The sequence below is a fragment of the Nocardioides ungokensis genome, assembly GCF_013466985.1.
Taxonomy (GTDB): Bacteria; Actinomycetota; Actinomycetes; order Propionibacteriales; family Nocardioidaceae; genus Nocardioides; species Nocardioides ungokensis.
This window is the reverse complement of record NZ_CP059164.1, coordinates 1,319,108-1,373,757: the sequence shown is the minus strand read 5'-3', so window position 1 is coordinate 1,373,757 and position 54,650 is coordinate 1,319,108. Positions and strand designations below refer to the sequence as shown.

Sequence of the window (54,650 nt, the reverse complement as noted above, 5' to 3'; positions counted from 1 at the left end):
TCCGCCCGCCCAACGTCACTCAACTGGAGCCTCACGGGTCGCGGGTCACAGGTTCTCGAGGCCGCGTCCGAGACGAGCGTCCTACCACCGGCCGTCCGCGTGGTCGACACGCACTCATCACGATGACACAACGTAAGCGCGATTCTCAGGACTTGGTGAACCCTGTTGCCCGCCCACCTCGCCCGTGCCCGGTGAACGAGAGCATGCCCGAACTCGAAGACATCGAGTCTGCGGCCCCAGGCCTGGAAAGCAACTTCTCGCGTTCGGCCGACAGACACATCAAACGCCCTTAACCTTCCCGGCATGAACCGCCTAGACACCCCGCCCAGCTGGATCGTCAACCTCTTCACGATCGGCATCGCCAGAGCGAAGTGGATCACTCAATCGAACGAGCGTCTCGCCCAGGGCGGCCGGCTTCCTGTTCGCTTGGTTCCTGCAGCCCTTTGCCAACTACGGCCTAGCCGACCGAATGAATAACGCGCTGCGTGCGGCCGGCTCGAGCCATCAGGTCTCCCCTGTGCTTTGCTTCTTCCTCACCGGCTGGCCATTCATCGGATCTAACAAGCGCTTTCGTCGTGGCACCCAGGCCTACAACGACGCTGTGAACGTCCGGACCCAGGCCCAGGCGCATGCCGCCGGCACCTTCCAAGCTCTCTGACCCTCGGCCTTTAGAGCAGCAAGCCCCTGTCGAATCACCGTGAGCTTCGTCGCCGTCGACGGCACGCCCGAGATGCGTCTATTCGCCGCGACGGGGCCACCGCGAGCCTTCCCCAGTCTAAAGGCCCGGCTCTCATCGATTCCGACTTGGCAGGACCATCCGCACGACACGCCACCCCGGGTCAAGGCAAGTCCGCGCTTCAATGAGTCGACGATCCGCTATGGGATTACTCGCCATGTGTAGGCGCCGTCTGCGCCGGCGGTGACCTTCAGGATCGATGTCCCGTAGCCGCGCACATGCACGGTGCAGTTCACTGTCTCGCCCTTGCTGAGCCAATCCGAGGGGCAGGACACGTTCGAGTTGATGCCACGCTGTTCAAGTTGGCTCTCGATGCGGAAACCCTCTGTTCCGCCATTGAACTCCCAGGTGTTGTTGAAGGTGTACGCAGCAAAGATGAATGCTCCGAACGTCACGAACCATACGATGGGTAGGAGCGGCGTCGATCTCGCGAGGGTCGACCGGCGGATCAGGTAGACGGGCTGAAGAAACGCTGCCCAGAACCAGCCCGGCGCTTCCACGCCACGGGCATCCAGGCGCTTCGCATCCGCGCTCGCGAGAGCACCGGCGACAATCCAGCCGACGACCCAGAACCACCGCTGGGCCGTGACCTGCGGAGCCGCGTAGTCGATGGCGATCCAGGCGAGCGGCAAGCATGCAAGCACCCAAGCGAAGGTGGCGTCATCGCGTCCTGCCGAGTCATTGACGCTCGAGTCCAGCCGGGGCCGTCCGACTCCCGCCGCTTCGGCTGGCGCAGGGTCGGGAACTGATTCAGCGATAGCACCGACCGTTTCTCGTGCGGCGGGGTCATCTGCGGGCACGATGTGCTCAGTCCAAGCGGCCCCGTCCCAATACCGTCGTGTCGAGGCCATGACCGGATCGGGGTACCAGCCAGCCGGCACGTGGCGCATCGTTGAGGACCCGGTTTGGGACGTCTGCTCAGCTGTTTGCTGGGCTGCTTCCTCAGCGTCCTGGTTCTTCAAGTACTGGTCCATCGCGACGCGCTGGCGTTCGCGGCGCGCGGCTTCCTCGGTGCTGCTCTACGTCCCTCTCCCCCTTGTGGCCGCGTCACGGTACCGACATGGAGACCAGGCCGTCAGGACTTTCGGCCGGCAGCTTCGGGAATCTCGCCCTGCTTGCTGCAGTTCGTGACACGGAGTACGCGGTGACACCGGCCTTCGCCCCGGTCTGTCCCAGTTCTCCAACGCGCCGCGGACATCCCGGGGGTGCGGGTTTCGTCAGTCTCTCAGTCAGGCAGTCGGTCGCCAGCGCTCGAAGCGCGAAGGGACGCCGGCGCCGCACGCGCGGGTCCGGAGCCGTTCTGTCCGATCGTGCAATCCGGGCGGCCGTCCGAGCCGGATTCACCGTTTCGCTGCGCGCCCACCCCCGCCGCACGTACGTTTCGGGGGCTTAACACACACCTACCGGGGGGTTCCCATGTTCCGTGCCGCAAAGACCGGCATGATCGCCGTTGCACTGACGGCCAGCGCGTTCACATACACCGCTGGCCCTGCCAACGCCGTCACCGACTACGCCAACTGCGACGGGATGCACCGGGACTTCAAGTACGGCGTAGCACGGTCAAAGGCCGCTGCTAACCACCAGGCGAACACCGGCCACTACCGGCCCGCCGTGCGGCCCGCGGTCTACCGAGCCAACAGCGAGAGCGACGCTGACCACGACGGCACCGCCTGCGAAGTCACCCGCTGATGCCACTCGTCTGGCGCAGGTCGCTCAGGGTGGGCAAGAGGTCCCGGCTCAACCTGAGCAAGTCAGGTGCTTCGCTGTCGCGCCGCCAAGGGCCGGTCACGATCAACTCCCGGCGTCGCGGATCGATCAGGCTGCCGTTCGGGTTCTCGTTCCGCTTCAAACTCTGAGCGAGCCGTCTTCCAGCCGGGAGACCCATTGCAAGGGATGACAGGCAGGTTGGTGCCCTGCGCCATCCGGCTACGCGCAACGTGAGTGCATGCTCGGGCACCACTCGACAACCAACGGGGATCAACATGTCCAGGACCCAACAGACCGGCGATCACGATATCCAGGCCGCGCTCCGCGTCGCCGGAATCATCGGCACCTTCAAGGAGGTCATCACCGCGCTAGCCCTCGTGGGCGGCGGCGTGACCGTCGTGGGCATGGTCGTGGCCGCCTTCAACTCGCACGAGGGTGGACTGCTTGTCACGGCGGCGCTCGTTGCCGGAGTCGTGGGCCTGGTTGTGACCACCTACTGGGCGATGTTCGGCTGGTTCGAGCACGTGCTGCGACTCCTGGCGCGCATCGCCGCTGACCGCCGCTGATCGGCTAGGCCGCCGAGGCGCAGGCTGCTCGGTCCAGAACGGGGACTCGTCCGGGGTCGCGATCAGAGTCCTGAGGTGGAGCTGACACCAGTGGGGACTTCTGTTGATCAACGTTGTGTGTGGGTCCCCGGCCGACCTCGTGTGTGGCATCCGTGAGACCGACGAACAAAGGGTGAGCGCTCCCCACCACGGAGGTGCAAGAGGTGTGTCCTCCTTCTCGGCAATGGACGAGGACCTGTGGGAGGAGCTGCATCGCGAACCCGCAGACTTCTCGCTCTGGTTGCGCGTCGGGTTGGTGAGTCTGGGACTGCAGATCCTCCGAGGCTGCGGATCACGGTGCTTGCGAGAGCTGGCCGGGATTGGCGGGGTAGCGAACGCCGGGGACCTCGATCGCGCATCGGCGCCTCGCGGGTCGGCCCAGCGCGGGTGTGCCGCCCCCGCGTTGGCGGTCTGCGCAGCAACTCAATGCCCACGTCACGTCGGGCGTAACAGCCATGGGCAGGCGATGGCAGGCCGCCTTCGCGCTGGTGCGGCGAGCAACCCACGACCCCAGAATGGTGGTCAGCCGCTACGCGGACTCGACCCACTCGTGGGCGACTGGCAGGAAACCAGTCACCTCAACGACCCGGTACGCGACCGGGCCTTCTGGGTCCCAACCGTCGGAGCGGGCCTCGCGCCGTGCCAGCACCACGGCGTGCGCTTCGTCGGTTGTCGCCCCTTCCCACCCGTAGCACTGATCCGCGGCCATCGGTGTGCCCGGCACGTGGTGGCGAAGGCGCACCGCGAACGGGCGCAGCGGTCCTAGTTCGCGACTCAACACGCCATCACGCTAGCCAGCCCCCTTCGCCGGCGACGCCTGGACACGCCAAACATGACGGCCTGGCTGCCGGCGTAGACGAGATCGATGCCGCATCGGTCGACACCTGCTGCTCGGCCTGCCGAGATCAAGGTGCGGCAGGAAGCTCGCCCCGTCGGGCGATGGTCGCCAGCCGTGCGGCCTTGGAGCCACCGCAGCCCAGTCGCTGCTGGATCTGCAGCCTCGATACTCGGCCGGCCGGCGCAGCGGCATCAAGCTGCCGGATCATCGCCACTGCTTCGGTGTCGGAAGGCGAAGGCTGCCGGTCGGCAGCCTTCGCCGCTCCGCCGGTGCCGGTGCCGGCGCGAATAGGCCGATGTGCACGCTCGGCTGTCGGGCGATCATCAGACTGGGAGGCGGCAGCATCGGTCGGTGCCGGCAGAGATTGGACGGCCGGTGAAGTGTCCTCGATCCGCCTCGCGAGACCGGCCAGCACCTCGATGCCGAGCGCGAGCGCGATGGGCGGCCAGGCGGCGACGGCACGGGCGGTCATCGTCGGCTCGGCCGAGGCGATGTTGCCGGCCAGCGAGCCGGCCAGACCGAGTACCAGCAGCAGCCAGGTCAGGCCGGCCGGCCGCCTGCCGGCACGGGAGTCGGCAAGGATCACGGCGACGGCGGCCGCGATGGCGCCATCGATCGACACGGGCAGCAGCCATGACGCCAGCTCGGACTCGCCAGCCCTGATGGCCAGGGCACGCACATGGGAGAAGCTGATGAGTGCGGCGGTCATCGCCACGACGGCGACACCTCCGGCTGCGGTCAGGGACGCGGTCCGGTCCTGGGTTCGCGGCATGGCAAGCGCACTCCTCGAGTCGAAGACTGGTTGTCCACTCGAGCAGGCATGACGCCATTCATCACCGGATCGACCCGGATCTGTGGATGAGAGCGACGAGCACCCGGATGACCACAGCTGACCATCAGCGCGCCTTGGCCAAGGCCACGACTACTCGCCGGCGTGCTCCTCCAGCGCCCGCAGCGTCTCGGCAAGGCCCGACAGCGTGGCCAGACGAAGGTCCGCCTGCTTCGCGTCAGGGTGCTCATCGTTGACGTAGCCCCACGGGCCCCGACGCAGCAAGGCGCCCCTCAGCCCGGCCTGCTGAGCCGGCAGGACGTCGTTCTCGAAGCGATCGCCGACATACAGCGTCCCCTCCGGAGCCAGCCCGGCGTGCTCGAGCAGCTTCTCGAAGAAGGCCAGATCCGGCTTCTCAGCCCCCAGATCATCGGAGGTCACGAGGAAGTCGGCCGGCAGGTTGAGCTCGCGGAGGAACCGGCCGGCCCTCGCGGTCTGGTTGCCGGCAATGCCGACGACGAACCCGGCGGCCCGGAGCTCGTCGAAGCACGGCCGCACGTCCGGGTAGAGATTCAGCGCGTTGACGAACTCCCCCAGGCCGGCGTCAAGACGCTTCTGGCGTTCCTCGGCGAGGTCGAACCCCGGCTTGAAGTGCTGGAAGACCTGTCGGTAGTCCTCGCCGCGCGCAATGACCGCACCGAACATCGCCGAAAACGTGTGCCGTGGGACGCCCAGCCAATCTGCCCAGGTGCCGTACTCGTTGGTCTCGTCGATCAACACCTCGCCGACATCGAAAACAACAGCACGAATGCCTCCCGAGGACGGACCGGCCACAGCGACTCCTAAGACAGTTCGGCGAGAGTTTCCGCCAGCAATCTAGCCTGCGGGCTCCGCGGGTCAGGGAGGGTGTCCTTGACCTCCACGAGGCGATCGACGGCTGTCGCATACCCGGCAGCTCTGAGGCCCGAGGCCGCTTCAACGGCCAGTCGACTGCCGTAGTCGACGTCCCCCTGCTCGATGCTCGTGGCGGCCAGGTCCAACATGGTCACCGCCCGCTGCTTCGGACCCACGTCGGGTCCAGGTTGCATCGCCGCGGTCAGGCAAGCGCGTGCGCCGTCGAGGTCGCCTGCCTTTCGCAGCGTGAATCCATCGAAGCCGTTGAGCCTGTTGGCGTCGTAGAAGTCGAACCACTTCGGCGCTGACGCCTGGCGTCGATCCTCGAGCGTTGCTCTGGCCCGGTCGATGCAGTGTCGGGCCGGGGTCAGGGAGCCGGCCTGGGTGTTCAGCTCGCCCTCGACGGCGCTGAGCCAAGACTCCACCAGCGCGATCGGCTGACGCGCCAGAGCGTCACGGGCACCGGCGACGTACGACGCGGAGGCCTCGAAGTTGTGCTTGGCGGCGGGGAGGAAGGCCATGTGTCCGTAAACGACGGACGTCATCACCGGGTCCCCTGCCTGCTGCGCAGCCTCACGCGCGAGGTCGAGGTGCCACCGAGCGTCACGCGGCCGGTGGACGTCGAAGAAGCTGAGCCGGCCGGCGAGCAGGTTGGAGCGGGCGAGCAGCGCCAGCATGGAGCTGCGCTGACTTCGTTCGCGAACCTCCGGCAACAGGTCCTCGATGGTCTCGACGAGCGCTGTCACGGGCAGCACCAGGCTCTTCGGGTCCCCGACGTGGTACGTCTGTTCCAGATGACCCACCAGGTCGGAGATCGCCCGCAGGGTGCGCGATCCCTGGAATGTCGGAGGCTTCCCTGATGGGAGTACGGATTCGAGACCGGCCGCTGCGGGCACAGCACCCATCGCCTTCAGCACTTCACGGCGGTTGAGCACGTCCCGTCTCCACAGCTCGGCGACCTTCGGCTGGATGAGCTCCAGCGATGCGGTATGCCGGTCCAACACGCGAGCAGGTCCAGGACATCCACGCTACCGGGGCCTTGTGGGGTCTCGGCAACGTCCTCGGGTCGCGCAGGCTCAGCGAGCTGCCCAGGGCTGACGTCGAACAGCAGGGCCAGCAGCCGCACGTAGAACACGCTCGGTTGCTTCTGGCCGCGCTCCCACTTGGACACCATGTCGGCGTTGACGCCTACGTGTCGTTGCTCGACCAGGACCGCGAGCCGTTCGAGGCGCGCCGCCACGTCTTGCTGCGTCATCGACCTGGACAGCCTGAGCTGACGAAGCCGCAACGTCCGGTGTGTTCCATGGTCGACCATGGCGTCCTCCCGAGTCCGAGACGTCCATGAGCGTAGCCATGCATTCCGACGATCGGTGAAGGCCCCAGAGGCATCTGTGGACTAGTGAGGGACTAGCCGATCCGCCTTCCGTGCCGCCGGATCCCGTGGCGTCATAGAGGTGCGCACGGTGAGCCCGCGACATCCCGCGAGTCTCCCCCGATCCCGAGCCGGAGGTACGAGATGGACGAGAGCGGAAAGCTGGGCGGCGCCTTGCAGACGCCGCAGGAAGAGCCTCGCGTCGGGCCTGCGGCTGCCTTGTCCCACCCGGACCTCGACGAGCTTCCCTTGCTCATCCCGGTGCCGCGAGTGGCCAAGCTCCTCGGCATCAGCCGTTCGGCGGCGTACCGCTGCGCGGCGTCCGGCGACCTGCCGACCACCCACCTGGGCGGCCGGGTGTACGTCGTGACGCGACGCTTGCAGGCCCTGCTGGAGTCAGCATGAGCGGCAACGTCTCGAGGCGCGCGAACGGTGACTGGGAGTACCGGTTCGACATCGATCCGGATCCTCTGACCGGCAAGCGTCGTCGGGCAACGAAGTCGGGCTTCAGCACCAAGCGCGAGGCAAGCCGTGCCATGAACAGCGCGATCGTGGCTTACCAGCAGGGTCGCCACGTCAAGACGAACCGACAGTCCGTCGAGGACTTCGTGAACCAGTGGCATGCAGCGGTGAAGAGTGCCCTACGACCCTCGACCTGGGTCAACTACCGCAACTACCTGGATGCCTACGTCATCCCGGTCATCGGGCAGACCGCTCTCCAGGACCTGACGGCACTCCGGCTCAACCTGCTCTACGCCCACCTCTTGGAGAAGGGGCGGGTCAAGACGGGTGGTGGCCTCGCACCGAAGACAGTCCAGAACGTGCATCGGATGCTGCACCGAGCGCTCCGCGATGCCGTCAAGTGGGATCTCCTCCCCCGCAACTACGCAGAGGACGCCGAGCCGCCCCGTGCGCCTCGGCCGCGGCCTCAGGTGTGGACACCGGAGCAGCTCGGCATCTTCGTCCACCAGGTGCGCGACGATCGCTTCCATGCGCTCTGGTTGCTCGTGGTCACAACCGGGCTGCGGCGTGGCGAGCTTGCCGGACTGACCCGGAACGACATCGACCTGAGGACGCGGCGCGTCCATCCGTCCGTGCCTCGCGTTGTCGTCGCCGGCCACGCGGTGGAGTCGGAGGCCAAGACCCGCAGTGGGATCCGGAGCCTTGCCCTAGACCCTGACACGTGCGCTGCGCTTGACGACTACCTGGTGGTCTGGGAGGAGGAGGGCATCCTCCTCGGCCAGCACCGACGGTTGCTCTTCGTCTGGCCGAACGGCAACCCCCTCCACCCGGACACGATCACCGCGCTCTTCCACAAGCACTGCGAGGCGGCGGGGCTACCGAGGATCCGGCTTCACGACGTACGTCACTCCTACGCGACCGCGGCTCTCAAGGCCGGGATCTCACCGAAGGTGATCAGTGAACGGCTCGGGCACGCGACGGCGGCCTTCACACTGCAGACCTACACCCACGTGATCCCCGGGATGGATGAACTGGCCGCTGACACCGTCGCCAAGCTCATCCTGGGCGGATCGGTTCGCAAAACCGACCCCGATGGCAGCATTCTCGGCAGCATCGAGCCCGACGAGCCGGCCCAGAAAAACGAAGAACCCGCTGACCCTGAGCGTTTCCGCAGGTCAGCGGGTTCTTCTACTTGTAGCGGGGGCAGGATTTGAACCTGCGACCTCTGGGTTATGAGCCCAGCGAGCTACCGAGCTGCTCCACCCCGCGTCGGTGAACACAACCTTACGGGACGCGTTGGTGACCGCCAAATCGGGCCCCTCCCCCGCCTCTGGCGAGCCCCGAGGAGCGGGTCAGCCGGCGTTCGCCTTCTGCTGGTCGGACAGCGCGACCGCGCGCGCGATGTAGCGGCGGGCCTGCTCGATCCGCTTGGCGTAGGTGACGGTGTCCTTCCTCTGCAGCGCGGCGTCGGCACTGATGAAGGCCTGGTCGGCGCGATCCAGCAGCGACCGGATCTGCTGGCTGACCGTCCCGGTCTGCTGGTTGCCGCCCTGGTTGCCGCTCTTGCCTCCGCTGTTGCCCGAGGGCGACGACGAGCCGCCGCTGGGCGCCACGTTCAGGGCGTCGGCCAGCGCCTCCCCGAGGGTCCGGCCGATGCCGGTCTCCCCGCCGTACGACACCAGGACGTAGGTCAGGATCGGGTAGCTCGACGTCGACTGGGCGCGCACTGCGTAGACCGGCTCGACGTAGATCAGGCCGTCCGCGATCGGCAGCGTGAGCAGGTTCCCCGGGATCGTCTTGCCACCACTGCGGTTGAACTTCGCGAGCTGGTTGGCGACCTGGCTGTTCGAGGTGAACTGGTTGGCGATCTGGCTGGGTCCGGACGTCTGCTGGGTGGGCTGCAGCACGAGCATCTTGCCGTAGTTCGTGCGGTCCGAGGCGTCGGAGTCGACCGAGACGAAGGCCGCCAGGTTGTTCGGGTTGCTCTTGCTGTACGGCGTGAACACCGACGTCAGCGAGAACGAGGTCCTGGTGCCGCCGGAGGCGGTCGGCTGGGTGACGAACAGGCGGTACGGCGGCTGCAGGTGCCCGGCGACGTTCGGGTCCTCGGGCACCGCCCAGCGGTTGTTGCCCGTGTAGAAGTCCTTCGCGTCGGTGACGTGGTAGCGGGCGAACTGGTAGCGCTGCACCTTGAACAGGTCCTCGGGGTAGCGCAGGTGCTGCATCAGGTCGTCGGGGATCGCGGCCCGCGGCTGCACCGTGCCCGGGAAGGCGCTCTCCCACGCCCGCAGCATCGGGTCGGTCTCGTCCCACGCGTAGAGCCGCACGGTGCCGTCGTACGCGTCGACGGTCGCCTTGACCGCGTTGCGCATGTAGTTGATGTTGTCGGTCGGCAGGGTCCGCAGCCCGGAGGTGTCCTGGAGCGAGTCGTCGGTCATCGTGCTGAACGACTCCTGCTCCGACGACGGGTACCGGTCGGTGGTGGTGTAGCCGTCGAGGACCCACTGGATCCGGCCGTCCACGACCACCGGGTAGGGGTCGCCGTCGATGGTCAGCCAGGGCGCGACCTTCTCGACCCGCTCGCGCGGCGTGCGGTTGTAGAGCACCTGGCTGTCGGAGTTGACCCGCTCGGAGAGCAGGAAATTCGGCTCGCCGAACTTCACGGCGTACATCAGCTGGTTGAAGAAGCTGCCGATCGGGACGCCACCCTTGCCGGTGTACGTCGTGGTGTCGTCGGTGACGTTGCCCGAGGAGTCGGTGTTGCCCAGGTCCAGCTCGACGGCGGGCGAGCCCGCCGGATGGCCGACCACGGAGTAGTCGGGGCTCTGCTCGCCGAAGTAGATCCGACTCTCGTACTTGCCCAGGTCGTTCTGCTGCTGGCCCTCGGCCCACTGGATGTCGGTGGACTCGCTGGAGTTGTCGGCGGGACGCTGGTTGGCGAAGGCCGCGATCACGCCGTTGCCGTGCGTGTAGACGGTGTGCAGGTTCGACCAGTTCTTGTCACCGGAGTTGATGCCGTTCTGGTCCAGCTCCCGGACGCCGAGAACGAGCGCCCGGTCGTTGCCGTCGATGTTGTAGTGGTCGACGTCGAGCACGTCGGCCACCGAGTAGTAGGCCCGGATCTGCTGGTTCTGCTCGAAGGTGTCGTGCACGAGGTGCGGGTCGACCAGGGGCATCGACGAGGTCTGCGCCTCGAGGTTCGCGAGCTTGGCGGTGCTGGCGTCGGCCTTGCTGGTGTAGGGCTGCGGCTTGACCTGGTCGATGTCGTAGGCGAGCCGGGTCGCCTCGATGTTCTTCTCGATGTACGGCGCCTCCTTGTCCGCCTCGGAGGGCTTGACCTGGAACTGCTGCACGATCCCGGGCCAGATCAGCCCGAGCAGGATCGCGGAGAGGGCGAGCAGGGCCAGCCCGACCGAGGGCAGCAGCCAGGTGCGCCGCCAGACGTTGAGGAAGAACAGCACCGCGCAGATGATCGCGATGCCCATCAGGATGTTCTTGGCCGGCAGCACGGCGTGCTGGTCGGTGTAGGTCATGCCGGTGATCAGGCCGCCGTTGGAGGTCACCAGGTCGTAGCGGTCGAGCCAGTAGTCGGCGCCCTTGGCGAGCACGAAGACGCCCAGCAGCACCGACAGCTGCGCCTGGGCCGCGCCGGAGAGCCGGTCGTGCGAGGTCTGCAGGCGCACCCCGCCGTACAGGTAGTGCACGACGCCGGCCGCGATCAGGGCGACGACGGTGACCGCCATCGTGAAGTCGACGAGGTAGTGCAGCCACGGCAGGTCGAAGACGTAGAAGCCGATGTCCTTGCCGAAGTAGGCGTCGTTGCTGCCGAACGGCACGCCGTTGCGCCACAGCAGGTAGTGGCGCCACTGCCCCACGGCCGAGGAGCCGGCGAAGGCGCCGACGACGAGCGAGACCCCGACCAGCAGCCAGGTGCGGATGGGGGTGACCGCGTCGCGGTAGCGGTCCAGTCCGGTCTGCTCCGGGGAGTTCGGCCGGAACAGCGGTCGCAGGCGGTAGGCCAGGTAGATGTTGACGCCGACCACCGCGGCCATCAGCAGGCCGAAGAAGAAGAACAACCCGGTCTTGGTCCAGAACAGGGTGGAGAAGACCTCGCTGTAGCCGGCGTACTTGTACCAGAGGCGGTCGGTGTAGAGGCCGGCGAACGTGGTCAGCGCGAAGAAGCCGAGCACGACGACCAGCGCGGTGATGATCAGCGCGCGGGACCGGCGCGGTGGGCGCGACGCCGGCGACGTCTCGCGGGGGTCGTCGTCGAACAGCTCACTCATCGCGACTCCTCCGGGTCGTCGACCAGCGTGGAGCACAGCAGGTCCAGAAGCGCGGGCACCAGGTCGGCGCCGCCCACCACCGACTGCGCATCGTCGTGGGCGCGCAGCCGAAGCGCGCAGTACGTCGAGCCGCCGCGGGTCGCGCGGCGACGATGCGGACCTCCTGGCGGTCGGGGTGCTCACGGGCGAACTCCTCCGCGCGGGCCCGGTCCTCGGGGATCTCGGCGTCCGCGTCGGGAGGCAGCACCAGCCGCTCCACCACGGCCGCGCAGCCGGCGACGCCGCCGGGCCACACGATCGACTCCAGAACGGCCTCGAGCGGCTGGTCGGGCGCGAGCTCGTCCTGCTCCACCGGGGTCAGCGACCCCTGCTCGGACGCGGCGTCCAGACCCATCGCGGCCGCCAGCGCCGGTTCGCGCGCGACCAGCTGGCCGGTGTCGACCAGGGCGTAGAGCCGGGCGGGCTGGTCCCAGCCGCCCTCGGCGATGTGCGACTCGATCTCCAGGACCGCCGCGGCCAGCGCGGGGTCGACGTCGAGGTCGGCCGTCAGTTCGGGGTTGAGCTCCGGCAGGTCCGGGTCAGGGCCGGTCACGAGTCCTCCTCGCACGACGGCAGGGTCGCGTCGTGGTTGTCATCCCAGGCCTTCAGTGCCTGGACCGCGTCGTCCATGGTCGTCGCCTTGACCAAGCGCATGTCGCCGTGCGGTGCCCCCAGGGCGTCCTTGCAGTTGTCGGGCGGGACCATGAAGAGCTTGGCGCCGGCGTCGCGGGCGGCCACGATCTTCTGCTGGATGCCGCCGATCGGGCCGACCTTGCCGGCGCCGTCGACGGTCCCGGTCCCGGCGATGGTCTCGCCGTCGGTCAGCGAGCCGGGCGTGAGCGTGTCGTAGATGCCGAGCGAGAACATCAGCCCGGCGCTCGGCCCGCCGATGGCCGGGTCGATGTTGACCGCCACCTTGAAGGGGAACTGGTAGCCGGCCCCGAGCTGGATGCCGATCGTGGGCTTCCCGTCCTTCTCCTTCGGGGTCACCTGCACGTCGACGCGCTTGCCGTCGCGCCGGACCACGAAGTCCACCGGCTTCCCGGCGGGCGCCTTCCGGATCCCCTTGACCACGTCGTCGGTGGAGGTCACCTTGACGCCGTTGATCTCGAGGAAGATGTCGCGGACCTTCAGCGCCCCCTGCGCGGGCGACCCGTCGACCACGCTGAGCACCTCGACGGCGGGCTTGACGTGGTAGCCCATCTCGTTGAGCGCGGTCGCGATCGCGGAGTCCTGCGAGGAGACCATCTCGACCGCGCCCTGCTGCCGGTTCTGGTCGGTGGTCTCCCCCGGCGCGTAGACCGCCTTGTAGGGGTAGACCGCATCAGAGGGGCTGATCCAGTCGTGCATCAGCTCGGCGAGGGTGACCTTCGCGTCGGGCTGGGAGACGTAGACGGTCGTCATCCGCAGCTCGCCGTCGTCGCGGTAGGTCTTGTGCCCCTGGACCTGGATGATCTCGTGACCCTGGGCCTCGGCGAGCACGTCGACGGTCAGCCCCGGCTCGTAGGTGACGAAGGGCAGGGGTTCGGTGGCGGCGGCTACCCAGAGCGCGATGAGCAGCGGCGCCGCGAGCAGACCGGCGAGGGTGCGCTGCGTCATGGCGCCTAGCCTCTCACCTGGGACAACCGTGCCTGCTCGCGGTCGGCGACGTCAGGACACGCGGCGGCCGCTGGAGTCACCCGGGGCCGGACGGGAGGCTCGCGAGGGTCGCACGGCGATGCCGGTGCTGCGGTCGCGGTCGGGCGTGCGGGCGGAGTACGGCGTGGGGCGCTTGGGCTCGCGCTGCATCGCCTCGGCCAGGCGGCGTACGGCGACGTCGCGGTCCACCTCGCCACGGCCCTCGCGACCGAGCCAGCTCACCCACACCATCGCCACGAGGGTGACGACGACGGGCGGCACCAGCCACAACAGGATCTCCACCCGGTCAGGGTAGGCAATCGACGGCCCGTCGGGCGGACGACGCGCTGGACCCGCGCCCACCGCCCCGACCTAGGGCGAGCCGACCCACTCGTCGCTGCCGTCACCGAAGCGCTGGTGCTTCCAGATCGGCACCTCGGCCTTGAGCGTGTCGATCAGGGCCCGGGAGGCGTCGAAGGCCTCGCCGCGGTGCGCGGCGGTGGTGGCGATGACGACGGCGACGTCCCCGATGGCCAGGGTGCCGGTGCGGTGCACCGCGGCGACGCCGTGCACGTCGTACTCGTCGGCGATCCGCTCGCAGACCTCCCGCAGCTTGGCCTCGGCTGTGGGATGGGCCGAGTAGTCCAGGCCGTCCACGTCGCGGCCGCCGTCGTGGTCGCGGACCCGCCCGACGAAGAGGGTGAGGCCACCGCTGGCCTCGTCGTCGAGGGCCGCGACGACCTCGGCCACGTCGAGCGCGGTCTCACGCAGCTCCGCGAGACGGACGATGGAGTCCACGGTCGTGTCGGTCACGGATCCGACCCTAGTCCGCGACCGCCGACCTTGCCGCCGACGCGTACGGTTGGTCCATGAGCAACAACCCCGGCGACACTCCCGACGAGCCGGAAGACCGCGGCCAGAACCCCTTCAAGGGCACGCCCTTCGAGCAGTTCTTCGGCAGTGCCGGCCTCGGTGGCTCCCTCGGCGGAGGCCCGGGCGGGATGCCCGACCTGGGCGCGCTGTTCAGCCAGATCCAGTCCCTGATGCAGCCCTACGACGGCGCCCTGAACTGGGACTACGCCCTCGACACGGCGCGCAAGCTCGTCGCGCAGCAGCCCGACCCGTCCCCCAGCCAGAAGCAGAAGGACGCGGTCGCCGACGCGCTGCGCCTCGCCGACCACTGGCTCGACGACACCACCACGTTCCCCTCCGGCATCAGCTCGACCGCGGCGTGGAGCCGGGCGGAGTGGATCGTCGGGACCACCGACGTCTGGAAGGTGCTGGTCGAGCCGATCGCCGAGGGGTCGGTGCAGGCCCTGGGCAGCACACTGCCCGAGGAGGCCCGCGCCGCGTCCGGGCCGATGCTCGGCATCCTCGGCAAGGCGGTGGGCGCGATGCTCGCCTCCCAGGTCGGCTCCGGCCTCGGCGCCCTCGCCGCGGAGGTGCTCAGCGTCTCCGACATCGGGCTGCCGCTGGCTCCGGCCGGCAAGGCTGCGCTGGTGCCGGCCAACGTCGCCGCCTTCGCCGAGGGTCTCGACGTGTCCGAGGACGACGTCGTGCTCTACCTCGCCCTGCGCGAGGCGGCACACCAGCGGCTCTTCAGCCACGTGCCGTGGCTGCGCGAGCACCTCATCGGCGCGGTCGCCGACTACGCCCGCGGCATGGAGATCAACGCCGAGGGCCTGCAGTCCCGCATCGAGGAGCAGATGCGCGGCGTGGACCCGACCAACCCCGAGTCCATGCAGGAGCTGCTCGACGGCGGCCTGTTCGACCTGCCCCAGTCCCCCGCCCAGACGTCCGCGCTCGAGCGCCTCGAGGTCACCCTCGCCCTGGTCGAGGGCTGGGTCGACGAGGTCGTCAACCAGGCCACCCACGAGCGGATGCCCGCCGCCGCCAAGCTCCAGGAGGCCTTCCGCCGCCGCCGCGCCGCCGGCGGTCCGGCCGAGCAGACCTTCGCGACGCTGGTAGGGCTCGAGCTGCGTCCGCGGCGCCTCCGCGACGCCTCCACGCTGTGGGGGTCGCTGCGCACCCGCCAGGGCATCGAGGCCCGCGACGGCGTCTGGATGCACCCTGACCTGCTGCCGAGCGCGGCCGACCTCGACGACCCGCTGGGTTTCCGCGAGGACGCCTCGGCCCCCGAGGAGCTCAGCGCCGACGACTTCGACGCCGCGCTGCGCGACCTCCTCGACGGTGGCAACGGCTCCGGCTCCGCGCCGGACTCCCCCGCCGAGTGAGCCTGCACGCCGACGCGGTCGCCGTCCTCTCGGGGTGGACGGCGCCGTCGCGCGCCCAGGAGGAGCTGCGGGAGCGCTACCTCGCCCACCTGCACGGCGCGCCCGACGGGATGTACCGCGCCCACTTCCCCGACCACCTGACCGCCGGGGTGCTCGTCGTCGACACGACCGGCGAGCAGGTGCTGCTCAACCTGCACCGCAAGGCCCAACGCTGGTTCGCGTTCGGCGGCCACTGCGAGCCCGCAGACGCCACCCTGGCCGGCGCGGCGCTGCGGGAGGGACGGGAGGAGTCGGGCCTCACCGAGCTCCGGTTCGACCCTGAGCCGGCCCAGCTCGACGAGCACCCGGTCCCGTTCTGCGACCCACGGGGCATGGTCCACCACCTCGACGTCCGCTACGTCGCGCAGGCCCCCGAAGGGGCCAACCACGCGACGAGCGACGAGTCGCTGGAGGTGCGGTGGTGGCCGCTGCACGGCCTGCCCGACCTCGAGCCCGCGATGCACGAGCTGATCGCGATCGCCCGGCGGCGGTTCGCCTGATCGGGCTGAGCTGACGGACTGCCGAGCTGACGGGCCGCCGGGTCAGTCGGCGTCGCCGCTGGGCGGCGGTTCCACCTTGGCCGCGGCGGACCACCCGAGCAGGTAGCCCTTGGCCCGCTCGGCCTGCGGGTAGCGGTCCACCCAGGCCCAGAACCTCGCGTCGTGCCCGGACTCCAGCAGGTGCGCGAGCTCGTGGATCAACACGTAGTCGATGACCCACGAGGGCATGCCCTGCAGCCGCGCCGACAACCGGATGGTGCGGTCACCGGGAGTGCAGGACCCCCACCGCGACCGCTGGTTCTCCACCCAGCGCACCGACTCCGGCGTCGCGAGGCCACCCAGGTAGCGGTCGCTGAGCCCCTGCGCCCGCTGCAGGAGCGCGTCGTCCGAGGGCCGCCGACGCTGCTCGGACTTCTCCAGGCGGGTCAGCATCGTCTCGACCCACTCGGCCTCCTCGGCGCGGCTGAGCGAGGCGGGGATCATCACGACGATCCGGTCGCCGTCCTTGTACGCCGAGACGGTGCGTCGGCGCCGCTTCGAGCGGCGTACCTCCACCTCAGGACGTCCCATGAGCGAAAACCTAGCCGTTCGCCCAGGCCAGGAGGCGGTCCTTCGGCCAGGTGTTGACGATCCGGTCCGGGTCGATCCCGGCCTGCTCCGCGCGCTCGCACCCGAAGCCGAGGAAGTCGAGCTGACCGGGGGCGTGGGCGTCGCTGTCGATGGAGAAGAGGCAGCCGAGGTCACGCGCCAGCTCCAGCAGCCTGGTCGGCGGGTCGCGACGCTCGGGACGCGAGTTGATCTCGACCGCCACGTCGTGCTCCGCGCAGGCCGCGAACACCGTCTTCGCGTCGAACTGCGAGCCCGGTCTGGTGCCCCGGTTGCCGGTCACCAGGCGGCCGGTGCAGTGGCCCAGCACGTTCATGCGCGGGTTGCGGATAGCGGCCACCATCCGCCTCGTCATCGCGTCGGCATCCATCTTCAGCTTCGAGTGGACGCTGGCCACCCGCACGTCGAGGCGGGCCAGCAGCTCGTCGGTCTGGTCGAGCGCGCCGTCGTCGAGGATGTCGACCTCGATCCCCTTGAGCAGGGTGAAGCCGGCGCCGCCGAGATGCTCGTTGACCGCGTCGACCACCCCCAGCTGCCGGGTCAACCGCTCGGCGCTGAGCCCGTGCGCCACCGTCAGCCGCGGCGAGTGGTCGGTCAGCACCAGGTACTCGTGGCCGAGCTCGATGGCGGTGAAGGCCATCTCCTCGATCGGGGACCCTCCGTCCGACCAGTCCGAGTGGGAGTGCAGGTCCCCGCGCAGGGCCGCCCGCAGCTCCTGACCGCCGGCGGTCACCGGCCCGCCGTGCTCGGCCTCCAGCCGGGCGAGACGCTCGGGCATCACCCCGCGCACGGCGTCGGCGATCACCCGCGCCGAGCTGGCGCCGACCCCGGGCAGGTCGGTCAGGGTCCCGGCCTCGACCGCAGCTCGCACCTCGGCCTCCGGCATCGGCAGGATGGTGGCGGCCGCGCCCCGGAACGCCTTGACCTTGTAGGTGTCCTCGCGGGCCCGCTCGAGCAGGAACGCGATCCGGCGCAGTGCTGCCACCGCGCCGCCGTCCCAGGACTGGCCCCCCGATCGGTCCGACACGCCGTACACCTCCGAGTTTTCTTCTCTCCACAGCCGGTGGATGGACATCCCCGCTGGTCAGCGCAGCGTACGACGCTCGCCCGGGCGTGTCCTCCACAGGCTCCTCCCGCGACCGGACGGTGGTTCTCCACCGCCCGCCCGGCTCCCCCACAGGGTTGTCCACAGGTTGTCCACAGGCGGTGGCGACGTGTCGTTGACCGCCGGGCGCAGCGCCTCCTAGCGTGGGGCCCCAGATGAGGCCCCCGGCCCGTCGAACGACATTCGCAAGGGGAAGGCAAGTGTCGTGAGGCGGACCGGGGGTCCTTCTGCGTCCCCGGGTCCCGACAGCGCTGGGGCCGGTGCCGCTACCGCCCGGTGAAGGCGGGTGCGCGCTTCTCCCGGGCAGCGCGGATGCCCTCCTGGAGGTCGGCGGTGGCCAGCGTGACGGGCTGGGCCATCGCCTCCCACTGCAGGCAGCTCTCGAAGTCGGCGTGGCCGCCGTCGGCGAGCGCGATCTTGGTCAGCCGGCTGGCGATCGGGGCCGTCGCCGCGATCCCCTCGGCGGTCGCGAGCACCTCCTCGTGGAAGGAGGCGGGCTCGATGACCCGCGAGACCAGCCCGAGCCGGAGTGCCTCCTCGGCGTCCACGACCCGGCCGGTGAGGAGCAGGTCGCGCGCGTGCGCCTCCCCCACGACGTTGGGCAGCAGCCAGGTCCCGGCCATGCCGGCGTGCATGCCCAGCTTCACGAACGGCGCGCCCAGCCGGGCGCCCGCCGCGGCGTACCGGAGGTCGCAGGCGAGTGCCAGGCACAGCCCGGCCCCGATCGCCGGTCCGTTGACCGCGGCGATCGTCGGCACCTCCAGCTTCCGGATCGAGAGCCAGGCCCGGTAGAACGCCATCATCCTGGTGCGCAGGTGGTCGACCGTGGCATCGGGCTCGGAGGCGATCCACGAGGTGTTGCCGCCGGAGCAGAAGGCCGAGCCCTCACCGGTCACCACCACCACCCGCAGCGACCGGTCGGCGGCGAGCTCGTCGACGGCCGCGACCCAGGAGTCGGTCATCTGGTCGGACATCGCGTTGCGCTGGTCGGGGTTGTCGAGCGTGAGGACCGCGACGCCGTCGCGGGGGCGCTCGAGGCGCAGGTGGGTGAGTTCAGGCATGCGCACAACGTACTGAGCGGCGGCCGACCGCACCGTGACCCGGTTCACGCCTCCCGGTGTGCCTGCTACGCCCGCGCCCGAGTGTGCCGTAGGGTCGACTCGGCTCGGCGGCACCCGCCGTCGGGCTCCGGCGGGCTTCCCACGTGTTCCCCGTCGCGACGACCGAAGAAAACATAGGCAAGGAGGCCGTCATGGCGGAGACCTGGAGCGGCGAGTTCTACTGCGTCAAGTGCAAGGAGAAGCGCGAGGCCGAGGGCGAGGTCAAGGTCAACGACAAGGGCACTCGCATGGCCAAGGCCGTGTGCCCCGTCTGCGGCACGAACCTCAACCGCATCCTCGGCAAGGCCTGATCATCCACTGATCAGCCCCACGAGCTCTACGGCGGCGTCGCCCGGTCCTGAGGACCGGTGCGGCGCCGCCGTCGATTTCACCCCTCGCTGCGCGCCCCTGTGGATGGACCGGCGCCCCGCTCGCCGCGCTGTGCGAGCCTGCGGAGCATGTCTCGTGACGCGATCGCGGCCCAGCCGGTGCTGCGGCCCGGCCTCCACGTCGTACGCCGCGACGACCGGCACCTGCAGGTCGGCGTCGACCCACCGCACCTCCTCGTCGTCACGGACGACCCCGAGGCCCGACGAGTCCTCGAGGAGCTGCGTGCCGGGAGGACGCCGGTCCTCGACACCCCCACCGGCCGACGGCTGGTCGCCGACCTGCACGCCCGCGGGCTGCTGGTCGACGTCGCCGTCCGGGACGCCGAGGTGCGTCGGGCGAGCGACCGGTCCGCTGCCACGGCGGCGTTCGCGGAGTTCGGCGACGACGCCGGGCGCCGCCTGGATGCGCGGGCGCAGTCGCGCATCGCCGTGGAGGCGCCTCCCGACCTCGCCCAGGCCGCTGGTCGGCTGCTCCGGGCCTCGGGCGTAGGACCGGCCGACAGCGCGGAGCACGCCGACGCCGTGCTCGTGGTCAGCGACGACGCCCTGCCGCGCGCCCGGCTCGACCCGCTGCTGCGTGCGGGGCTGCCCCACCTGGTCGTCGCCCCCGGGCCGGGCGGGCTCACCGTCGGACCGTTCGTCGCCCCCGGCCTGACCGCCTGCCAGCGTTGCGTGGACGCCCGGCTCGCCGAGCGGGACCCGCGCCGCTCGCTGGTCCTGGAGCAGTGCGGTCCCGACACCCGGGCCTCCGGGCCGGCGCCGCGGGACCCGGCCCTGCTCGCCGCCGCCGTGGCCCTGGCGGCGCGCGACGTCGTCTCCTTCGTCGACGGCGACGAGCCGGCGACCTGGTCGGCCTCCATCACCGTGGGCGTCGGCCTGGCGCTGGAGCGTCAGGCCTGGCGCCGGCACCCGCACTGCGGATGTTCGTGGGACGGCGTGCTGGCGGGATGAGCCGCCTGCTCGTCCGGGTCGCTCACCAGAACTCGCTGTCGAGCTTGCCCTCCATGGCGCGCAGGTTCGCGCGCGAGCAGACGTCGCAGAAGACCCGCCTCCGGCCGTTCTCGACCGAGGTCGTCCAGGTCAGCGTCGCCGCCTCGTCCGGCTCCTGCCGACCACAGAAGTCACACGTGGTCATGGTCCCGACCCTACGCCGGGGCCCGGTCCCGGACACGGCAAGAGCCGGGTACGACGAGGATTCGTCGTACCCGGCTCTGCTCTTCACACCCGCGATCAGGTGTTCCGGAGACGGGTCCCCCCGCAGGGGTGTCCATCGGCGGTCTACAGGGCGCGAGCGAGGGCGAGACGTGCCTGCTGCGCTGCCAGCTCGGCCTTGCGGCTCAACCGGCGTGCCCGGGCCAGGTTGTGGCCCAGTCGCTGCTGCTGCGCCTCTCCCAGGCGCTCGGCCTGTTGTGCGCGGGCCAGATTTTCGTTCATGAGATTCATGGCGTTGCTTCGCTTTCGGTAAGTCTTCATGGCTGGTGTCGGATGGCTTTCGTGGTCGGGCCGCGTGGGCTGGGCTCAGAGCGCGCGGGCGAGGGCGTGACGAGCCTGCTGCGCGGCCTGCTCGGCCTTGCGGTGCAGGCGGTTGGCACGGGCCACTCGGCGACCCTGCCGCAGGTTCTGCGCCTCTCCCAGGCGCGCGGCCATTTGCGCGCGGGCCAGGTTCTCGTGGATGAGATTCATGGTGATGCTCCGATTCGGGTTCGTGTTCATGGATGCGGGTCTGCTTTCGGGGACGGGAGGGCGCCTACGCGGCGACCTCGTTCTTGCGGGGTCGGCCGCGGGGACGCTTGCGGGGATCACCACTCCCTGGAGGAAGAGCTCACCGCCCCAGACGCCCCAGGGCTCCCTGCGCTCGAGTGCTCCGTCGAGGCACAGTGCCTGGACCGGGCAGGCCTGGCAGAGGAGCTTGGCGTGCTCCACGTCGGCGGGTGACTCGGCGAACCACAGCTCGGGGTTGTTGGCCCGGCAGGGCAGCAGCTCGTCGTCCACCTGACCGGCCTGGTCGTGCAGGAGACCCAGGCTCGGCGCCTCGGCAGTCCCATCGGTGCGGTCGAGAACGCTGATGGTCATGTTTCACCTCCTTCTTCTGACCTGATCGCGATGTGTGTTGCTGGAAACAGGTGGCCCGAGAAACAGAAAGGCCGCGGATCCCAATGTGGGTTCCGCGGCCTGGAGGCTGCCGATGCTGTTGAAGGTCAACAGGTCGGTGGTCTCCAGGCAGTGGTCCCCGGGAAGTAGCCCTGGACGAGGCCCGTGCCGATGCCCGCGGCGGCCTTGCGGTCGCACACCACGGAGGTGGCGACGGCGTAACCGGCAGCGGAGCCGGTGATGCGGCCGAGGGTCGAACCGGTGGCGTGGCCGGACGTGGGCATGCCGAAGCTCGACGGGATCTGAGCCGTCATCGCAGTCATGGTGTTCATCACGGGGCCACCTCCTTCGGTTCGTCGGGCGCCGGCTTTGTCAGGGCCGTGGTGCGCGAAGTGCTGTGTCGGAAAACTATCGCGCGATCCTTGTAATGGGCAAACGATTTTGTGGGTATTTCTCGAAAAAAGTTGGAGGCCTGCTCACCCGACCAGCGTGAGCACGTCCTCGCCGTACTTCTCGACCTTGGACCGGCCTATACCACTGATGCGCAGCAGGGCCTCGGGAGTGCGCGGCTTGTGCTCCGCGATGAGCTGCAGGGTGGCGTCGGTGAACACCACGAACGCCGGCACGCTCTCCTCGCCGGCCCGCGCCTTGCGCCACTCGCGCAGCTGCTCGAACAGTGCCTCGTCGTAGGAGGCCGGGCAGTCCTCGCACCGACCCCGCTTCTTCTCCGGCCCCGTCATCAGCGGCTTGCCGCACTCACGGCAGCCGGCCACCTTGCGGTTGCGGGCCGGTCCCCGGTCGACGCGGCTCTCCTCCGGCAGCAGCGGCGTCAGGAAGCGGGACGGCTTGCGGGATGCGCGGCCGCCGGGGTTGCGGGCCTGCGCCCACGACAGCCCGAGGTCGAGCCGTGCCCGGGTCATGCCGACGTAGAGCAGACGGCGCTCCTCCTCGATCGCGGCGGGGGTGTCGGCGTAGGTGATCGGCAGCGTGCCGTCCTGCAGCCCGCACAGGAAGACCGAGTCCCACTCCAGGCCCTTGGCCGCGTGGAAGGTGGCGAGCGTGACCCCGTCGGCGACCGGGGCGTGCTGCTCGGCTGCGCGCCGGTCGAGGTCGTCGACGAAATCCCCCAGGGTCGCGCCGGCGGTGCGCGCGAACTGGGTGGCCTGGTCGATGAGGGCCTGCCAGGACTCCCAGCGGTCCCGGGTCTGGCCGCGGGTGGTCGGCGCCTGGCTGGTCCAGCCCATGCCGGAGAGCGTGCCGTGCACGGTCTCGAGGAACTCGTCGCCCTCCCCCGACCGTGCGGCACCGCGGAGCCGGGTGACGGCCTCGCGCACCTCCGGCCGGTCGAAGAAGCGGGCGGCGCCGCGCACGACGTACGAGAGGCCGCGGCTGGACAGCGCCTCCTCGTAGGCCTCGGACTGCGCGTTGATGCGGAACAGCACGGCGACCTCGCCGAGGGTGCGACCCTCGTCCTTGAGCCGGGCGATCCGGGCGGCCACCGCCTCCGCCTCGGCGACCTCGTCGGGCTGGGCCGTGTAGGTGACGGCCGGGCCCGAGGGCCGCTGGGCCCGCAGGTCGACGCCACGGCTGGAGGAGCCGGCCAGCAGGGTGTTGGCGGCGGTGACGATCTCGGGCGTCGAGCGGTAGTTGCGGACCAGCTCGATCGAGGTGGTGCCCGGGTGCTTCGCGGGGAAGTCGCGCAGGTAGGAGGCGTTGGCGCCGGCGAAGGAGTAGATCGTCTGGGCCGGGTCGCCGACCACGCACAGCTCGTCGCGGCCCCCCAGCCAGAGGTCCAGCAGCGCGGACTGCAGGGGCGACACGTCCTGGAACTCGTCGACGACGAACCACTTGTACTGCCGGCGGACCTGGGCCGCGACCCGCTCGTCCTCGGCGAGCATGCCGGCGGTGAGCAGCAGGACGTCCTCCATGTCCATCCGGCCCTGCCCGCGCTTGACCTCCTCGTAGGCGCCGAAGACCCGCGCCACGGTGTCGGCGTCCTGGCCCGTGACGGATCGGCCGCGCGCGGCGGCCACCCGGGCGTAGTCGTCGGGGTGGACGTTGCTCACCTTGGCCCACTCGATCTCGGAGGCGAGGTCGCGCAGCAGCGCCTGGTCGGCCTGGAGCCGCTGCCGGCGGGCCGCCGTGGCGAGCAGGCCGATCTTGGACTCGATCAGCGTCGGCAGCTCGGTGCCGTGGACGGTGGGCCAGAAGTAGCGCAGCTGGCGCAGCGCCGCGGAGTGGAACGTGCGTGCCTGCACTGGCCCGGCCCCGAGCACCCGGAGGCGCTGCCGCATCTCCCCCGCGGCACGGGTCGTGAAGGTCACGGCGAGGATCTCGGTCGGCGCGTAGACGCCGGTCGCGACGCCGTGGGCGATGCGGTGGGTGATCGCCCGGGTCTTGCCGGTGCCGGCACCGGCCAGCACCCGCACGGGGCCGCGCAGCGCCTCAGCGACGCGGCGCTGCTCGGGGTCGAGCGCGGCCAGCAGGTCGTCGGGGCTGGGCCCGGGGGCGCTGGGCATCGGGGGAACAACTCCTCGGTGGAACTGGTTAACCTCTCGGTCCGAAACCCTAGACGGACACGACGACAGCTCGGGACGAGCGGATGGGAAGTGTGACTTGTTCACGATGTACACGACGCCCTGGTGCGGCTACTGCCACCGGCTGAAGAGCCAGCTGGACCGGGAGGGCATCACCTTCGACATCGTCGACATCGAGCAGCACCCCGAGGCCGCGGAGATCGTGGAGTCCGCCAACGGCGGCAACCAGACCGTGCCGACCCTCGTCTACAGCGACGGCACCGCCCAGACCAACCCGTCCCTGGCCCAGGTCAAGGAGAAGCTCGCCGCCCTGGTCTGAGTCACCAGTGGCCGGGGAGCCGGCCGCCGTACCAGTGCTCGACCAGCGAGCGTGAGATCGAGACCCCGCCGGGCAGCACCAGCGTGCCGGCCTCGGCGCCGGCCTTCATCTCGGCACGGGTGAACCAACGGGCGTCCTCGATCTCGTCGTCGTCGACGCGGATCTCGGTCGACTCGGCGTGGGCGACGAAGCCCAGCATCAAGCGGCCGGCAGCGGCCAGGGCTGGTTGCCGAAGTAGTCGACCCGCCCCACCCGGACGCCGACCTCCTCGGCGACCTCACGGCGTACGGCGTCCTCCAGCGTCTCGCCCGGCTCGCAGAAGCCCGCCAGGGTGGAGTAGCGGCCCTCGGGCCAGACCGACTGGCGGCCCAACAGGCAGCGCTCGTCCTCCGAGCCGGGCTCGCCGGAGGTGACGACCATGATCACCGCCGGGTCGGTGCGGGGGAACTGGGTCTTCCCGCACGAGGTGCACACCAGCTCGTGGCCCGCCGCCCGGGGCTCCAGCGAGCCGCCGCAGCGCGGGCAGAACCGGGTCGCGTAGAGCCACTCCGCGAGCCCGATCGCGTGGAAGACCAGGGGCGCGTCGGCGACCCCGTCACCGGCGAGGTGCGGCAGGATCCCACGCAGCCCGAACCACTCGGCCTTCTCCCCCGGTGCCTGCGCCGGGTCGACGACCACGGCGAAGTACGTCGTGCCGTCCTGCTCGCCGAGCAGCACCCGCACTCCGTCCGGCGCGTCGGCCGTGGACAGCCACTCGAGCTTGCCCTCGGCCGGCCGGATGCGGGTCCCGGAGACCAGCAGCACCCGGCTGCGCGGGTCGGCCCATCGCGCGTCGAGCCACTGCTCGTCCTTCCGGCGGACACCGGTGCGGTCGTGCGGGTTGGCGGCCAGCTGCACGTGCGGGAAGCTCACACCGCGAGGCTAGCCCGCCCTCGGCCCTCGACCGGGACCGGTCTCCTAGGCTTTCCGCGTGAACTCACCCCACGACACCACTCGCTCCGGTCGCGCTGCCGCAGGGACCCCGAGATGAGCACGCACATCGGAGCCCGGCCGGGCGAGATCGCCCCCGTCGTCCTGCTGCCCGGAGACCCGCTGCGCGCGACGTGGATCGCCGAGACCTTCCTCGACGACGCGAAGTGCTACAGCGAGGTCCGCGGGATGTTCGGCTACACCGGCACCTGGCAGGGCCGGCGCGTGTCGGTGCAGGGATCGGGGATGGGCCAGCCGTCGATGGCGATCTACGTCAACGAGCTCTTCCGTGAGTACGACGTGGAGGCGATCGTCCGCGTCGGCTCCTGCGGCGCCCTGACCGAGAAGGTGGCACTGCGCGACATCGTGATCGCCTCCGGTGCCTGCACCGACTCCTCGATGAACCGGGTCCGGTTCGAGGGCCTCGACTTCGCTCCCGTCGCCGACTTCGGGCTGCTGCGGGCGGCGTACGACGCCGCGACCCAGCGCGTGCCCGCGGGCGAGGGGCCCGACGTCCACGTCGGGCCGATCTTCAGCAACGACTCCTTCTACAGCCCGCGCCCGGACCTGATCGGGCGGATGGCCGACCACGGCGTCCTCGCCGTCGAGATGGAGGCGAGCGCGCTGTACACGCTGGCGGCGTCGTTCGGCCGCAAGGCCCTGGCGATCTGCACGGTCTCCGACCACGTCGTCACCGGCGAGGAGACCACGGCCCACGAGCGGGAGCAGACGTTCGGCACCATGGTCGAGATCGCCCTCGAGGCCGCCCTCGGGCGGGACTGAGCCGGCTCAGCGCCGGGTGCGGCTCACGAGGTCCCGCCCAGCTCCAGGAGCCGCTCGAGCTCCGCACGGTCGGGCAGGCCCGCAGGCTCGATCACCTCGCCGGTGCGGACGTAGTAGAACGCGGCTCGCACGCGTTCGGCGGGCACCCCGTGCAGCTCGGCCCAGGCGAGCCGGTAGAGCGCCAGCTGGAGCGGGTCGGCGGTGGCGGTGCGGTTGGTCTTCCAGTCGACGACCAGGTAGCCGGGCTCCCCGTCGGCGGCTCTCTGGGTGTAGACCGCGTCGATCCGCCCACGCACCACCTGGCCGGCGAGGACCAGCGCGAACGGCGCTTCGACCTGGTGCGGGGTGCGGGTCGCGAACGGGCCGTTCTCGAAGGTGGAGATCAGCTCCTTGAGGTCGGTGTCGTCGTCGATCCCGGCGTCGGCCCGTCCCGGCAGGTCGTCGAAGTCGAAGAGGTCCTGCTGGCCGAACCGCGCCTCGACCCAGGCGTGGAACCGAGTGCCGAAGCGGGCGGCGGAGGAGGGCGGGCGCGGCATCGGTCGCGCCAGCTCGCGGGCGAACGTGTCGGGGTCGTCGCGCAGCCGGGCCACGGCGGTGGCCGACAGGCTGCTGGGGAGACTGACCGCGATGTCGGAGCTGCGGTCCCGACGCGCTTCGGCGAGCAGCCGGTCGATCTCGAGGTCCCAGTCGGCGACCCGGGCGGCCTCGATCATGTCCAGCTCGGGATCGGGCCCGGCCGGGTTGGCCGCGCGCACGCGTCGGGCCGCCTCGAGGCGCAGCGCCGCCTCCACGCCGGTGCCGGTCGCCGGCCAGGGCTTGGAGGGGTCCACGGCGGCGTACGGGTTGGGATCGCCCTTCTGGGGCTTGTCCAGCCAGTCGGTCACCGGCTCGCCCCACTCCTCGAGCTGCTCGCGGACCACCCGCTGGTAGTCGGAGGGCCCGAACGGCGTCGCGCGCGGGCTCCAGAGGTAGGAGGTCACCGAGAGCCGGTGCGCGGCGCGCGTCAGGGCGACGTAGCCCAGCCGGAGCTCCTCCTCCGCGTCATGCGCCCGGGTCGCGGCCCGGTAGGCGTCGAGCGCGGCCTTGTCCCAGCCGGCCAGCTGGGGCAGGTCGTGGGCGTCCCCACGCAGCGGCGCCGGCAGGATCGAGGGGGCGGACGTCCACAGGGTGCGGGAGCGGTTGGAGGGGAACCGGGTCTCGCAGACCCCCACCAGGAACACCGAGTCCCACTCCAGTCCCTTGGAGCGGTGCACCGTCAGCAGCTTCACCGAGTCGGCCTCGGTGGGCGTGGCGACGTCGAGGCCGTTGCCCTGGTCGTCCTCGGCGGTGAGGTAGGCCAGCAGGGCGGGCAGGGTGACGTCGCCGTCGACCGCCTGGAAGTCCGCCACCGCCTTGACGAACAGGTCGAGGTTGTCGCGCCGGGCGGCGGCCGCGGGACTGACGGCGGAGGCGAGCTCCACGTCGGTGCCGGTGGTGTCGATGATCCGGCGGACGATGTCGAGCAGCGGCTCGCCGACGTAGCCGCGCAGGCTGCGCAGCTCGGCCGCGAGCAGCGCGAACCGCTCCAGGGCCTCGGGTGAGTACGCCGCGTCGCCGGGGTCGGCGACCGCATCGTCCAGCGAGGGGATCTCGGCCGGGTCGATGCCGTCGGCGATCTCGAGCAGGTGGTCGGCGACCGAGGCGTGCTGCACCCCCCGGCCCTGCCGGCCGGCGATCTCGAGGGCACGCCGGCTGAGCAGTCGCAGGTCGCGCGGCCCGATCGCCCACCGCGGACCGGTCAGCAGGGTGAGCAGCGCGGCGTTGGCGGTGACGTCGTGGAGCAGGTGCAGGATCGCGACGATCTCGGCGACCTCGGGCAGCCTCAGCAGGCCCGACAGGCCGACGATCTCGACGGGGATGCCGGCACCGGTGAGGGCGTCGAAGACGTCCTCGGCGTGGGCGTTGTCGCGGGTGAGGACCCCGATCGCGGACCATCGCCGTCGTGCGCCTCGCGGACCGCCTCCGCGAGCCAGGCCAGCTCGTCGGCGTGGGTCTCGAAGACCCGGGTGGTGACGGTGCCCTGCTCGGCCTCGGGCTTGGGCACCAGCGGTTCGACCTGGTCGTAGCGCTCGAGCAACGGGGCGGCCAGCCGGTTGGCGACGTCGAGGATGCGCCGGTCCGAGCGCCGGTTGACGGTCAGCGGGTGGACCGGGACGGCACCGGAGGCTGCCGGGAAAGTCTCGGCGAAGTTCAGGATGTTGGAGACCGAGGCGCCGCGCCAGCCGTAGATCGCCTGGTTGGGGTCGCCCACCGCGGTGACGGCGTGGCCGCGCCCGCCGGCGACGTCGGCCCCCGAGAAGAGTCGGGAGAGCATGACCGCCTGCGCGACCGAGGTGTCCTGGTACTCGTCGAGGAGGACGACCTTGAACCTCGAGCGCTCGAGCGCCCCCACCTCGGGCTGCTCGCTGGCCAGCCGGGCGCCCAGCTCGATCTGGTCGGAGAAGTCCATCAGCCCCAGGTCGCCCTTGAGCCTGCGGTAGGCCTCGACGAGGCCCAGCAGCTCGGCGCGTCGGTCGATCGCCGAAACGGCCTTCTCGCACGGCTCGCGGTAGGTGGTGCGGTTCTTGCCCGCCACCTCCTCCTCCAGCGCCCGCTGGAACCGCTCCCTCGCCTCCGCGTCGACGGCCCGCACGCGGTCGGGGTGGACCAGGTGCTCGCTCATCGCGCTGTCGAGCGCCAGGAGGTTCTGGATCGCGGTCTCGGGGTGGTCGGTGAGGTGCCGGATCTCGCCGGTGTAGCGGTCGATCACCCGCGCGCCGAGCTGGTAGCGAGCGGCGTCGGTGATCACCCGGGTGTCGGGCTCGTGGCCGATCCGCAGGCCGTGGTCGGTGAGCAGCCCGGCGGCGTACGCGTTGTAGGTCGCGACCGTCGGCTCGAGGACGTCCTCCTCGCCGTCCTCCGCCGCGACCGGCTCGAGCGCGCCCGCGGTGCGCAGCGCGGCGCGGATCCGCTGGCGCAGCTCGCTGGCCGCCTTGGTGGTGAACGTCAGGCCCAGCACCTCGTCGGGCCGGACCTGCCCGGTCACCACGAGGTAGACGACCCGCGCCGCCATCAGCGTGGTCTTGCCCGACCCCGCCCCGGCGATCACCACCGCCGGGGACAACGGCGCCGAGATCGCCGCCCACTGCTGGTCGCTGGGGGCGTACGGCGTCTTCATGACGCGCGCGAGGTCCTCGGGGCCGGCGATGGCCACCGGGGTCACCGGACTGGTCACCGGGTTGGTCATCGGGCTGGTCACTGGGTTGGTCACTGGGCGGTCACCGCTCCGGCGCTCTTGATCGGGCAGATGGGGACGAAGGAGCACTCGCGGCAGTGCTGGCCGGCCACCGCCGGGAACGTCTCGGCGCGCAGCAGGCCGGCGGTGCGCTCGAGCTGGCTGCGCAGCTCCTCCCGCTGCGGCCCGTCCTCGTCCTGGGCCGACTGGCGCTGGACCACGGCGTCCGGACCGCCGTCGATGATGCCGAGCTGGACCAGCTCCGCGCCGCCCGCCTCGGCGGGGCCGTCGGTGAGGCGGTCGACGGCGCCGTGGTCGACGGCGAACTGGTAGAGGCCGAGCTGGACGTGGCTCTCGACCGACTTCGTGCTCGGCGCCCGCCGGCCGGTCTTGAGGTCGACCACGACGGCCCTGCCGTCGGCGTCGACCTCGAGCCGGTCGGCGTAGCCGGTGACCTTCACCTGCTCACCGTCGGGCAGCTCGACGACCGTCTCGAACGGCGTCTCGGTGCCGATCACGGTGCGGCGGTTGGCGTGGTGCCAGTGCAGGAAGCGGGTGAGGGCTGCGCGGACCCGCTCGTGCTCGCGGGCCTTCGACCAGGGGGTGCGGAAGTCGAGGCGGTCCCAGACCTCGTCGACGTGGGACATCAGCAGGTCCACGTCGTCGGGCCCGGCCGCCAGGTCGCCCGTCGCGACCCGCTGGGCCAGCGCGTGCACCATCTCGCCGAGGTTGGCCGACTGGTGTGCCCGCGAGACTCCCCCGGCCTCGCGCTCGAGGAACCACTGCGTCGGGCAGACGCCGAGCGACTCCAGCACGCTGGCCGAGACCGGCACCGGCTGGTCGGGGTCGCGCACCGGCTGCACCGAGCGGCTCGCCGCGCGGGTGCCCCACCAGGTGGAGGGGTCGGCGGCGGGGACCAGGGCTCGCTGGCCGACCGACTCCCCGGCCAGCCTGGCGAGTCGGCGTACAGCGGCCTCGCGCAGCGGCTCGCTGGACGCGGGGTCGGCGACGGTACGTCGGAGCTCGGCGACGATGCCGGACATCGACAGAGGCCGCGCCGGACGGCCGACCACGCGCTCGACGTGGACCCCGAGCTCGTCGAGGAACCGGGACGGCTGCTCGCCCTCGTCGTCGGCCGAGGCCACGGCGGTCACGACCAGCCGCTGACGCGCGCGGGTGCAGGCGACGTAGAACAACCGGCGCTCCTCCATCAGCAGCGCCCGGCTCGAGACCGGCGGCACGATCCCGGTCTCCCCGATCCGGTCGGCCTGGAGCAGCGTGGAGCGGCGGCGCAGGTCGGGCCAGCCGTCCTGCTGGACGTGGGCCACGACGACCAGGCGCCACTCCAGGCCCTTGGCACGGTGGGCGGTCAGCAGCCGCACCGCGGCCCCCCGGGCGCCGCGCTCGGCGAGGGTGTCGGCGGGGATCTGCTGGGCGACCAGCGTCGCCAGGAAGGCCCGCACGCCGACGTGGTCGCGGCGTTCCTCGGCACGGGCGGCCAGGTCGAAGAGCGCACAGACGGAGTCGAGGTCGCGGTGCGCCCGACGCGCGGCACCGCCACCGAGATCGACCGAGCGTCGCAGTCGCTGCGGCCAGCCGGTGCGCGACCACAGCGCCCAGAGCAGCTCCTCGGCCGAGGCGCCACCGGCGAGCTCCTCGCGCGCGTCGACCAGCAGCTGCACCAGGGCCCGCGCCCGCACGACCTCGGGGCCCTCGAGCCCGTCCAGGGTTAGCCCGTCGAGGAACCCGGCTTCGACGACGGCCCGGCGCACCAGCTCGCGGGAGGGCCGCGGCGGGCGTCCCTCCTCTCGGCTCGCGGCCTTCTCACGGGTGCGCAGCTGCCGGGCCAGCCGGCGCAGGTCCCCCGCGTCGAGCCCTCCGAGCGGGCTGAGCAGGAGCGACTCGGCCCGGCTCGCGTCGATGTGGTCGACGTGGTCGACCTCCTCGTTGTCGAGGTTGACCACGGCGCGCAGCGCGTCGAGCAGCGGCAGCACCGCCGGATCGCGAACCAGCGGGACCTCGTCGCTGGCGACCTCCACCGGCACCCCGGCCGCGCCGAGGGCGCGGCGCAGCGGCGGGATCGAGGCGCGCCCCGAGCGGACCAGCACCGCCATGTCGTCCCACGGGATGCCGTCCTCGAGGTGGGCGCGGCGCAGCAGGTCGGCGAGGTGCTCGGCCTCGGCGCGCTCGGTGTCGAAGGTGCGGACGTGCACGCGGCCGTCGCCGAGCGGACCGGCGACGGCCTCCGGCTGGAGGAACGCCGCCCGGGCGTCGGCGGGGATGCTGCCCGGCAGCGCGAGCCGGTGAGCAACGCGCTGGGAGGCCAGCAGGAGGTGGGGACCGAAGCGCCTGGTGGTGCGCAGCGCCACCACGTCGGCGGGGGACCCGTCGGCCTGCGGGAAGTCGGTCGGGAAGTCGAGGATGCCGCGGACCTCGGCGCCACGGAACCCGTAGATCGACTGGTGCGGGTCACCCACCACGGTCAGGTCGCGACCGTCGCCGGCGAGCGCCCGCAGCAGGGCCACCTGGCCGGGGTCGGTGTCCTGGTACTCGTCGACGAAGACGTGGCGCAGGCCCCCGGATCTCGTCGCGGTGGGCCTCGGCCTCGATCGTGGCCCGGCGGATCAGGTCGGCGTAGTCGATGGCGCCCTGGCTGTCGAGGTTGGTGAGGTACTGGTCGAGGAAGAGCCCGGCGGCCATGAACTCCGGCAGCCCCTCCGCCTCGCCGAGCGCGCGCAGCGCGTGACCGTCGAGCCCCTTCTCCCGGGCCCGGGAGAGAACCGCGTGCACCTCCTTGGCGAAGCCACGCGTGCCGAGCGCACGTCCGAGGTGGTCGGGCCAGCTGACCGACTCCGGATGGTCGGAGAGGAGCTCGCGCAGCACGACGTCCTGCTCGGGCGCGCTCAGCAGCCGCAGCGGCGCCTCGTAGAGCTCCGCGGGCGCGTAGCGCCGGATCATGGCGTAGGCGAAGGAGTGGAAGGTCGAGCTCAGGGTGGTGCCCATGGTGCGGCCCAGCCGGGCGGTGACGCGGTCGCGCAGCTGCTCGGCGGCCTTGCGCGAGAAGGTCAGCGCCAGCACCTGGTCGGGGGGGCACCGTCGTCGATGCGCCGGACGATCGCCTCGACCAGCGTCGTGGTCTTGCCGGTGCCGGGGCCGGCCAGGACGAGCAGCGGCCCGCCGGCGTGGTCGACGACCTGCTGCTGGTGCTCGTCGAGCGTGGGGATCTCGGTGACGACGTGGGGACGCACGAGGTGGTACGTCGTCGGCGAGCTCATGGGCGTTACTCAATCATCCGACGCCGACACTTCCGTGAACCTCTGCCATTCCGGGCCGCGGGTGCGGATGGTTGGCTGGGCCCATGACCGACGGACCCCTCGCCGACCTGCTCGTCCTCGACCTGACCCGGGCGCTGGCCGGACCACACGCCGCCATGATGCTCGGCGACATGGGGGCCCGCGTCATCAAGATCGAGTCGCCGGCCGGCGACGACACCCGCGGCTGGGGTCCGCCGTTCATCGGCGAGGAGGACGAGCGGGAGTCGACGTACTTCCTCTCCACCAACCGCAACAAGGAGTCGCTGGTCCTCGACCTGAAGACCGAGGAGGACCGCGACGTCCTGGCGAGGCTCGTCCAGCGCGCCGACGTGCTGATGGAGAACTTCCGGGTGGGCGTCCTGGACCGGCTCGGCTTCCCGGTCTCGCGTCTGCACGAGCTCAACCCCGGCCTGGTGGTGCTGTCGATCACCGGCTTCGGTCACGACGGCCCGGAGGCCAAGCGCGCGGGCTACGACCAGATCGCGCAGGGCGAGGGCGGCCTGATGTCGATCACCGGCACCGAGAAGCCGACCAAGGTGGGTGTGCCGATCGCCGACCTGCTGGCCGGGATGAACGGCGCGTTCGGCGTGCTCGCGGCGCTGCACGAGCGCGGACGACGACCGGCCGCGGGCGCGTGGTCCGCACCTCGCTGCTGGCGGGCATGATCGGCGTGCACGCCTTCCAGGGCACGCGCTGGACCGTGGCCGGCGAGGTCCCGGGCCTGGCCGGCGACCACCACCCCGCCATCGCGCCGTACGGCCTCTTCGAGACCGGCACCGCCCCGATCCAGATCGCCTGCGGCTCCGAGAACCTCTGGCGCGCGCTCTGCGCCGCGCTCGAGCTCGACGCCGCCGACCCGCGCTTCGCCACCAACGTGCTGCGGGTGCGCCACCGTGACGAGCTGGTCGCGCTCCTCGAGGCCCACTTCGCCACCGACCCCGCCGAGCACTGGCTCGGGCTGCTCGCCGACGCGGGCGTCCCGTCGGGCAAGGTGCGCACCCTCGACGACGTCTACGACTGGGAGCAGACGCGGTCGCAGGGGCTGCTGCTGTCGGTGGAGCACGCGACCCAGGGATCGCTCAACCTGCCGGGGTCGCCGATCCGCTTCGACGACAACACGTTCTCCGGTGGCCGCTCCACGCACCTGGCTCCCCCGACCCTGGGGCAGCACGACGAGTCCATCCGGAAGTGGCTCGACGACTGACCCGCACGAGGGACTTTGGGCCTCGGACGCCGGGGGTCGCCCGCGGTTATCGTGGGGTCGGGAGGAACCGACATGACCACTCCGAACGACGCCGTCGTCGTGCTGTCCCGGGCGCTCGACCAGACCGGTGACGTGCTCGCCCTCGTGCACCAGGACCAGCTCACCCGGCCCACCCCCTGCAACGACTGGGACGTGGCCCGCCTCATCGCCCACATCGTCGCCGCCCCGGGCCGCTTCGTCGCGACCATCCACGGCGAGCAGCCCGACTGGTCGTCCGAACCGCCTCAGGTCGGGAGCGAGTGGGCCCAGGTGTTCCGCTCGGCAGCCGACGACCTCATCCACACCTGGCACCAGCAGGGCGACCAGGCCGACCCGCGCATGGTCGACTGGCAGACCGCCGAGTTCGCCGTGCACACCTGGGACCTGGCCATCGCCACCGGCCACACCGCGAGGCTGGACCCCGAGGTCGCGGAGCGCGCACTGGCCTTCATGTCCGCCGGCCTGACGGCCGACAACCGGGGCGACGCCTTCGACGCCGAGGTGGACGTCGCCGACGACGCCCCGGCCTACCACCGGCTGGCCGCCTTCTCCGGGCGTCAGCTCGACGAGGCATGGGCCGAGGGAAGCGCCTGACTCCGGGCTCCCGACCACCACGGCCGGTGCCTGGGCAGCCGCCGCGGATCAGCTGACGTCGACCGGGACGGTCCTGCTGCCGGAGCCGGGCTGCCGGGCGATCGGCACCACGACGTACTCGCCCTCGCGGTGGACGCCCGGAGCGCCGGCCTCTCCCCCGGACCACACGAGCCTGCCACCGACACGGACGTCGGCACCCTCGCCGGCCGGGACGGAGATCGTGCCGTCGGTGGTTCGCGGTGCGGTCACGATGGCACGCAGCCCGTCCGCGTCGGTGTGCCAGGAGGCGGTCAACGGGCCTGTGGGCAGGTCGAGACGGCCCTGGGCGAAGCGGAGACCGGAGACGTGCGGTTGCCACGCCCACGCCGTGCCACCGACCCCGGTGCTACGCAGGCCGAGCACGTAGTCGGTGAGGGCGGATGTCGGTCCGGTGGACCAGCCGTGCGCGAGGCTGACGTAGGAGCTGCAGAGACAGCCCTCATCGCGCATCGACTCCCAGAACGTGCTGCCGGTGCCCTGGGGAGCCTCGAGCTGGTAGCCCCACAGCTTCCGAATCAGGTCGACGGCGTTCGAGTCACCGGCGGGGGTACCGGTGAGGAACTGCTGGTGCACCTCGATCGAGGCGTCGAACATGTCGAGCTGGTTCTTGTGCTCGGGTCGCTGGGTGCCGATCGGTCCGCGTGCTGCACCCCTGACCGCCTGGATGCTCCGGAGCTGGTCCGGGTCGGTGACCATCCCGAGCCACACGGCGAAGACGTTGCCGTCCTGGGGGATCACGGTCGAGGTCGGGTAGTTGCGGAACGCGCCCACCGCCGGGTCCCAGAAGCTCGAGTAGATCCGGTCGCGCAGAGCAGCTGCCCGGCTGCGGTACGTCGCTGCGGTGTCGGGGTCGCCGGCGAGGTCGGCCAGACGGGCACCTTGGTCGAGGCTGCTCCACAGCAGGACGTTCGCCGCGAGGTTCTCGCCCTTGGTCAGCTGGGAGGCCGAGTCGTAGGTCTCGGTGAGGTAGAACAGCCCGTTGGCATCCAGCTTCGACCACGCGTAGTCGATGCCCTTGCGGTACTCGGCCCAGTGCTCGTCCAGCCAGTCGGTGTCGCCGCTCGCGGTCACGTACCGGTCGGCACCGATGAGGGTCCACAGGTGGTAGGTGTCGGAGTGCTGGAGGCTCAGTGGCGGCCCGGCGTACAGGAACATGCCGTTGTCGCGCTGCTGGCCGAAGAGTGCGTCGAGGGCGTTGCGGGTGGACTCGGTGTCGCCGGTGGTCACCTGCGCGGTCGCGAGCTCCACGGGCAGGTCGCCGGCCCAGACGGCGCGGTCACGCTTGGCGCCGTCCACGAGGATCGATCGGCCAGCACCGACGACGCCGCTGTTGTCCCACAGGGCCTCCGGCGCCGGCCACGCCCTGCCCTGGTCAGGAACGATCGTGTCGAGCTGGACGGTGTAGGCGCCGGCGTACCAGATCCGGTTGAGCAGGGCGTCGCTGGAGTAGAAGTAGTTCGGGTAGTCCTGCAGGTCGTCGCCCATCAACGGCGAGGCGGTGACGTGGGCCGAGACGTCGTCGACCGAGATGCTGCCGGGAGTGCTCGTGAAGAGGACCAGGTAGCGGAACCCGCCGCGCTGGAGACGGAGCGGCGTCGTGTAGCCGGAGCCCGCGGTGACGGGTACGTCGATCGCGCCGTCCCGGCTGCGTGGGCCCCCGGTGGAGGTGTCGCTGGACGGCAGCGACAGCTTGGAGAAGTCGAGGTAGTCCGACGACTCGCTGAACGCGATGCCGAGGTGCTGCTGGTCGTCGCTCGCGCCTGCGAAGTGCAGCTTGACGGTGCCGCCGACCTCGCGGCCGAAGTCGAGCACCACGTACGAGCCTGTGCCCGACAGCTCGATCGGCGCCCCGGCCGCACCCAGCTGGTCGGCGCCCGCCACGGAGCCGTGCGTGGCGTAGACGGCAGTGGGCCGCACGGTGCGGGTCGTGGGGGCGGGGTTGAACTCCTGGGCGGCCTTCCAGCCGGCCTGGCCGGCGGGCGCGAGGGCCACGCCGGCCGGGCCGTCACCGGACCCGGCCGCCTGGGCCGAGATGACGGGGCAGGCGGCGCCGGAGAGCGCGAGGACTCCGCCGGCCAGGAGGGCCGGGAGCCGGTGGCGGGGGGACGAGGCAGATGAGCGCATGTTCGGGTCGCTTTCCGAGAGCGGGTGAGACGGACGTATCGAAACGTTTCAATGAGTGACGCCGGTCACGCTAGCCCCATGCCTCCTGACCAGGCAATGCCCACGGCATGGCCGATTCCGGACAAGCTGCTCGCCCGGGACGGCGGGCGCCGTCCCGCTGACGTGCACTGGTGAGAGGCACGTTTCACAACGCCGCCGGAAAGACGAACGGGACGTCATGCGAACCGAGGGCCAGAGGCCACGATTCGCATGACGTCCCGGACGGACGTACAAGTCGGACGTACGGGGGCGGGTCAGCCGAGGTCGACGATCGCGGCCACCGGGCCGCCGCCGTCGGGACCCTGGTGGGCCGCCGAGACCGACACGAACACGGCGGGGTCGCCGGTGACTGCCGCCGTGACGCCGCCGACGCATGCCTTGATCTGGCGGTGCCAGTGCACGTCGGAGTCGTCCAGCATCGCGTTGCGGCGGCCGCGGACCTCGCCGTCCTGCGAGGCCTCGCACTTGAGGAACACGTTGACCAGCCGGCCGTCGAGGTCGTCGGTGCGGGGGCGCTCGGGCAGGTCCAGCCCGGCGTCCTTGATCGCCGCCCAGATGCCGTCCTGGTCGAGCGCGTCCTTCATCACCGAGTGGCCGATCCGGTAGCGGCCGCCGACGCCGGTCGCGTTGCCGACCACGACGACCTGCGCCTGGTCGAGCTCGACGCCGGAGGAGCAGGACGCGACGCTGGAGTAGAGCGAGCGGTCGTGCATGACGTCCGCGTCGGAGGGCATGTCGATCTCGCCCAGGGCGACGGCGATGCCGAGTGCCGTGCAGCCGTTGGAGAGGTCCATCGACTCGTGGGTGTGCTCGGTCCACACCGTCTTGCCGCGGCTCTTGGCGTCGCGGATGGTGTGGATCGTCAGCAGCGGGGGTCTTGGTCTGCACGTAGTGCACGTCGGCGGGGTCGGTGATGCCGGCCCGCTCCATCGCGACCTTCACCGCGTCGGCGACCTTGGAGACCATGGCCGTGCGGCCGATGTCCTCGGGCAGCAGCTGCTCGCTCATGGCGAAGCCGACGGTCAGGCGCGGCTCGTCGGTGGGCTCCGCGTCGGTCGTGGCGAAGATCGTCGCGTGGGGGCTGATCACGCCGTCGGTGCCGCCGGACCACACGATCGGGACCTGCTTGACCTGCTCGGCCGGGGCACCCTTGGACACCAGCACCTCGCGGAACGCCCGGTCGGCGATGATCCGCGTGTAGTCGTTCACGCCGCCGTTGCCCTCGGTCTTGCCGATGATGGCGATGACCCGGCCGGCCTCCATCACGCCGTCGTCGATGAGCTTCGCGAGCTCGCTGGCGTCGGCGACCGAGTGGATCGGGACCTTGCGTACTTCAATGGCGTCGGGCATGCAGTGTTCTCCTTAGTTGGGTACGACGACGGTCCCGCCGTCGCCCGTGATGGCGTCGACGATCCGGTCCAGACTGGTGATGACGGCACGGCTGCCGCCGTTCTCCACGAACCGGCAGGCCGCGTCGACCTTCGGGCCCATGGAGCCGCTCGCGAAGTGGCCCTCGCGGGCGTAGCCCCGCAGCTCGCCCACGCTGACCCGCCCCAGGGGCTCGGCCTCGGGAGTCCCCCAGCGCAGCACGGCGTTGGGCACGTCGGTGGCGATGACGAGCACGTCGGCCTCGACGGTGCGCGCCAGCAGGGCCGCCCCGAGGTCCTTGTCGATGACGGCCTCGACCCCTGCAGGGTGCCGTCGGCGCTGCGGACGACCGGGATCCCGCCGCCACCGTTGGCGACGACGACGAAGCCGGCCTCGACCAGGGCGTGCACGGCCGGGGCGTCGACGATCTCCAGCGGCTCGGGCGAGGCGACGACCCGGCGCCAGCCCTTCTCGCCGCGGTCCTCCCAGGTCTCGCCGTGCTCCACCAGCACCTGCGCCTCCTCGGCGGGCAGGAACCGGCCGATCGGCTTGGTGGGGTGGGAGAAGTGGTCGTCGTCGGCCGCGACGAGCGCGCGGGTGACCAGGGTCGCGGTGCGCCGGTCGACCGCGCGCTCGGCCAGCGCCGCGTCGAGGGCGTTCATCAGGACGAAGCCGAGGGTGGCCTGCGTCTGGGCGCCGCACCAGTCCAGCGGGACCGGCGGCACCACCGAGGCGGCCACCTCGTTCTTGACCAGCAGGTTGCCGACCTGGGGCCCGTTGCCGTGGGTGATGACGACGTCGACGTCGTGCTGGAGGAGGTCCGCGACCGCGGCCATGGCGACGGGCCGCCTCGATCTGGTCCTCGGGCCGGGCACGGCCGTCGTTGGTCATGGCGTTTCCGCCGAGTGCGAGCAGGACCCTCATGCGTCGAACCTAGTGACCTCACGGCCCCGGAGCACCGTCCGGCGTGACCAACTCCGGGCGGTTCTGCTGGCAGAACTTGCCAACGCACCGGGCGCGGGCCCTAGCGACCGCCGGCGACCCGCAGCGTCGTCCCGGTGACGTACGACGCCTCGGGGCCCATCAGCCAGCCGATCGCGTCGGCGATCTCCGCGGGCTCCCCCGGCCGGCCCAGCGGGATCCGGGCAGCACCCCGCTCGAGGCGGCCGGCGTCACCGGCGTCCTCGTGGATGCGCGTGCGCACCATTCCGGGCGCGACGCCGACCACGCGGATGCCCTGCCCGGCCACCTCCTGCGCCAGCCCGACCGTCAGGGCGTCGACCCCGGCCTTCGCGGCGGCGTACTGGACGTACTCCCCCGGCGCCCCCAGAGTCGCCGCGCCCGAGCTGACGTTGACGATGACGCCGCCCCGCCCGCCGTACGACGTGCCGAGCGCGCGCACCGCGGCCCGGGCGACGAGCAGCGCGCCGGTGAGGTTGAGGTCGACGGTCCGCCGGACCACGTCGACCGGGGTCTCGGCAAGGGGCCCGAGGTGCAGGGTGGCGCCGGCGTTGTTGACGACCCCGGTCAGCCGCCCGTGCTCCGCGGCCCGCGCGAAGAGGTGCTCGACGCCGGCATGGTCGGACACGTCGGCGCGGACCACCAGGCAGCGGGCGCCCGCGTCCTCGACGGCCAGGCGGCACTCCTCCGCGGCCTCGTCGTCGCGGGCGTGGCCGAGCACCAGGTCGTGGCCGTCGGCGGCCAGCCGCAGCGCCGTGGCGGCACCGATGCCGCGGGTGCCGCCGGTGATCAGGGTGAGCGGTCGGTCCATGCCGGCCAGTCAAGCAGGCGGGACCGGCCGGATCAGGCGGTCGCGTCGACCTCGCTGGGGATCACGTGCCGCACCGGCACCTCGAGCTCGGCCCGCGCGGCGCTGACCAGGTCCTTGCGCAGCCACGTGGACTCTCCGCGGGCATGCGTCGAGATGATCACCAGGTCGGGGTGGAAGTCGGCGGCGGCCTCGCGCAGGGCGACCAGCGGCCGGTAGTCGCCCAGCGCCCCGCTCGCGTCGATGCCGTGGGAGTGCAGGGCGGCGAGCATCCCCTCGAGCCGCTCCTGGGCCGCCTCCCGGGTCGCCTCCCACAGGAAGACCGCACCCTCGACCTCCGCCTGCCCGGTGTCGACGGGGTTGGCCGGCACCGTGATGTGGAGGCGCGCCCCCGTCTGGGCGTGCACGTCGCGCAGCTCGCGCTCGAGCGCCTCCTCGGTCATCGTCTCGTTGGCCAGCAGCAGGACCCGGTCCACCGAGTCGGGCTCGGGACGGGCCGGTGCCTCCTCCCCGCCGCGGCGCAGGCGGTTGAGCACGTAGGCCGCGAGGATGATCCCCCACGCCAGCAGGCTCAGCAGCAGCTGGGAGCGGGTGTCGCCGTCGAGACCCATCTGCACCAGGATCGCCAGGATCCCGGCGACGGTGAGCAGCGTGAGGACCGGGAAGCCCCACATCTTCACGGTGAGCTGGTCGTCCGGCGTACGCCGGCGCAGCACGAACTGCGAGATGCAGATCAGCAGGTAGACGAAGAGGATGATCGCGCCGGAGGAGTTGAGCAGGAACGCGAAGACGGTGTCGGGCGAGACGTAGGCCGCGATCACGCAGAGGAAGCCGATCACCGAGGAGAACAGGATCGCCCGGACCGGGACACCTTGGCGTTGACCGTGAGGAGCGAGACCGGCGCCTCCTCGCGGGCGGCCAGCACGAAGAGCATCCGGCTGGCGGTGTAGAGCCCGGAGTTGAGGCAGGACAGCACGGCGGTCAGCACGACGGCGTTCATCACGTGCTCGGCGCCGGGGATGCCGATGATGTCGAAGGCCGTGACGTACGGCGACGCCGCGAGCTCGTCGCTGTTCCACGGGATCATGCAGGCGAGCAGGAAGACCGAGCCGACGTAGAACGTGCCGACGCGCAGCACCACGGAGTTGGTCGCGCGCGCGATGGCCTTCTCCGGGTCGTGCGACTCCGCCGCCGCGACCGTGGCGATCTCGGCACCCACCATCGAGAAGACGACCACCACGACCGAGGAGAAGATCGCCCCGAGCCCGTTCGGCAGGAACCCGCCGTGCGCCGTGAGGTTGGAGAAGTGCATCCCGTCGCCGCTGATCACGCCGAAGACGTAGAGGCCACCGAGCAGCAGGAAGACCACGATGGCCGCGACCTTGATGCCGGCGAACCAGTACTCGAACTCGCCGTACGAGCCCACCGAGAACAGGTTGGTGCCGGTCATCAGCGTCATCAGCGCGAGGGCCACCAACCACAGCGGGACGTCGGGCAGCCAGAACTGCACGACCTTGGCGCCGGCGACGGCCTCGAAGCCGACCACCACGACCCAGAAGTACCAGTAGAGCCAGGCCACGGAGAAGCCCGCCCAGTGGCCGAGCGCGTTGCGCGAGTAGTCGGAGAACGACCCGGTGCTCGGGTTGGCGGTGGCCATCTCGCCGAGCATCCGCATCACCATCACGATGAGGACGCCGGTGACCGCGTAGGTCAGGAAGGCTCCGGGACCGGCCGTCTGCATGACCACGCCCGAGCCGACAAAGAGGCCGGCGCCGATGACGCCGCCGATCGCGATCATGGTCAGGTGGCGCTGCTTGAGCCCCTTGTGCAGCTCGGGAGCTGTGGACATCCGAGATCTCTCCGTCCCGCTGGTCGACCGCGGCCTGGTTGCACGGTCGCTCCCGGCAGCATCCTCTCGTCGGCGCGGCACGGCAACCGTGCCTCCCCCACGTTGGACGGCAGGCACGGGTGCAACGCCCGGTCGACTCAGGAGCGTCGTGCCATGGTGGAGGCGACCACGCCGTTCCGCTCGAGGAGGAAACCGTGCTCCGCGACACCCCGCCGTTCCGAGCCGACCACGTCGGCAGCCTGCTCCGTCCGCCCCGTCTGCTGCAGGCCCGCGAGGAGCATGCCGCGGGCAGGATCGACGCCGCGGAGCTGCGTGCGATCGAGGACCACGCCGTCGAGGAGGTGGTCGCCCTCCAGCGCGAGGCCGGGCTCCGCTCGGCCACCGACGGCGAGTTCCGTCGCGGGTCGTGGCACATGGACTTCATCTACCGGCTCGACGGCATCAGCAAGGCCCACGACAACCTGACCGTGCACTTCAGGAACGCCGCCGGCGAGATCGACTTCACCCCGGCCGCGCTCCGGGTCGACGGCAGGCTCGGGCTGTCCGAGACGATCTTCGGCGACGACTTCACCTTCCTGCGCGACCGCGTCACCGACGGCGTCACGCCGAAGCTGACCATCCCCTCGCCCAGCATGGTCCACTACCGCGGCGGCGCGGCCGCGATCGACCCGGACGTCTACTCCGACGTCGAGGAGTTCTGGGCCGACCTCACCGCCGCCTACCGCGAGCAGGTCCGGCGGGTGCGCAAGCTCGGCTGCACCTACCTGCAGCTCGACGACACGTCGCTGGCCTACCTCAACGACCCCGACCAGCGCCGCGCGATGGCCGACCGCGGGGAGGACTCCGAGCACCTGCACGAGGCGTACATCCGCCACCTCAACGAGGCACTCGCAGGACGGCCCGACGGGCTGACGGTGACCACGCACATGTGTCGCGGCAACTTCCGTGACTCCTGGGTGGCCGAGGGTGGCTACGACTTCGTCGCGGAGGCGCTCTTCAACCAGCTGGAGGTCGACGGCTTCTTCCTCGAGTACGACGACGAGCGCTCCGGCACCTTCGAGCCGCTGCGCCACGTGCCCGCGGACAAGGTCGTGGTGCTCGGACTGGTCACCACCAAGCACGGCGAGCTGGAGTCGAGGGACGTGCTCCGGGCGCGCCTCGACGAGGCGTCGAAGTACGTCGACCTCGACCAGGTCTGCATCTCCCCGCAGTGCGGCTTCTCCTCGACCTCCGAGGGCAACTCCCTCAGCGTCGACCAGGAGAGGGCCAAGCTCGCGCTGCTCGTGGAGCTGGCCGACGAGGTCTGGGGCCGATGACCGCGGGCGCGGCGGCTACTGCTCCACGCCCGGGCTCGACGGCTGACGCGTGCCGGGCGGCGGGTGGTCCTCGTCGAAGCGCGGGTCGGCGAGGAAGTACTGCGTCACCTTGCCGGGCGCCTTGTGGGGCGGCCGGACCGGCTCGGGCACCATCCGCCCCTCCGCGGCGTCCCAGAACGAGTCCACCGCGTGGAGGATCTTGCGCGCGACCAGGCCCGGGAAGCCGGTGTGCGGGGCGTACGGGTGCGGCCGGCTCGGCGCGGCGCGCTCGGCGGCGTGCAGCCGGTCGGCCAGGGCGGTCAGCGCGGCCGGGTCCATCCGGGAGGCCAGCAGCTCGGTGACGCCGAACTCGTGCTCGCGGTGCCCCTCGAGCGCCGTCCCGACGTCGGCCCAGACGGCCTGCCAGGGGCGACCGGCGTCGAAGACCGAGCCGTACTCCCGCCCCTTGGCGTGCGCGAGCGCGAGCTCGAGCCCCTTCGCGGCGTGGAGGTAGTCGTGCACGACCGTCCCGCCGTCGGGGGCCAGCCGGCGGGTCGGCGGCAGCAGGACCGCGTCCACGGCGTTCAGGTGCTTGCTGGCGACGGCGAGGAAGGTGTCGATGTGCTCGTAGCCCTTGCGGGGCTGACCGGGCGTGTGGAGCATCGCCCTGGCCACCTCGAAGCGGCTGCTGAGGTTGTCGTGCGCGTGGACGACGTAGCTGCGGAGGACGTCGATCGTGTCCATGGGTCTCACCTCGATCGGCGCGTCCGTCGGACACGGGCGAGCCTCCTCCCAGTGAACGCCGCGGATCAGGTCCTCACAAGGGCACGAGGTGCCCGCTCCAGCAGGACCCGCATCGGGAGCGTCCCCACCGGCAGCCCGTGGCGGTCGTAGTAGGCGAACATCGCGAGGAGCCAGTCCCGGACCCGCGGCTCGAGGCCCTTGCCCTCGGCCGCCGCCCACTGGCGTGGACGGACCAGCTCCACCCTCGACCCCAGCGAGCCGGCCAGCTCCCCGGCGGTGGCGCGGAAGGACGCCAGCTCGTAGGTGGCCCCCTCGTGCCCCTGTTCCAGCAGCACCCGGGCGGCCACCAGCGCCACGTCGTCGAGGTCGGCGAACCCGAAGGGGGCCTCCGCGCGGTAGGGCAGCCGGATGGTGGTGCCGGGCGCGAAGTTCTGCACGTAGACACCCGGCTGCAGGACGCTCCAGTCGAGACCGGAGCGGCGTACGACGTCCTCGGCCTGCGCCTTGCCGACGTGGTGCGGCATCGCCGGGACGTACGGCGATGCGACCGAGTGCAGCACCAGGCGGGAGACCCCGGCCCGCTGTGCGGCGGTCACGACCGCCTCGGTGTACGCCGCCTCGTCGGCGTGCATGTTCGGCGCGATGACGTAGACCGCGTCGCAGCCGGTGAGCGCGCCGACCAGGTCGATCCAGGCCGAGCGGCCCAGCGGGACCGCGTCGGCACCGCTCCCCTGCAGCGCAGCACAAACCGCGCGTCCCGTCTTTCCGGTCCCCCCGACCACCGCGATGCGGGCGCTCAACGGGGCCGTTCCACGGAGCCGGTCAGCACGACATCCCAGTTTGCCAGAGGCGCCGTCGCGACACGCGGAATCCGCCCGACGATCCCACCAGGGACGGGAGGCTCAGGCCGGCTGGAGCTCCCGGCCGATCGCCTGCGCCCAGCCCTCGATCTCGTCCCAGTCCCGGAAGTCGCCCTCGGGCAGGAGCTTGCGTCCGACCGGCAGCTTGGTCATCAGCCCCTCGGGCCCGGTCAGCGCATCGGGGTCGAGCTTGCCGAAGAAGACCCGGTGGTCCCGGGCGTGCAGGGACTCGACGAGCCCGGCGACGTCCTTGGGCGTTGCCGTCGCGCGCACGTCGCGCCCCTTGTCGTCCACGGCCTGGTCGCCGAGCGGGCCGCTGCTGAACAGCCAGACGGGATGGGTGTCGAGCTCGTCGTGGTGGTGCTTGACGAATTTCCGTGCCTCCTTGCGCCAGTGCCCGGCGTACGCCGCGCTGCCGAGCACGAACGCGTCGTACCCGGCCGGGTCGGCCCGGTCGACGTCCACGACGTCGACGTCCAGGCCCGACCTCCCCAGGGTCTCCCCGATCCGCTCCGCGATCCCGGCGGTGGCGCCGTACTTGGTGGCGTACGCGACGAGTACCCGCATGTCACTCACCTCCCGCCACCAGCGTGGATGCGGGAGGTCCCGGCTCCAGAGGCGCAGGTCCTCCGGAGCCGGGACGTGGCTCAGAGCCAGTCGACGTCCGCGGCCGCGGCACCCGCAGCGAGGTGGGCGTAGCCCGGGCCACGGTCGAAGAACGCCTCGGTCGGCTCCGGACGGGACGCGCGCTCGGCCTGCGTGGCCGCCGCGTCGTGCCCGAGGGAGTCGTCCTCGAGCGAGCCGGTGAGCACCACGCCGTAGTCGGCCAGCGCCGCCTCGGGCGACACCTTGCGCCACACCACGTCGCGCACCACGAGCTCGGGGTCGCGGTCGAGCGGGTTGCCCCAGCCACCGCCGCCGGTGGTGCGGATCCGCACCACCTCGCCGGCCTTGATCGGCTCGGCGTCGGCGAGGGCGTCGACCTCGCGCTCGTCCGGGCCGCCGGGGTCGATCGTGACCTGGAACGGCCGGCCCGCCAGACCGCCCTTGACCCCCCAGCAGGCGAGGATCGAGCGGTCCGCGATGGACATGAAGTGGGCGTCCTTGAGCATCCGGATGTGCTTCTCGTAGCCCAGGCCGCCGCGGAACTGGCCCGCGCCGCCCGAGTCCATGGCCAGGCCGAGGGACTCCACGCGGAAGGGGAAGCGCGCCTCGGTGAACTCGGTCGGCAGGTTCCGCGAGTCCGGCACGACGTGGATGGTGTCCTCGCCGTCGGCGTAGTAGCGACCGCCGGAGCCACCGCCGAGCACCTCGCGCATCAGGTACGGGCGGCCCTCGAGGTCCTCGCCGTAGACGCCGGTGTAGCGGATCGTCTCCTGGTCGGCGGGCATCCGGCCGTCCACGGCCTTGGCGACCACGCCGGCCAGCACGCCGAGCAGCCGCAGGATCACGAACGTGCGCGCGTTGGTGGGTGCCGGGAAGACGGGGGTGAGCAGGGTGCCCGGCGGCGGGAACCGCATCTCGATCAGCGGCACGATGCCCTCGTTGACGTCGAGCTCGGCCATCCGCTCGGGGGTGTCGGCGAGGTTGCGCAGGATCGGCGCCAGCCACTTCTTGAGGAAGACGCCGTCGCTGTAGTCGCCGCAGTGGTTGATCGGCCCCTTGGCCTGGGGCGAGGTGCCGCCGAAGTCGAGGATCAGCCGCTCGCCGTCGGGGTCGTCGGCGGCGGTGCGGGTCAGCGTGATCCGCTGCGTGTGCAGCATCGGCTCGTCGACGCCGTCGTGCTCGGCGTAGTCCTCCCACACCCACTCGCCGACCGGGATCTTGGACAGGATCTCGCGACGGTACGTCGTGGTGGTGCGCTCGATGATGGCGTCGAAGCAGGACTCGACGGTCTCGACGCCGTACCGGTCGAAGAGCTCCCCGAGCCGACGCGCCCCCATCAGGCAGGCGGAGCACTCGGCGTCGAGGTCGGCAGCGAGCGACTCCGGCATCCGGGAGTTGCGGGTCATGATCGACAGCGCCGCCCGGTTGGGGACGCCCGCGTCCCACAGCCGGATCGGCGGGACCATCAGGCCCTCCTCGAAGACGCTGGTGGCGTTGGAGGGCATCGAGCCCGGCACGGCGCCGCCGATGTCGTCGTGGTGGCCGAACGCCTGGACGAACGCGACGACGCGGCGCTCGCCCTCCGGGCCGGCGAACACGGGCACCGTGACGCACAGGTCGGGCAGGTGCCCGATGCCGCCCTCGGACCGGTAGACGTCGTTGTGGAAGAAGACGTCGCCCTCCCGCATCTCCTCGATCGGGAAGTCGCGGGCGACCGGGTGCACCAGCGCGCTGTAGGAGCGCCCGGTCAGCTTGCGCAGCAGCCGGTCGTGGATGCCGGCGCGGAAGTCGTGGGCGTCGCGGATCATCGGGCTGCGGCTGGTGCGGCCGATGGCGGTCTCGACCTCCATCTCGACGCTCGCGAGCGAGCCCTGCACGATCTCGACCAGCACCGGGTCGGCGCTCGCGCCGGCATCGGCGGTCAGGTGGCCGAAGGGGAACTGGGTGGGCGCGCGCCGGCTGGCGGTGTCAGCCTCAGTGGCGGTGGGCGGCGTGACGACGACGCCCGTGGAGCTGGTGCACATCAGATGCTCTCCTCAGCGGTGCGGGTGACGACGATGTTGAGGAACTCGTCGACGCGGGCGGTGAAACCCGGGTGCAGCGGCACCGTCGACCCGAACTCCTCGATGATGGCCGGGCCGGTCACGACCGTGCCGGGCGCCAGGTCGGCGCGCCACAGCACCGGCGTGTCGACGTACCCGTCGGCGGCCTCGAAGCAGACCTGGCGGCGGCCCTTCTCGGCCGGTGCCGTGCCGTCGCCGAGCGGGTGGCGCCGGATCTCCGGGCGCTGGATGGGGCCGATGCCGGAGACCCGGAGGTTGACCCACTCGACCTGCTGGGCGGGGTCGCCCGCGAAGTCGTAGCCGTAGAGCGCGGTGTGCTCCGCGTGGAACCGGCGGGCCACCTCGTCGAGCGCGGCCTGGTCGACCGGCCCGTCCGGGACGGCCACCCGCACCTCGAAGGCCTGCCCGAAGTAGCGCAGGTCGGCGGTGCGGACGAAGGAGTGCTGCTCGGCGGGGAACCCCTCCTTGGTGAGCGCCTCGGTGGCCTGCTCCGTCAGCGTGTCGAGGACGCCGCCGACCGTGCTCGGGTCGAGCGCATCGGCGAGCGAGACGTGGGTCTGCACGTAGTCGTTCTTCACGTCGACGGTGAGCAGGCCGAAGGCGGAGACGTTGCCCGGGTTCGGCGGCACCAGCACGGTCGGCAGGCCGAGGACGTCGACGAGCCGGCACAGCAGCAGCGAGCCGGAGCCTCCGAAGGTGGTGAGGGCGAAGTCGCGGACGTCGAGGCCGCGCTTGACCGTCACCTGGCGCAGCGCGTTGGCCTGGTTCCACGCCGAGATCTCGAGGATGCCGGTGGCGCAGGCCTCCGGGCTCAGCCCGAGCTTGGACGCGAGCTGCTCGATGCCGTCCCGGGCCGCCTGCACGTCGAGCGGGATCTCGCCGCCGAGCAGGTGGGGAGGGATCCGGCCGAGGAAGACGTGGGCGTCGGTGATGGTGACCTCGGTGCCGCCCTTGCCGTAGCAAAGGGGACCGGGGTCGGCGCCGGCCGACTGCGGCCCGACCTTGAGGGTGCCCTCGGGCGAGAGCCAGGCGATCGAGCCGCCACCGGCGCCGACGGTCACGACGTCGATCATCGGGATCTTGGACGGGAACGCGCCGACCGAGCCCTCGGTGGTCAGCGTCGGGTCGCCGTCGATGACGACCGACACGTCGGTCGACGTACCACCGCCGTCGCTGGTCAGCACCTTGTCGAAGCCCGCGACCCTGGCGATCAGCGCCGCGCCCAGGGCGCCGGCGGCCGGGCCCGAGAGCACGGTGGTGATCGGCTGGTGCACGACCTCGTCGGCCGAGAGCACGCCGCCGTTGGACTTCATGACGTAGAAGGGCACCCCACCCGATCCTGCAGGGCGCTCGCCGGCGAATTCCGACAAGCGGGCCTTGATGTTGTTGACGTACGCCGAGAGCCGCGGCTTCACGGCGGCGTCGACCAGGGTGGTCATCGCCCGCTCGTACTCGCGGTACTCGCGCAGCACCTCGCTGGAGAGCGACACGACCGCGTCGGGGTGCTCCTCGGCGAGCACGGCGCGCATCCGCTCCTCGTGCTCGGGGTTCGCGTAGGCGTGCAGGAAGCAGACACCGAGGGTGTTGATCCCCTGCGCCTTGAACCAGCGGGCGACGGTGCGGGCGGCGTCCTCGTCGAAGGGGCGCACCTCCGCGCCGGTGAAGTCGAGGCGGCCGCCGACGCCCTTCACCAGGTGCCTCGGCACGATCCGCTCCGGCTTCACCCAGAAGTAGGAGTTGCCGTAGCCGTCGGGCACCGACTGCCGGGCGATCTCGAGCATCGCCTCGTAGCCCGCGGTGGTGACGAACCCGAGCCGGTCCACCTTGCCCTCGAGCAGCTGGTTGGTGGCCACCGTGGTGCCGTGGCTCACGGCGCTGATCGCGTCACCGTGGCCTGCGGGGAGGCCCATCAGGCCGAGCACCTTGTCGATGCCGGCCATGAACCCGTCGGCGGGGTTGCCCGGTGTCGAGGGCGTCTTGGTCGTGACGAGCTCGCCGGAGTCCTCGTCGAAGGCGACGACGTCGGTGAACGTGCCGCCGGTGTCGATGCCGATCCGGATCCGTCGCGGGGTGGGGGGAGCCATGCCCCGATTCAAGCGGTCCGACCCGCGGCCGGACCACGGCACAATCTGCCGACGGATCAGTCATCCGTCGGCAACCTCTGCCAGCGTCCTAGGGCTCCGTCGGGCGCTCGTTGTAGATGCCCGCCTCTTCCTGGCCGGACAGGCTCTGGATGGCGGTCATGATCTCGTCGGTCACCTCGCGCCGGGCGCGACCGAGGGGTACGTCGTCGAACCGGCCGGCGACCTGGATCGGCGTGCCGAACCGGACCGTGATCGGCACGATCTTCGGCCGCGAGGAGCCGACGGGCTGGAGCTTCTCGGTGCCGGTCAGCCCGACCGGCACCACGGGTACCCCAGCGGTGAGGGCGAGGTGGGCGACGCCGGTGCGACCCCGGTAGAGCCGCCCGTCGCGGGAGCGGGTGCCCTCGGGGTAGATCCCGAACGCCTCGCCGCGGCCGAGCACCTCCAGCGCGGTGTCCAGGCTCGCGATGGCCGCCTTGCGGTCGTCGCGGTCGACCGGCAGCATCCCGGTCCCCTCGAACCACCACCGCTGGAGCGTCCCCTTCACGCCGCTGCCGGTGAAGTAGTCGGACTTGGCGAGGAAGACCACCTTGCGGGGCACCACGCACGGGATGACCACGGAGTCGGCGAAGCTGAGGTGGTTGCTGGCCAGGATGACGGCGCCGCGTGGCGGCACGTTCTCCAGCCCGATGACGGTCGGCCGCCACACGGCCCTCGCCACCGGAGGGACGACCCGATGCACCACTCCGAAGATCACGCGGACATTCTCGCCCACCCGGCCGCCGGGGTGCGCGTGCCGTCCATCCCGGCGCGCCCCGGATATAGCGAAGGGCCCTTGTGAGTATGAGTCGCAAGGGCCCCTCTGGTGACCGGTACAGGTGTCGCTCCCAGTCGGTGGTTCTTCAGCTCAAGTCCCGATGACCACGACACCCGGTCTTCGCGACGTCTCACCCGTCGAGTGAACCTGCGCCTCCCGAACCATCGCGCTCTTCCCGAAGGAAGTGGCGCACCTCCATGCTGTTCCCGGCCACCGCCCCACGACAGGGACCAACGTCCCGGTTGGCCCGAGGTCGATCGACCCGGACCGGTGACGCATTCGGGGGAGACGGCTCGTGCGTGCTGTCGCCGGGCCGCGCCCGGGTGCGAGACTCGGGAGATGACCGAGGACCTGGACATCCAGCACCGCATCCACGCGCTCATCGACGAGGAGCACCAGCTGCGCCAGGCGCTGGCCGACGGCGAGATCACCCCCGGCGAAGAGCACGAGCGGCTGCGCCGGGTCGAGGTCGAGCTCGACCAGTGCTGGGACCTGCTCCGCCAGCGCCGCGCCCGTCGGGAGTACGGCCGCGACCCGCACGACGCGGAGGCGCGGCCCGAGGGCACGGTCGAGGGCTACCTGGGGTGACGTCGCTCAGCTGACCGCCACGGCCTCGACCTCGACCAGCTGGTCCTCGTAGCCCAGCAGCGGCACCGCCAGCAACGTGCTCGGCGGGTCGTGGTCGCCGAAGGCCGCCCGCACCACCTCCCACACCGTCGTCAGGTCCTCGCGGCGATCGGTGGCGACGTAGACCGTCGTCCTGGCCACGTCCTCCAGCTGGGAGTCGGCATCGGCCAGGGCGGTGACGAGGTTGCGCATCACTTGCTCGGCCTGGCCGGCGTAGTCGCCGACCGGGCCGATGCGCCCCTCGGCGTCGAGCGGGCAGGCCCCGGCGGTGAAGACCAGGCTCCCGCCGGAGACCCGGGCGGCGTAGGCGTACTCCGCTCGGTCGGAGAGGGCGGGGCTGCGCACGAGCTCGAGAGGCATGCCCCGACCGTAGACCTTCCCGACCCCGCACGACGCGAGGTCAGGCCTCCTCGAACGCCGCCGCGACCTCGAGCAGTCGCCGGTCCGCCCCGTGGGGCGCCACGATCTGGATGCCGACCGGCAGACCGTCCGGCGTCCGGCCGGCCGGCACCGAGATGGCCGGGCAGCCGGTGACCGTGATCAGGTACGCCGCCCGCATCCAGTCCAGGTAGGTCTGCATCGGCCGGCCGTTGATGTGGCTGGGGAACTCCTGGTCGGCCGGGAAGGGCGGCACCTGCGAGACCGGCAGCACCAGCACGTCGTACGCCCGGAAGAACTCGCGCATCCGCTCCGAGAGCGTCGTGCGCTGGGTGTAGGCGCGGGCGACGTCGGCACCGCTGAGCGTCTCGCCGAGCCGGATGTTGTCGGCCAGCGACTGCTTGAAGGCGTCGGGGTGACGGGCCAGCAGCGGCCCGAGCTTGGCCTGCAGGTGCCAGGCACGCAGGGTGCGGAACGTGTCGTCCGCCTCGGCGAGGTCGGGGTGCGCGGCGGACACCGAGGCCCCGGCGCCGGTGAGCACCGACGCGGCCCCTTCCACCACCGCCGCCACGTCGCTGTCCACCTCGAAGGCGCCACCCAGGTCGGTGGACAGGGCCACCCGCAGCCCCGCGAGCGAGCCCGCGAGCGGCGGCGCGAAGGTCGCACCGGGGTCGCCGAGCGCCTGCGGGGCACGCGGGTCCGGACCGGCCATGACCGACAGCAGCAGCGCGAGGTCGCCGACGTTGCGCGCCATCGGGCCGCCGACCGAGGTGGTCTCCCACTGGTTGTAGAGCGGCCACTCGGGCACCCGGCCCAGCGACGGGCGCAGGCCCACGACGCCGCAGAACGACGCAGGGTTGCGCAGCGAGCCACCCATGTCCGAGCCGTCGGCGAGCGGCACCATCCCGGAGGCGAGCGCGCACGCCGCTCCCCCGCTCGAGCCGCCCGCGGACCGGGACGGGTCGACCGGGTTCAACGTGGTCCCGAAGACCGTGTTGAAGGTGTGCGAGCCGGCCGCGAACTCCGGCACGTTGGTCTTGCCGATCACCACGACGCCGGCGCGCCGGACCCGTTCGACGATCAGCTCGTCGGTGTCGGGCACGTGGTCGGCGAAGAGCGGCGAGCCGTACGTCGTCCGCCAGCCGGCGACCGCGTGGGTGTCCTTGAACGCGAACGGCAGCCCGTGCAGCGGCCCCACCTCGACCCCGGAGGCCAGCGCCTCGTCGGCCACGCGGGCGCCCTCACGGGCCCGCTCCTCGTCGAGCGAGACGACGGCGTTCAGCTCCGGGTTGCGCTCGGCGATCCGGGCCAGGTGCAGGTCGACGAGCTCGCGCGAGGAGATCGTGCGCGCGCGTACGGCGGCGGCCTGCTCACGCGCCGTCGACTCGACGGTGAGGTCGCCGCCCATCAGGGGCGCCGGCGGCCGAAGACCCCGCCGACGACCACGCCGGCCAGCACCAGCCCGGCGCCCACCAGGATGCCCTTGAGGAAGTCGTCCTGGGAGCCGACCGCGGTGGGCTTCGGCGGCGCGACGAAGACGCCCGGGGCCTCGGCGGCGGCACCGTGCGCGCCCGGCGCTGCCTGGGCGGCCGGGGCCACGACGGGTGCGGCGCCGCTGAGGACCGCGTCGACGTTGCCGAAGAACTCACCGGCCATCCGGCGCGACACGCTGGTCAGCATCCGCTGGCCGACGCCGCCGACCATGCCGCCGACGACCGCGTCGGCGTCGTAGGTGATCGTCGTGGTGCCGTCGCCGCCGTCACGGAAGCCCACGTTGACGTCGGCCCCGATCGTGCCGGGGGCACCCGCGCCCTGGAGCTTCATCACCAGCGAGCTGTGGGGGTCGAGGTCGGAGAGCTCGCACGACCCGGCATACGTGCCCTTGATCGCCGCCACGCCGGCGGTGACCGTCATCGCGTAGGCGTTCTCGCCGGTCGACTCCAGCCGCTCGCAACCGGGGATGGTGGCGACCAGGACCTGCGGGTCCAGCAGGGCCGACCAGACCCGGTCGACGGGGGCGTTGAGAACGGCGTCTCCGGTGAACTTCATGGGGTGTCCTTACGGGTCTGGCGGAGCTCGAAGAGCTCGGACGGCGAGATCGGCATCGCGGTGATGGGGAAGCCCTCGGCGTCCTCGATGGCCGCGGCGAACACCGCGGCCGACGGGATCACGCCGGCCTCCCCCGCACCCTTGATGCCGAGCGGGTTGAGCGGGGACGGGGTCTCGAGGTGGTCGATGGCGATGCCGTCGGGGATCTCGGTGACGTAGGGCATCAGGAAGTCCATGAAGGACGCGTTGAGCAGCTGGCCCGACTCGTCGTAGACCATCCTCTCGTAGAGCGCTCCCCCGATGCCCTGCGCGACGCCACCGTGGATCTGGCCCTCGACGATCATCGGGTTGATCAGGTGGCCGCAGTCGTGGACGACGGCGTACTTGAGGATCCTGATCTCCGCGGTCAGCGGGTCGGTCTCGACGATCGCGGCGTGCATGCCGGAGGCGAACGTCGCCCGCTCGGGACTGTAGAAGTCCTTGCCCTCCAGGCCGGGCTCCTCGTCCTCGGGCACCGGCGGCTTGCCGGGGTCGCCGACGGAGAACTGGGTCGCGGCCTTGGAGGCCTCGTCGAAGGCGTAACGCAGCGGGTTCGAGAGCACCGAGACCGTGCCGAGGTCGATGGACGTGCCGGGCGAGCCCTTGACCGAGACGACCCCGTCGACGATCTGCAGGTCCTTCGGGTCGGCCTCGAGGGCGTCGGCGGCGATCTTGAGGACCTTCTCCTTGGCCCGCTTGGCCGCGAGGTGGATCGCCGAGCCGCTCATCACGGCGGCACGGGAGGCGAAGGTGCCCACGGCGTACGGCATCCGCCGGGTGTCGCCGGTGACGACCTCGACGTCCTCGAACTTCACCCCGAGCTCGTCGGCGACGAGCTGGGCGAAGACCGTGGCGTGGCCCTGGCCCTGGGTGGTCAGGCCGGTGGCGACCTTGACCTTGCCCGAGGTCTCGATGTGCACGTGCGCGCCCTCGTAGGGGCCGACACCGGTGCCCTCGACGTAGCAGGCCAGGCCGATCCCCACCTTGCGGCCCGCGGCCGCCATCGAGTCCCGGAACGTCGGGAAGTCGTCCCACCCGATGAGCGCCTTGATCTTCTCCAGCGAGGCCGGGTAGTCGCCGGAGTCGTACTCCAGCTCGCGGCCGTCCTGGAAGATCAGCCCCTGGTCGTAGGGGAACTCGTCGGGCTGGATGAAGTTGACGGCGCGCACCTCGGTGCGGTCCTTGCCGAGGTACTGGGCGATGGCGTCCATCGTCCGCTCCATCGTGTAGCAGCCCTGCGGCCGCCCGGCGCCGCGGTAGGGCGTCACCATCACGGTGTTGGTGTAGAGCGACTCGAAGACCACCCGGTAGTTCTGCGGCTTGTAGGGGCCGAGCAGCTGGGTGGAGGTGATGATCGGGACGATCAGGCCGTACGGCGTGTAGGCGCCGTGGTCGTGCCAGAACTCCACGTCGAGCCCGAGCAGCCGGCCCTCGTCGTCGAACCCGACGCTCACGTGGTGCACCTGGCCCCGCTCGTGGGCCGAGGAGATGAAGTGCTCG

At 71.3% G+C, this 54,650-nt stretch carries 52 protein-coding genes, 1 tRNA gene and 4 pseudogenes (1 of these 57 cut by a window edge); 16 read left to right on the top strand and 41 right to left on the bottom strand.

Annotated elements, in window-relative coordinates:
• Window positions 1-876: 876 nt before the first annotated feature.
• On the bottom strand, window positions 877-1,710 hold the full coding sequence (locus tag H0S67_RS06880; RefSeq protein WP_180935969.1) for a DUF2510 domain-containing protein: 834 nt from the start codon (window positions 1,708-1,710) through the stop codon (window positions 877-879).
• A 442-nt stretch (window positions 1,711-2,152) separates the two neighbouring features.
• Between H0S67_RS06880 and H0S67_RS06875 the strand changes: the two genes are divergently transcribed.
• The 3 genes from H0S67_RS06875 (at window position 2,153) to H0S67_RS06865 (ending at window position 3,009) form a co-directional block, all read left to right on the top strand.
• Window positions 2,153-2,425: an excalibur calcium-binding domain-containing protein gene (locus H0S67_RS06875; RefSeq protein WP_180935968.1), complete on the top strand. Its 273-nt coding sequence runs from the start codon at window positions 2,153-2,155 to the stop codon at window positions 2,423-2,425.
• Entirely contained in the window at window positions 2,425-2,592 is a 168-nt protein-coding gene (locus tag H0S67_RS27880) for a DUF4236 domain-containing protein (protein WP_180935967.1), read from the top strand. Before H0S67_RS06875 ends, H0S67_RS27880 begins: the two co-directional genes overlap by 1 nt.
• Before the next feature lie 126 nt (window positions 2,593-2,718).
• On the top strand, window positions 2,719-3,009 hold the full coding sequence (locus tag H0S67_RS06865; RefSeq protein WP_180935966.1) for a hypothetical protein: 291 nt from the start codon (window positions 2,719-2,721) through the stop codon (window positions 3,007-3,009).
• Between the two features lie 944 nt (window positions 3,010-3,953).
• On the opposite strand, the gene H0S67_RS06860 is transcribed toward H0S67_RS06865, so the two are convergent.
• The 4 genes from H0S67_RS06860 to H0S67_RS27875 all read right to left on the bottom strand — a co-directional run bounded on the left by H0S67_RS06860 (window position 3,954) and on the right by H0S67_RS27875 (window position 6,864).
• Window positions 3,954-4,658 carry a DUF2637 domain-containing protein gene (locus H0S67_RS06860; RefSeq protein WP_180935965.1) on the bottom strand — a complete coding sequence of 235 codons (705 nt, stop codon included), beginning with the start codon at window positions 4,656-4,658 and terminating at the stop codon, window positions 3,954-3,956.
• A gap of 150 nt (window positions 4,659-4,808) precedes the next feature.
• The gene (locus tag H0S67_RS06855; RefSeq protein ID WP_246355196.1) at window positions 4,809-5,489 is read right to left on the bottom strand and encodes an HAD family hydrolase; all 681 of its coding nucleotides are present in this window, start codon (window positions 5,487-5,489) and stop codon (window positions 4,809-4,811) included.
• An 8-nt stretch (window positions 5,490-5,497) separates the two neighbouring features.
• Complete coding sequence (locus H0S67_RS06850; protein ID WP_180937070.1) at window positions 5,498-6,553, bottom strand: NsdA family TPR-like regulatory protein; 1,056 nt, start codon at window positions 6,551-6,553, stop codon at window positions 5,498-5,500.
• Window positions 6,460-6,864, bottom strand: coding sequence for a helix-turn-helix domain-containing protein (locus H0S67_RS27875; protein WP_180935964.1), 405 nt, complete (start codon window positions 6,862-6,864; stop codon window positions 6,460-6,462). Before H0S67_RS27875 ends, H0S67_RS06850 begins: the two co-directional genes overlap by 94 nt.
• A 201-nt stretch (window positions 6,865-7,065) precedes the next feature.
• On the opposite strand from H0S67_RS27875, the gene H0S67_RS06840 reads away from it, so the two are divergent.
• On the top strand, window positions 7,066-7,326 hold the full coding sequence (locus tag H0S67_RS06840; protein ID WP_180935963.1) for a helix-turn-helix domain-containing protein: 261 nt from the start codon (window positions 7,066-7,068) through the stop codon (window positions 7,324-7,326).
• Complete coding sequence (locus H0S67_RS06835; RefSeq protein ID WP_180935962.1) at window positions 7,323-8,597, top strand: site-specific integrase; 1,275 nt, start codon at window positions 7,323-7,325, stop codon at window positions 8,595-8,597. The genes H0S67_RS06840 and H0S67_RS06835 overlap by 4 nt, the downstream gene beginning before the upstream one ends.
• Here the strand turns inward: H0S67_RS06835 and H0S67_RS06830 are convergent.
• The 6 genes from H0S67_RS06830 to H0S67_RS06805 all read right to left on the bottom strand — a co-directional run bounded on the left by H0S67_RS06830 (window position 8,579) and on the right by H0S67_RS06805 (window position 14,138).
• Window positions 8,579-8,652 (bottom strand) — tRNA-Met (locus H0S67_RS06830). The two genes, H0S67_RS06835 and H0S67_RS06830, sit on opposite strands and share 19 nt — an antisense overlap.
• Before the next feature lie 83 nt (window positions 8,653-8,735).
• Window positions 8,736-11,669 carry a UPF0182 family membrane protein gene (locus H0S67_RS06825; protein ID WP_180935961.1) on the bottom strand — a complete coding sequence of 978 codons (2,934 nt, stop codon included), beginning with the start codon at window positions 11,667-11,669 and terminating at the stop codon, window positions 8,736-8,738.
• The gene (locus H0S67_RS06820) at window positions 11,662-12,261 is read right to left on the bottom strand and encodes a PPA1309 family protein (RefSeq protein ID WP_246355195.1); all 600 of its coding nucleotides are present in this window, start codon (window positions 12,259-12,261) and stop codon (window positions 11,662-11,664) included. The genes H0S67_RS06825 and H0S67_RS06820 overlap by 8 nt, the downstream gene beginning before the upstream one ends.
• Window positions 12,258-13,307, bottom strand: a complete 1,050-nt coding sequence (locus H0S67_RS06815; protein WP_180935960.1) for a YlbL family protein — start codon at window positions 13,305-13,307, stop codon at window positions 12,258-12,260. The genes H0S67_RS06820 and H0S67_RS06815 overlap by 4 nt, the downstream gene beginning before the upstream one ends.
• Before the next feature lie 51 nt (window positions 13,308-13,358).
• The gene (locus tag H0S67_RS06810; RefSeq protein WP_180935959.1) at window positions 13,359-13,628 is read right to left on the bottom strand and encodes a hypothetical protein; all 270 of its coding nucleotides are present in this window, start codon (window positions 13,626-13,628) and stop codon (window positions 13,359-13,361) included.
• Between the two features lie 69 nt (window positions 13,629-13,697).
• Window positions 13,698-14,138 (bottom strand): molybdenum cofactor biosynthesis protein MoaE, encoded by a 441-nt coding sequence (locus tag H0S67_RS06805; RefSeq protein WP_246355194.1) that lies wholly within the window; start codon window positions 14,136-14,138, stop codon window positions 13,698-13,700.
• 56 nt (window positions 14,139-14,194) lie between these two features.
• Here H0S67_RS06805 and H0S67_RS06800 point away from each other — a divergent pair, with 56 nt between their 5' ends.
• Both H0S67_RS06800 and H0S67_RS06795 read left to right on the top strand, forming a co-directional pair.
• Window positions 14,195-15,559 carry a zinc-dependent metalloprotease gene (locus tag H0S67_RS06800; RefSeq protein WP_180935958.1) on the top strand — a complete coding sequence of 455 codons (1,365 nt, stop codon included), beginning with the start codon at window positions 14,195-14,197 and terminating at the stop codon, window positions 15,557-15,559.
• Window positions 15,556-16,098, top strand: a complete 543-nt coding sequence (locus tag H0S67_RS06795) for an NUDIX hydrolase (RefSeq protein ID WP_180935957.1) — start codon at window positions 15,556-15,558, stop codon at window positions 16,096-16,098. The genes H0S67_RS06800 and H0S67_RS06795 overlap by 4 nt, the downstream gene beginning before the upstream one ends.
• Window positions 16,099-16,140: 42 nt before the next feature.
• Here the strand turns inward: H0S67_RS06795 and H0S67_RS06790 are convergent, their stop codons facing one another.
• The 3 genes from H0S67_RS06790 to H0S67_RS06780 all read right to left on the bottom strand — a co-directional run bounded on the left by H0S67_RS06790 (window position 16,141) and on the right by H0S67_RS06780 (window position 18,870).
• Window positions 16,141-16,668 carry a M48 metallopeptidase family protein gene (locus tag H0S67_RS06790; RefSeq protein WP_180935956.1) on the bottom strand — a complete coding sequence of 176 codons (528 nt, stop codon included), beginning with the start codon at window positions 16,666-16,668 and terminating at the stop codon, window positions 16,141-16,143.
• A gap of 10 nt (window positions 16,669-16,678) precedes the next feature.
• Window positions 16,679-17,731 (bottom strand): PHP domain-containing protein, encoded by a 1,053-nt coding sequence (locus tag H0S67_RS06785; RefSeq protein WP_246355193.1) that lies wholly within the window; start codon window positions 17,729-17,731, stop codon window positions 16,679-16,681.
• 344 nt (window positions 17,732-18,075) lie between these two features.
• Window positions 18,076-18,870: an enoyl-CoA hydratase/isomerase family protein gene (locus H0S67_RS06780; RefSeq protein WP_180935954.1), complete on the bottom strand. Its 795-nt coding sequence runs from the start codon at window positions 18,868-18,870 to the stop codon at window positions 18,076-18,078.
• A gap of 191 nt (window positions 18,871-19,061) precedes the next feature.
• On the opposite strand from H0S67_RS06780, the gene H0S67_RS06775 reads away from it, so the two are divergent.
• Both H0S67_RS06775 and H0S67_RS06770 read left to right on the top strand, forming a co-directional pair.
• Window positions 19,062-19,220 carry a DUF5679 domain-containing protein gene (locus H0S67_RS06775; RefSeq protein WP_011754982.1) on the top strand — a complete coding sequence of 53 codons (159 nt, stop codon included), beginning with the start codon at window positions 19,062-19,064 and terminating at the stop codon, window positions 19,218-19,220.
• A 147-nt stretch (window positions 19,221-19,367) separates the two neighbouring features.
• The gene (locus tag H0S67_RS06770; protein ID WP_180935953.1) at window positions 19,368-20,249 is read left to right on the top strand and encodes a TOMM precursor leader peptide-binding protein; all 882 of its coding nucleotides are present in this window, start codon (window positions 19,368-19,370) and stop codon (window positions 20,247-20,249) included.
• 22 nt (window positions 20,250-20,271) lie between these two features.
• Here the strand turns inward: H0S67_RS06770 and H0S67_RS06765 are convergent, their stop codons facing one another.
• From H0S67_RS06765 to H0S67_RS06740, 5 genes are all read right to left on the bottom strand, one after another.
• Complete coding sequence (locus tag H0S67_RS06765) at window positions 20,272-20,433, bottom strand: hypothetical protein (protein ID WP_180935952.1); 162 nt, start codon at window positions 20,431-20,433, stop codon at window positions 20,272-20,274.
• Window positions 20,434-20,576: 143 nt separating this feature from the next.
• Window positions 20,577-20,732: a hypothetical protein gene (locus tag H0S67_RS06760; protein WP_246355192.1), complete on the bottom strand. Its 156-nt coding sequence runs from the start codon at window positions 20,730-20,732 to the stop codon at window positions 20,577-20,579.
• A gap of 84 nt (window positions 20,733-20,816) precedes the next feature.
• Complete coding sequence (locus tag H0S67_RS27870; RefSeq protein ID WP_425489890.1) at window positions 20,817-21,371, bottom strand: WhiB family transcriptional regulator; 555 nt, start codon at window positions 21,369-21,371, stop codon at window positions 20,817-20,819.
• 125 nt (window positions 21,372-21,496) lie between these two features.
• Complete coding sequence (locus H0S67_RS06745; RefSeq protein WP_180935949.1) at window positions 21,497-21,703, bottom strand: hypothetical protein; 207 nt, start codon at window positions 21,701-21,703, stop codon at window positions 21,497-21,499.
• A gap of 162 nt (window positions 21,704-21,865) precedes the next feature.
• On the bottom strand, window positions 21,866-23,908 hold the full coding sequence (locus tag H0S67_RS06740) for an ATP-dependent DNA helicase UvrD2 (RefSeq protein WP_180935948.1): 2,043 nt from the start codon (window positions 23,906-23,908) through the stop codon (window positions 21,866-21,868).
• 106 nt (window positions 23,909-24,014) lie between these two features.
• Here H0S67_RS06740 and H0S67_RS06735 point away from each other — a divergent pair, with 106 nt between their 5' ends.
• Window positions 24,015-24,245, top strand: a complete 231-nt coding sequence (locus H0S67_RS06735) for a mycoredoxin (RefSeq protein WP_180935947.1) — start codon at window positions 24,015-24,017, stop codon at window positions 24,243-24,245.
• Between the two features lies 1 nt (window position 24,246).
• Here the strand turns inward: H0S67_RS06735 and H0S67_RS24660 are convergent, their stop codons facing one another.
• A complete protein-coding gene (locus H0S67_RS24660; RefSeq protein ID WP_246355191.1) occupies window positions 24,247-24,444 on the bottom strand; it encodes an NAD(+) diphosphatase in 198 nt (65 codons plus the stop codon).
• The gene (locus H0S67_RS06730) at window positions 24,444-25,157 is read right to left on the bottom strand and encodes an NAD(+) diphosphatase (RefSeq protein ID WP_246355190.1); all 714 of its coding nucleotides are present in this window, start codon (window positions 25,155-25,157) and stop codon (window positions 24,444-24,446) included. The genes H0S67_RS24660 and H0S67_RS06730 overlap by 1 nt, the downstream gene beginning before the upstream one ends.
• A 114-nt stretch (window positions 25,158-25,271) precedes the next feature.
• Here H0S67_RS06730 and deoD point away from each other — a divergent pair, with 114 nt between their 5' ends.
• Window positions 25,272-25,997, top strand: coding sequence for a purine-nucleoside phosphorylase (gene deoD, locus H0S67_RS06725; RefSeq protein ID WP_180935946.1), 726 nt, complete (start codon window positions 25,272-25,274; stop codon window positions 25,995-25,997).
• A 23-nt stretch (window positions 25,998-26,020) separates the two neighbouring features.
• Here the strand turns inward: deoD and H0S67_RS24655 are convergent, their stop codons facing one another.
• The 4 genes and pseudogenes from H0S67_RS24655 to H0S67_RS27865 all read right to left on the bottom strand — a co-directional run bounded on the left by H0S67_RS24655 (window position 26,021) and on the right by H0S67_RS27865 (window position 32,525).
• Complete coding sequence (locus H0S67_RS24655; RefSeq protein ID WP_246355338.1) at window positions 26,021-27,961, bottom strand: 3'-5' exonuclease; 1,941 nt, start codon at window positions 27,959-27,961, stop codon at window positions 26,021-26,023.
• The gene (locus tag H0S67_RS24650; RefSeq protein WP_246355189.1) at window positions 27,859-29,286 is read right to left on the bottom strand and encodes an ATP-dependent helicase; all 1,428 of its coding nucleotides are present in this window, start codon (window positions 29,284-29,286) and stop codon (window positions 27,859-27,861) included. The genes H0S67_RS24655 and H0S67_RS24650 overlap by 103 nt, the downstream gene beginning before the upstream one ends.
• A complete protein-coding gene (locus H0S67_RS27265) occupies window positions 29,283-31,775 on the bottom strand; it encodes an ATP-dependent helicase (RefSeq protein WP_425489889.1) in 2,493 nt (830 codons plus the stop codon). Before H0S67_RS27265 ends, H0S67_RS24650 begins: the two co-directional genes overlap by 4 nt.
• Window positions 31,720-32,525, bottom strand: a pseudogene (locus H0S67_RS27865) (UvrD-helicase domain-containing protein). The gene H0S67_RS27265 and the pseudogene H0S67_RS27865 overlap by 56 nt, the downstream one beginning before the upstream one ends.
• Window positions 32,526-32,608: 83 nt before the next feature.
• On the opposite strand from H0S67_RS27865, the gene H0S67_RS27260 reads away from it, so the two are divergent.
• The 3 genes from H0S67_RS27260 to H0S67_RS06705 all read left to right on the top strand — a co-directional run bounded on the left by H0S67_RS27260 (window position 32,609) and on the right by H0S67_RS06705 (window position 34,401).
• On the top strand, window positions 32,609-33,229 hold the full coding sequence (locus tag H0S67_RS27260; RefSeq protein ID WP_343050386.1) for a CaiB/BaiF CoA transferase family protein: 621 nt from the start codon (window positions 32,609-32,611) through the stop codon (window positions 33,227-33,229).
• Window positions 33,199-33,768: a CoA transferase gene (locus tag H0S67_RS27255; RefSeq protein ID WP_343050385.1), complete on the top strand. Its 570-nt coding sequence runs from the start codon at window positions 33,199-33,201 to the stop codon at window positions 33,766-33,768. Before H0S67_RS27260 ends, H0S67_RS27255 begins: the two co-directional genes overlap by 31 nt.
• A 72-nt stretch (window positions 33,769-33,840) precedes the next feature.
• Window positions 33,841-34,401 (top strand): TIGR03086 family metal-binding protein, encoded by a 561-nt coding sequence (locus H0S67_RS06705; RefSeq protein ID WP_180935945.1) that lies wholly within the window; start codon window positions 33,841-33,843, stop codon window positions 34,399-34,401.
• A gap of 48 nt (window positions 34,402-34,449) precedes the next feature.
• On the opposite strand, the gene H0S67_RS06700 is transcribed toward H0S67_RS06705, so the two are convergent.
• The 6 genes and pseudogenes from H0S67_RS06700 to H0S67_RS24635 all read right to left on the bottom strand — a co-directional run bounded on the left by H0S67_RS06700 (window position 34,450) and on the right by H0S67_RS24635 (window position 41,537).
• Window positions 34,450-36,564: an alpha-L-rhamnosidase-related protein gene (locus H0S67_RS06700; protein WP_180935944.1), complete on the bottom strand. Its 2,115-nt coding sequence runs from the start codon at window positions 36,562-36,564 to the stop codon at window positions 34,450-34,452.
• Window positions 36,565-36,857: 293 nt separating this feature from the next.
• Window positions 36,858-37,953: pseudogene (gene bar, locus H0S67_RS28575) on the bottom strand (barbiturase).
• Window positions 37,954-37,965: 12 nt separating this feature from the next.
• Window positions 37,966-38,226, bottom strand: a complete 261-nt coding sequence (locus tag H0S67_RS27860; protein WP_425489924.1) for an amino acid kinase family protein — start codon at window positions 38,224-38,226, stop codon at window positions 37,966-37,968.
• Window positions 38,227-38,378: 152 nt separating this feature from the next.
• Window positions 38,379-38,807: pseudogene (locus H0S67_RS27855) on the bottom strand (amino acid kinase family protein); the annotation flags it as partial.
• Between the two features lie 188 nt (window positions 38,808-38,995).
• The gene (locus tag H0S67_RS06685; RefSeq protein ID WP_180935943.1) at window positions 38,996-39,742 is read right to left on the bottom strand and encodes an SDR family oxidoreductase; all 747 of its coding nucleotides are present in this window, start codon (window positions 39,740-39,742) and stop codon (window positions 38,996-38,998) included.
• Window positions 39,743-39,774: 32 nt separating this feature from the next.
• Window positions 39,775-41,537, bottom strand: a pseudogene (locus H0S67_RS24635) (amino acid permease).
• A gap of 245 nt (window positions 41,538-41,782) precedes the next feature.
• Here H0S67_RS24635 and H0S67_RS06675 point away from each other — a divergent pair.
• Window positions 41,783-42,904: a 5-methyltetrahydropteroyltriglutamate--homocysteine S-methyltransferase gene (locus H0S67_RS06675; protein ID WP_180935942.1), complete on the top strand. Its 1,122-nt coding sequence runs from the start codon at window positions 41,783-41,785 to the stop codon at window positions 42,902-42,904.
• 15 nt (window positions 42,905-42,919) lie between these two features.
• On the opposite strand, the gene H0S67_RS06670 is transcribed toward H0S67_RS06675, so the two are convergent.
• From H0S67_RS06670 to H0S67_RS06645, 6 genes are all read right to left on the bottom strand, one after another.
• Window positions 42,920-43,627: a hypothetical protein gene (locus H0S67_RS06670; RefSeq protein WP_180935941.1), complete on the bottom strand. Its 708-nt coding sequence runs from the start codon at window positions 43,625-43,627 to the stop codon at window positions 42,920-42,922.
• 65 nt (window positions 43,628-43,692) lie between these two features.
• On the bottom strand, window positions 43,693-44,427 hold the full coding sequence (locus H0S67_RS06665) for an SDR family oxidoreductase (RefSeq protein ID WP_180935940.1): 735 nt from the start codon (window positions 44,425-44,427) through the stop codon (window positions 43,693-43,695).
• A 102-nt stretch (window positions 44,428-44,529) separates the two neighbouring features.
• On the bottom strand, window positions 44,530-45,054 hold the full coding sequence (locus H0S67_RS06660) for a flavodoxin domain-containing protein (protein ID WP_180935939.1): 525 nt from the start codon (window positions 45,052-45,054) through the stop codon (window positions 44,530-44,532).
• 80 nt (window positions 45,055-45,134) lie between these two features.
• Window positions 45,135-47,117, bottom strand: a complete 1,983-nt coding sequence (locus tag H0S67_RS06655) for a hydantoinase B/oxoprolinase family protein (protein WP_246355188.1) — start codon at window positions 47,115-47,117, stop codon at window positions 45,135-45,137.
• Entirely contained in the window at window positions 47,117-49,240 is a 2,124-nt protein-coding gene (locus tag H0S67_RS06650; RefSeq protein WP_180935938.1) for a hydantoinase/oxoprolinase family protein, read from the bottom strand. Before H0S67_RS06650 ends, H0S67_RS06655 begins: the two co-directional genes overlap by 1 nt.
• Before the next feature lie 88 nt (window positions 49,241-49,328).
• Window positions 49,329-49,997 (bottom strand): lysophospholipid acyltransferase family protein, encoded by a 669-nt coding sequence (locus tag H0S67_RS06645; RefSeq protein ID WP_246355187.1) that lies wholly within the window; start codon window positions 49,995-49,997, stop codon window positions 49,329-49,331.
• 399 nt (window positions 49,998-50,396) lie between these two features.
• Here H0S67_RS06645 and H0S67_RS06640 point away from each other — a divergent pair, with 399 nt between their 5' ends.
• The gene (locus H0S67_RS06640; protein ID WP_180935937.1) at window positions 50,397-50,645 is read left to right on the top strand and encodes a DUF2630 family protein; all 249 of its coding nucleotides are present in this window, start codon (window positions 50,397-50,399) and stop codon (window positions 50,643-50,645) included.
• A 6-nt stretch (window positions 50,646-50,651) separates the two neighbouring features.
• On the opposite strand, the gene H0S67_RS06635 is transcribed toward H0S67_RS06640, so the two are convergent.
• The 4 genes in view from H0S67_RS06635 to cutA are tightly spaced (at most 40 nt apart) and all read right to left on the bottom strand, a layout consistent with a single transcriptional unit that may run on beyond the window.
• Window positions 50,652-51,044, bottom strand: a complete 393-nt coding sequence (locus H0S67_RS06635; protein ID WP_180935936.1) for a RidA family protein — start codon at window positions 51,042-51,044, stop codon at window positions 50,652-50,654.
• A gap of 40 nt (window positions 51,045-51,084) precedes the next feature.
• Window positions 51,085-52,470, bottom strand: coding sequence for an amidase (locus H0S67_RS06630; protein ID WP_180935935.1), 1,386 nt, complete (start codon window positions 52,468-52,470; stop codon window positions 51,085-51,087).
• Window positions 52,470-53,111, bottom strand: a complete 642-nt coding sequence (locus H0S67_RS06625; RefSeq protein ID WP_180935934.1) for an SRPBCC family protein — start codon at window positions 53,109-53,111, stop codon at window positions 52,470-52,472. Before H0S67_RS06625 ends, H0S67_RS06630 begins: the two co-directional genes overlap by 1 nt.
• Window positions 53,108-54,650: the 3' portion of an aerobic carbon-monoxide dehydrogenase large subunit gene (cutA, locus tag H0S67_RS06620; protein ID WP_180935933.1), read on the bottom strand. Its footprint extends 845 nt past the window's final position; the window shows 1,543 of its 2,388 coding nt (coding positions 846-2,388); its start codon lies off the right edge, out of view; the stop codon is at window positions 53,108-53,110. Before cutA ends, H0S67_RS06625 begins: the two co-directional genes overlap by 4 nt.

What these genes read in the sequence shown, in the direction of transcription:
- H0S67_RS06625 (WP_180935934.1), bottom strand. Translation starts at nt 53,111, where the DNA reads ATGAAGTTCACCGGAGACGCCGTTCTCAACGCCCCCGTCGACCGGGTC.
- H0S67_RS06775 (WP_011754982.1), top strand. Translation starts at nt 19,062, where the DNA reads ATGGCGGAGACCTGGAGCGGCGAGTTCTACTGCGTCAAGTGCAAGGAG.
- H0S67_RS06825 (WP_180935961.1), bottom strand. Translation starts at nt 11,669, where the DNA reads ATGAGTGAGCTGTTCGACGACGACCCCCGCGAGACGTCGCCGGCGTCG.
- H0S67_RS06700 (WP_180935944.1), bottom strand. Translation starts at nt 36,564, where the DNA reads ATGCGCTCATCTGCCTCGTCCCCCCGCCACCGGCTCCCGGCCCTCCTG.
- H0S67_RS27870 (WP_425489890.1), bottom strand. Translation starts at nt 21,371, where the DNA reads ATGACCATCAGCGTTCTCGACCGCACCGATGGGACTGCCGAGGCGCCG.
- H0S67_RS06800 (WP_180935958.1), top strand. Translation starts at nt 14,195, where the DNA reads ATGAGCAACAACCCCGGCGACACTCCCGACGAGCCGGAAGACCGCGGC.
- H0S67_RS06635 (WP_180935936.1), bottom strand. Translation starts at nt 51,044, where the DNA reads ATGCCTCTCGAGCTCGTGCGCAGCCCCGCCCTCTCCGACCGAGCGGAG.
- deoD (WP_180935946.1), top strand. Translation starts at nt 25,272, where the DNA reads ATGAGCACGCACATCGGAGCCCGGCCGGGCGAGATCGCCCCCGTCGTC.
- H0S67_RS27875 (WP_180935964.1), bottom strand. Translation starts at nt 6,864, where the DNA reads ATGGTCGACCATGGAACACACCGGACGTTGCGGCTTCGTCAGCTCAGG.
- H0S67_RS06705 (WP_180935945.1), top strand. Translation starts at nt 33,841, where the DNA reads ATGACCACTCCGAACGACGCCGTCGTCGTGCTGTCCCGGGCGCTCGAC.
- H0S67_RS06865 (WP_180935966.1), top strand. Translation starts at nt 2,719, where the DNA reads ATGTCCAGGACCCAACAGACCGGCGATCACGATATCCAGGCCGCGCTC.
- H0S67_RS27260 (WP_343050386.1), top strand. Translation starts at nt 32,609, where the DNA reads ATGACCGACGGACCCCTCGCCGACCTGCTCGTCCTCGACCTGACCCGG.
- H0S67_RS27880 (WP_180935967.1), top strand. Translation starts at nt 2,425, where the DNA reads ATGCCACTCGTCTGGCGCAGGTCGCTCAGGGTGGGCAAGAGGTCCCGG.
- H0S67_RS06655 (WP_246355188.1), bottom strand. Translation starts at nt 47,117, where the DNA reads ATGTGCACCAGCTCCACGGGCGTCGTCGTCACGCCGCCCACCGCCACT.
- H0S67_RS06740 (WP_180935948.1), bottom strand. Translation starts at nt 23,908, where the DNA reads ATGCCCAGCGCCCCCGGGCCCAGCCCCGACGACCTGCTGGCCGCGCTC.
- H0S67_RS06880 (WP_180935969.1), bottom strand. Translation starts at nt 1,710, where the DNA reads ATGGACCAGTACTTGAAGAACCAGGACGCTGAGGAAGCAGCCCAGCAA.
- H0S67_RS06840 (WP_180935963.1), top strand. Translation starts at nt 7,066, where the DNA reads ATGGACGAGAGCGGAAAGCTGGGCGGCGCCTTGCAGACGCCGCAGGAA.
- H0S67_RS06815 (WP_180935960.1), bottom strand. Translation starts at nt 13,307, where the DNA reads ATGACGCAGCGCACCCTCGCCGGTCTGCTCGCGGCGCCGCTGCTCATC.
- H0S67_RS06650 (WP_180935938.1), bottom strand. Translation starts at nt 49,240, where the DNA reads ATGGCTCCCCCCACCCCGCGACGGATCCGGATCGGCATCGACACCGGC.
- H0S67_RS06780 (WP_180935954.1), bottom strand. Translation starts at nt 18,870, where the DNA reads ATGCCTGAACTCACCCACCTGCGCCTCGAGCGCCCCCGCGACGGCGTC.
- H0S67_RS06765 (WP_180935952.1), bottom strand. Translation starts at nt 20,433, where the DNA reads ATGACCACGTGTGACTTCTGTGGTCGGCAGGAGCCGGACGAGGCGGCG.
- H0S67_RS06860 (WP_180935965.1), bottom strand. Translation starts at nt 4,658, where the DNA reads ATGCCGCGAACCCAGGACCGGACCGCGTCCCTGACCGCAGCCGGAGGT.
- H0S67_RS06685 (WP_180935943.1), bottom strand. Translation starts at nt 39,742, where the DNA reads ATGGACCGACCGCTCACCCTGATCACCGGCGGCACCCGCGGCATCGGT.
- H0S67_RS06745 (WP_180935949.1), bottom strand. Translation starts at nt 21,703, where the DNA reads ATGACGGCTCAGATCCCGTCGAGCTTCGGCATGCCCACGTCCGGCCAC.
- H0S67_RS06630 (WP_180935935.1), bottom strand. Translation starts at nt 52,470, where the DNA reads ATGGGCGGCGACCTCACCGTCGAGTCGACGGCGCGTGAGCAGGCCGCC.
- H0S67_RS06670 (WP_180935941.1), bottom strand. Translation starts at nt 43,627, where the DNA reads ATGGACACGATCGACGTCCTCCGCAGCTACGTCGTCCACGCGCACGAC.
- H0S67_RS06790 (WP_180935956.1), bottom strand. Translation starts at nt 16,668, where the DNA reads ATGGGACGTCCTGAGGTGGAGGTACGCCGCTCGAAGCGGCGCCGACGC.
- H0S67_RS06835 (WP_180935962.1), top strand. Translation starts at nt 7,323, where the DNA reads ATGAGCGGCAACGTCTCGAGGCGCGCGAACGGTGACTGGGAGTACCGG.
- H0S67_RS24660 (WP_246355191.1), bottom strand. Translation starts at nt 24,444, where the DNA reads ATGCTGGGCTTCGTCGCCCACGCCGAGTCGACCGAGATCCGCGTCGAC.
- H0S67_RS06875 (WP_180935968.1), top strand. Translation starts at nt 2,153, where the DNA reads ATGTTCCGTGCCGCAAAGACCGGCATGATCGCCGTTGCACTGACGGCC.
- H0S67_RS06640 (WP_180935937.1), top strand. Translation starts at nt 50,397, where the DNA reads ATGACCGAGGACCTGGACATCCAGCACCGCATCCACGCGCTCATCGAC.
- H0S67_RS06760 (WP_246355192.1), bottom strand. Translation starts at nt 20,732, where the DNA reads ATGAACGAAAATCTGGCCCGCGCACAACAGGCCGAGCGCCTGGGAGAG.
- H0S67_RS06660 (WP_180935939.1), bottom strand. Translation starts at nt 45,054, where the DNA reads ATGCGGGTACTCGTCGCGTACGCCACCAAGTACGGCGCCACCGCCGGG.
- H0S67_RS06770 (WP_180935953.1), top strand. Translation starts at nt 19,368, where the DNA reads ATGTCTCGTGACGCGATCGCGGCCCAGCCGGTGCTGCGGCCCGGCCTC.
- H0S67_RS06735 (WP_180935947.1), top strand. Translation starts at nt 24,015, where the DNA reads ATGTACACGACGCCCTGGTGCGGCTACTGCCACCGGCTGAAGAGCCAG.